The organism is Halovenus aranensis, assembly GCF_900100385.1.
Classification (GTDB): Archaea; Halobacteriota; Halobacteria; order Halobacteriales; family Haloarculaceae; genus Halovenus; species Halovenus aranensis.
This window is the reverse complement of record NZ_FNFC01000013.1, coordinates 1-55,705: the sequence shown is the minus strand read 5'-3', so window position 1 is coordinate 55,705 and position 55,705 is coordinate 1. Positions and strand designations below refer to the sequence as shown.

Sequence of the window (55,705 nt, the reverse complement as noted above, 5' to 3'; positions counted from 1 at the left end):
CGCGCCACTCCGAGACTGCCGACAGCGAGCTCGGGCTCACCTCGTCCCCACCGCCGACGACGAGCGTCGGGTTATCGAGCGCCGCCTTGCGGTCGTTGATTGCGCCGACAAGTCGTGCCATCGACTCGTTGTCGGCCATCGCTGTCTGGATATCGTTGTACTGGATAATCGTGAGGTTCGTGCCAGTGTCGACAGACCCATTCAGGTCCGCGACAGCGCGCTGGTCCGGTGCCCCGTCGGCGGCGACGGCCCCGGAAACAGTGAGAAAAAGCGCCGCTAACACGGCCCCCGCGAGCAACAGACCTGTTCTCGCTTCTCGGTTCGACTCGACCACGCGGCTGAGAGTCCACATTACGTTCGTCTCAAGCGCCAGGCGCCACATATTTCTTGAGGATTTACTATACATATCCCACACAATCTAAATATATGTCTCAATGGCACACTGTAGCCAGCGCCACGAGGGCGACCAGACTGCCTGCAGTGCAGGGGTAGACAGGAGCTCTGTCTCGTCCTCAGTACGGCCGCCGTCCAGCGGCAGGCGTCGACAGTAGATTCATACCGTCGACTACCCAACACCAGCGTAGATGCGTCTGGAGGAGTTCATCGACGAGTTCGAGCGTGACGAGGATGCGGAACGTCGGCGTCTCGCCCGCGAGAAGTCCTACGAGATTACGGACCACCTCGACGACGTGGAACGGCAGTTCGAGCAGGTGGTGCAGGGGGACTCGCTGTTCGGGTCGACGGCGCCCGAGATTTTCGTCGGTCGTTCGAACTACCCCGACGTGTCGACCGGGTTGCTCTCGCCGATGGACCGCGAAGCCGACGCTACTCGGTACGCCACGAGCGGCGAGTGGTACCAGCAGGGGCTGGCTATCGACGACGTGCTCCAGCGCCGAACGGGCTTACTCAACTCCACGCGGTCTGCCCAGGTAAACGTCGAGGACGTGTGGGACGGCTTCGTCGGTGTCCAGCGGGAGGTCGCCATCGCCGACCAACCCGTCGACGTCGAGGTCGGCCTCGACAGCGCGCCCGAGGTTGACCTCTCACTCGACGATATTTCGACACCGACCGGCCCGCGGGCGCGAGCGACCGACGCCACACTTGCCGAGAACCCGTCAGTCCCGCGTCCGGTCGAGAAGACGCTGGAAGACGACGACTGGGCCGCCGAGGGCGCGATAACCTACCTCTACCGGCGCGGCTTCGATGTCTACGACATCAACACGATTCTCTCGGCCGGCGCACTCGGTCAGGGCCACAACCGCCGGCTCGTCCCGACGCGGTGGTCTATCACTGCAGTCGACGACACCGTCGGCCAGTATCTGCGTGGCTCGCTTCGCAACGCCTCGAGTCTCGACCAAGTACAGGTCTATTACAACGAGTACATCGGCAACCAGTACTGGGTGATTCTTGCCCCGGGCAACTGGGAGTTCGAGCTGGTCGAGTTGAAGGCACCGGGCAGTATCTGGAACCCGAATCCCGACGGTGACTACTATCTCGCGGCAGATTACGAGAGCTACGAGGGGCGAACTGGCTACGTCGAGGAGACCGCCGGCGCGTATCACGCCTCGCGGCTGGCGGTGCTCGAACATCTCGACGAAATCGACCGCCAGGCGACGTGTCTGGTGGTTCGACACGCCAGTGACGGCTACTGGGCACCGGTCGGCGTCTGGCAAATCCGAGAGGGCATCCGCCACGCCTTCGAGGGCGAGCCCGCGACCGCAGAAACGTTCCACGACGCCGTCGGAACTCTCGCCCCACAGCTGCCGGTCTCGCTCGGGGCACTCCGGCGGAAGTCAGCGCTGGTCGCGGGGATTCAGTCTCGGCTACGTGACTTCTAAGCCGCGGGTTCCGGAAGATTTTATCGTTTCGCTCACCTGAAAGAACGTGATGGGGCGGCGTTTGCAATCGATTCTCAGTCGCGTTCGACAGGCCCAGCACCGCGAGTCGCGTGACCTGCGACGGTGGCTCGAACGGACCAACACAGTTGTCCATCTCTCGATTCTGTTCGTCGTTCCGCTGCTCGTGGCGCTCGTGACGGCGCTCTCGAACAGAGTGGGGCCGCTCTCCTTTCTGGTGTATCCGCCGCTTGCGTCGGGAGCGTACACGCTCTTTGCCAACCCCGAGGGACGGTACGCGTCGCCGCTACGGTTTGTCGGCGGCCTCACAGTGGGTGCCACCTGTGGCTGGGTCGCTGTCGAGGTGACGAGTCGGCTGTTGTACACGACACCGGCCAACGAGGTGAACGCGACCGCCGCGGCACTGACGATTTTTATCACCGGTCTCGCGACGTGGCTGTTCGGGGTCGAGCAGCCTTCGGCGTTCGCGATGGCCCTCGTGACGCTGTTCGTCCACACGCGGGTGGCACATCCCCTGTTTTTCGTGTTCAGCGCCGCCCTCAGCAGCGCAATCGTCGCGGTTGGATTCGAAGGATGGCGGCGGTATCTCTACGAACAACGCGCCCACTATCTGTATGAGACGACCAGCGGTGACGACCGCGTGCTCGTACCGATGCGCGGGCCGAACCCCGGCGCGACCGCGATGCTCGCCGCCCGTCTCGCGGCGGCCCACCGCGCTGGCAAGGTCGTTTTGCTCGACGTCGTTGACCAAGAGTGGATGGCTCGTGCCGAGCGGTCACTCCTGGAAGACCACGGCAGCACGAAACTCGTCAAGACCGGTCCGGTGCTGGAGGGGGAACCGACAGCGGAGGGACCAGACGGCGAGATGGGGCCGCGCGAGGCCGTCAGCGAGTCGGTCGCGACCCTCGAACGACAGGCGACGCGAATCGAAACGCAGGTCGATGTCCCCTGTCAGGTGGTCGTCGCAGCGTCGGGGTCGACCCTGGGGTCGACAGTGCTACAGACCGCATCGCAAGCGAACTGCGACCTGGTGGTGTCGCCTGCCGCCTCGGACTTCGGGAGTGTGACACAGTTTACCCGTGAACTCTTTCAGGGAGACGTAGACGTACTCCTACACCAGTCAGAGGGTGGGCGCACGCGCTGGCGACGGGTGCTCGTTCCCGTCAGAGAGGCGGGTGGAGTCGCACACAACATGGTCGATTTCGCCACGCGTCTGACAGGCGATACCGGCGAGGTCAGCGTCGGTGCCTGTGTCTCGGGCAAACGAGAGCGCCGGCAGGCAGAGGAGATGCTCGCCGATATCGTCGAGCCGTTCGATGGCACCATCGAGACGCGTGTCTCACAGTCCAGTGTCGAAACGTTCCTCGACCGCCATGCACACGAGTACGACCTCGTCCTGATTGGCGCGAGCCAGGACCGGAGTGTTGCCTCTCGGCTCCTCTCCCCGCCGACTTTCGAGCGCATCGACGACGGCCTCGACACCGATGTCGGCGTCGTCGACCGACACTGAGTGCGTCCGGTACGGTCCCGTCGGCGGCCGGGGAGGAAACCGTTAACAATCGACCGCCCGAACGTTTCGCTATCATGGAACGAGGGCGTGTGTAATGTCTTCTGACGCGTCGTTTCTTCAGTCGACACGAATCGACTCGCGCGGCGCGCGTGTCGTGAGTCGAGTGTTCGCGGCGGGCGGTGCTGCGCTCATTGCCGTTACCGTCGCCGATACGCTGGCCGCCCAAGTCGTGGTCGTCGCCGTGCTGGCGCTCGTGTTCACCGTAGTCCTGGGCGTTCTCTACAACCGTGTGTTCGCCTGAGGGGTGCCGGCAGAAATCTCTGCATTGCATGTGACACGGCACCAAGAGACGGACCAGAACAGCAAAGTCGCCCGCGCGTGACAACCAACTCGTATGGTCAAGATAGTCGACTTTCTCCACCGGAAAGACGGGATGAGTCACGAGGAGTTCGTCGAGCGCTGGCAGGGCGAACACGGTGAGCTCGCGAAGCAACTACCCGGGCTGCAGTATTACAGCACGTCGGTCCCGACCGACCCCGAGAAGGCCGAGTACGACGGCGTGCTCGAACTCGGGTTCGAGGATATGGCTGCACTCGGGGCAGCCTTCGACTCCGAAATCGGTCAGGAGGTACAAGCCGACGCTGAGGAGTTCATCGACGTCGGTGTCGGGCCGCGGATGATTGTCGAAGAGAACGTCCACGTCGACGAGCAATGACCTCGACAGCAGCCGCACTGGTCACGACACTCGAAGAACTGGACACCGAGTACGTCTTCGGCTACCCTGGCGGTCGCGTCATCGAACTGCTGGAGTATCTCCCCGAATCCGATGTCGATGTCATCCGTCCCCGTGACGAGCGAGAGGCGAGCGTGATGGCCGAGATGCACGGCCGCCTGACCGGGAACCCCGGCGTATTGACCGGACAGGGGCCGTGGATTGGGAGCCTGGGCATGATGGGACAGATGGAGGCCAGACTCTCCTCGTCGCCGATGGTCGTCCTCACCGAGGCATCCGAGCGTGGCGAGTACTCGACGCTCGCGCCCTACCAGCAGGCCCGCGGTGACTACGGCGGCTTTAGCCTCCCCAGCATCCTCGACGGCGTCGCCAAGGAGTGGTGGTTCCCCCGAACGCCGACGGAGACGCTCCGGTCGACACAGCTCGCGTTCAAACACGCTGTCGCGGGTCGGCCCGGCCCGACGGCGATAATCCTCGACGGCGACGCAATTACCGAGGAGATGCCCGAGGACCCGATTCCGCCGACCTGGGAGAGTACCGAACAGACCAAGACGTGGGACTCCGCCCCGACCGCATCCGACACCGAGTCGGCCGTCGAGGCGCTGGAGGCGGCCGAGCGCCCGGTCATCATCGCGGGCAACGGCGTTCACGCCGCACAGGCTTACGACGAACTCGCCGCAGTCGCCGAGGCATACGACTGTGCCGTCACCACGTCTTACCTGGGGAAATCGACCTATCCCGAGACCGACGACCGAGCAGTCGGTGTCATGGGGTCGTTCGCCCACGAAGGAGCCAATCAGGTCGTCAGCGAGGCCGACACACTGCTCGTGGTGGGCTGTCGGATGAACCCGATGGACACCAACTGGCAGGCTCCCGAGTTCATCCGGCCCGACGAGCAGACAATCATCCACGCAGACATCGACACGCGCAACGCTGGCTGGGTCTATCCGGCCGACGTGGGCCTGATTGGCGACGCCAAAGAAAGCCTCCAGGCGCTGGCCGAGGCAGGCGGGGGTCAGAACGACTGGGCGCTCGACCGCGCCAGCGAGGCACGCGAGTGGTTCCACGCCCCCGAGTGTGACTCGGATGCCTCGCCGGTCAAGCCACAGCGCGCAATCAAGGAAATCGAAGCCGTCGTCGACGAGGACACAATCGTCACGGCCGACTCGGGCAACAACCGCTTCTGGCTGCTCTATTACCTCCAGACGCCCGCAGTCCGGACCTACTTCGGCAGCGGCGGCGTCGGCGGCATGGGCTGGTCGGTGCCCGCGGGGGTCTCTGCGGCGCTGACGACCGACAACGACGTCATCTCGGTCGCCGGTGACGGCGGCTTCGCCATGACGATGAACAGTGTCGAGACGGCCGTCGAACACGGCGTCGCGCCGACGTTTGTCGTCCTGAACGACACCAGCCTCGGGATGGTCCGCCAGATGCAAGGCGAGCACACGATTGCCGGCGTCGAGTTCCACGACACCGACTTCGTGAAAATCGCCGAGGCCTTCGGTGCCGTCGGCACGCGCGTCGAGGAGGCCGACGCCTTCGCCGACGCGCTCGAAACCGGAAAAGCAGCCGACGAGCCTCACGTCATCGAGGTCCGTATCGACCGCGACGAGGAGATGGCCGACACGCTCACCTCCTCGTTCTACGAATCCGTCGGCGGCCTCCACGAGTAGCGGCGACCGCGTTCTCAGTGTAGCATGTCGCGGGTCTCCTCGTCGAGAGGGTCCGCGATATCGCCCATAATCGTTTCGAGCAGGTCGGTGACGGTCACCATGCCGACCACCTCGCCGTCTTCGATGACCAGCGCGAGTTCCTGGCGCTCTGCCTGGAACTGGTCGATGGCGTCGCTTACGTCCGTGTCCGGCGAGAGCGTCATCGTCGGTGCCGCGAGTTCCGCGAAGTCGAGCGAGCCGTTCGAGAGTTCGTCTCGTCGCCTGAACAACACTGGCGTGTAGACGATGCCACGGAAGTCATTCAGTTCGTCACCGATGAGGGGGTACCGCGTGTGTGGGTGTTCTTCCATCTTCTCGAAGTTGGCCGCGCCGTCTTCGGTCGACAGCGCGACGACCTCCTCTGGGGGGACCATCACCTCACGGACCGACTGTTCGCCGACGGTCAGGGCGTTCATCACTTCCTCGCGGCGCTCCTCGGGGAGGCCGCCCTCTTCGAGGGCCGAGCCGATCCGGTTCCGGAGGTCGGCCCGTGTCTCGATGACGTCTTCGCCGGTCTCGGTCCAAGACTGGGTCATCTCGATGCCGAACAGGCCAAGTGTTCCCTTTGCGACCGAGTCACCGACCCAGATTGCCGGGGCGAGAACCTTCGCGAACCAGTACAGCGGCCGCGAACCGTACCGACAGACCTGTTTCGAACGCTCGACGCCAAGGTAGGTCGGCGTCTGCTCACCGTGTGTCAGGTGGACGAGATTAATGAGCAGGAAGCCAAGCAGCGAGCCAGCGCCGACTGAAGCGAGTGCGCTGTTTTCGAACAGCGGCTCGAACAGCGCCGCCAGCCCCGGCTCGGCGATGATACCGAGCGCGATACTCGTGGCGGAAATCCAGACCTGACAGGTCGTCAGGTAGAACTCCAGGTCGTTGGTCATCTCCCAGGCCAGTTCGAGTCCGGGCGTGTCGAACTCCGATTTTGGGTACTGTCGGGCGCGGGTCAGCCCGAACTCGATGGCGACGAAGAAGGCGTTAACACCGATGAGAACGATACCGCCGAATATCCGTAAGCCGATTTCCAGAGGGCCCATTATCCGACGGTACTGACAGGAGACATAAATTAGTATGTGAAACGGCGCGTGCTGGAAGCGTCTCACAGTGGTAAAATGGCGGTGGGTCCCAGGCTGAGAACGGCCCAATTTTTAGTGTCACGGAGCCAATTTCAGACCATGGCAGAAAAGTCAAGCAGCGACGAGTCGGCCCCTGAGGCCAGTCTGCTCCCCGTGATACTACTGGTCCTCGCAGTGCTGGTTATTGTGCTCGGAGGTGCAGCCGGCTATATCGTAGCGACTACGTAGCAATCTTCCCGGGCCATTCGGACCGCCAGGTCACGAGATGCGTTCGATATGGCCAGGGAGCCGTCGAATCTCAGTTTGAGTCCGCGATAGTCATCACAGGCACTGGTGCGGAGCGGACGGTTTTTTCTGCCACACTTCCGAGAAGGATACGGTCAGTCCCGCGTTTTCCCGTCGTCCCCATCCCGACAGCGTCTATCTCGTGTGATTCGACGCTCTCGAGTATCTCCTCGACGGGCGAGCCGTACTCGATATGACGGACAGTATTCGCCACTCCGCAGGCGTTGGCCGTTGAGACGACAGCTTCGACGGCGTCGGTCGTGACTTGTTCGCTCTCTGTCTCGGAAGCCGTCGAACGGACATCCGCTTCACCGACAGTATCGTCCACGACAGACAGGACGTGCACAGTCGCATCCAGCGCCGCCGCGAGTTCGACCAGAGACTCCGCGGCGTGTGTCGCTGCGGTACTCCCGTCGGTCGGAACGAGGACGTTCTCGTAAGGGAATGTTAGTTGTTCGTCGGGTTGCATGCGGACTGTGAGTACAGGAACCGACGAGAGACGGACGACCTTCTCGGAGACACTTCCGAGGAGGTAGCGTGAAACCCCGTCACGGCCGTGAGTTGGCATCACGACGATGTCTTGGTCGTATCGTTCGGCGTAGTCGACGATGGTCGGGGCTGGATTACCCTGGACTACGTCTGTCTTGTACGTGTTCCCGAGGGTATCAAGCGTTTTTGCGGCCTCCTCGAGAATGTCTTTGCCTTGTCGTTCGAGGACGTCGACAGTCTGGCCTTCGACGACTGTGACACTGTCACGTGCAGTGTCGGCAACATAGAGGACGGTGATCGTCGCGTCGGCCCAGTGGGCAATCTCGCTGGCGTGATGGAGTACCTCGGCTGCACCATCGCTACCGTCGTACGGGAGCAGGACGTTCTCGTACATTTGTCTAACTGGTCGTTCGTCATCTGATACCCTAATGGTTTGTGCCGTTTCTCGGTGGTACGAGGTGCCGACTGTCTCAGGGTGAGGTTACTATCGGTTATGTTCACGTGACAGTACCGGCGAGACACCGCTGGTCAGTCGGAGTCGCTCTCACCTGGCGGTTCTTCGTCGACTGACTCGGCGGTGTCGCGGTCGACTGCCACCTGGACTTTCTGGATACGGGTGTTCTCTACCTGTTCGGCTCGAAGCGTGACGTTCTCGTAGTCGAACTCTTCGTCTTGCTCGACCAGGCGGCCCGCGAGATTGAACACGAAGCCTGCGATACTCTCGAATTCCTCGCCTTCTGGCAGTACGATATCGAGCGCCTCGTTGATTTCCTCGATGTTGACCTCGCCGTTTACAAGGACAGTGTCGTCGTCGACGAACTTGATCGGACTCTCTTCGTCACCTGCTAGTATCTCGCCGACGATTTCCTCTGTCATGTCCTCCATCGTAATGAGGCCCTCGGTAGCACCAAACTCGTCGACAACGATGACCATGTGCATCCGATTCTCACGCATCTCCGAGAAGAGCTTGTCGACGTCCTTGGACTCGGGAACGTGGAGTGTCTGACTGACCTCGTCTTCGACCTTGCGGTCGGTGAATACGTCGTAGTTGGAGTATTCCAAATCACGGATGTCGAAGACACCGATTACGTTGTCGAGTGAGCCCTCATACGCGGGCAGGCGGGCATGTCCTGATTTGATACACTCCTTGATGGCCTCCTCAACGGTCGCCTCCGTGGAGATAGCTGCCATGTCGAGGCGAGGGGTCATTACCTCCTTAGCGCTGGCGTCGGTGAATCGCAGGGCACGCTGGAGGCGCTGGCGTTCTTCCTCGTCGAGAACACCCTCGCGCTCGCCGGTCTGAATCATGTTCCGAATCTCGTCCCGCGTGACGTACGTCGACTCGATAGACGGACTCCCGCCGGTGAGACGGTTCACAAGATTCGTCAGATAGTAGAATACCGTTATGAGTGGCCAGAGCACCTTTTCGACAACTGTGAGCCCTATGGCGACACGCCGAGCGTGGAGTTCGGTGTTTTCAACGGCATACGACTTGGGTGCGCTCTCGCCGAATACCAGCACCATCGACGTGATGCCGAGTGACGAGACGATAACTGCCGTGCCTGCATCGAAATAAAAGCCGACGATAGTCGTCGAGATCGAAGACATCGTGATATTGACGATATTGTTTCCCACGAGAATTGTCACGAGCAGACGGTGAGGTTTCTCTTTGAGTGACTTGACCGCTTGTGCGCCGCGCAAGCCTTGCTCGACCATCGCGTCAATCTGGTGGTTGGGCAGAGAGAACAGCGCTATCTCGGACGAGGAGAAAAAGCCCGACCCGACGAGGAGGAGCAGAATCAAGCCGATACCGATACCGGTGACCGCCGTCTGGCCCAGTTCGACACCAGTGACTGGCACACTGTACTGCAAGAGACGGCCCCCGGGTAGTGCTGTGAGCAGGGATATCCACATATTACCGCCTACCATGTGAACAGAGAAGTAACCCCCGGTAACCGAGGACGACCGGTTTGTGTCACTGTCTCCGTCGCTGACTGTGGTGGCAGGTGTCGGCACCACAGGTCGTGACTCGTCTACCCCCTCCGAATCGGACCCAACCTTTCACTATCCACGGGTTCTCATGGGCAGATATGGTAGTCGATGTCGCGACACTGACACGGGTTGGTGTCGCTGTCACTGCGGTCGTGGCGGTTCTGTTTGGCGTCTCACTCGCGGGCAGACAGCGGGTTCGGCGCGTGCTCACCGACCGGTTCCTCTATGGGGTCCCCTGGGGGAGTCTGGTCGTCATCGTCGGCGTCTTCGCGTTCTATCTGTTCGCACAGAGCGGCCTTCGACACTGGAACGAGCCCGTCGTCGTCGCCTTCCGAAACTGGGCGTACCCCTACGTAACGGGGATGATTACCTCCGCGTTCGCCCACGCGTCGCCCTCACATCTGCTCGGAAACATGCTCACTACGGTGGTGCTCGCGCCACTCGCGGAGTTTATCTGGGGACATTACCCCTACGAGCGAACGGCGACACGGTCCCCCGTCGGCTCCGGCGACAGCCGTGTGCCCGACTCTCCAGAACCGGCCGAGTTCGATACGAGCCCCACCACAGGGATTCCGAGCGGCGACCCCGACACGCCAGCCCCAGAGGAAACCGACACCGAAGACGGCTCTCGTCTCCGCGACCGACCGGTCGTGCGCGCGCTGGTCGTCTTCCCTGGAGTCGTCCTCGCGGTCAGCTTACTCACCTCACTGTACGCGCTGGGTTGGTCGCTCGGGTTCTCTGGGACAGTGTTTGCCTTTCTTGGGTTCGTCCTCCTGCGGTATCCGGTGCTTACGGCCGTCGCGCTGCTTGGCGCGAGTTTGGTGAGCACGCTGTTAAACACGTTTTTGACGCCTGTTCTCCGGGCAACCGCGGAGGGTGGGCCGCCGCAACCGCCCGCGTGGGCAGGTGTCAACGTCCAGGCACACCTGCTTGGCTTCCTCATCGGTGTCGCACTCGCGCTCTGTCTGTTGTGGCACCGCGACAGCCTGCCGGACCCGGCACGCCTGTTCGGCGCGACCGTGCTGGTGGCGACAGTCCAGGGGTTGTGGGAGCTATCGACGGCAGACGGCGGGACCTTCACCCGATACCAGGGCATCGGTATCGTCTTCGTCCTCGTGTTGGCGATGCTCATCACCTACGTCGCCACGAGCGAGAACAACGCTGCGACCGACCGCGTCGCGACCGCTGTTCGTGGGGTCGCCGTTCTCTGGCTGCTCGGGAGTGTCGGGGTCGCTGCCGGCGTGGTCGCGCTTTTCGGGACGGACACGATGACCGTGCTGTCGGTCGCCGCAGTCGTGCCGGCGCTTGCCCTCCCCGGGGCAGTATTGATTGCGCCCGACGGTGTCGGTGTGCCGGTAACATCGCGCCGACTGTTGTTTGCCGCGCTGGTCCTCGTTACGGTGGTCATCGCGTTGCCGAGTGTCGCGGGGAACTCACTCGGGATGGAGAGTGATGCCGTGCCAGAGGGTGCGGTCACGGTCGGTGACTACCACGTGAGCTACGCCGAAGACGCCACCAGCGGGCGGACGGAGACGACAGACAGCGGGCTCGTCGTCGTGAGCGAACGGCGATACGTCTGGAGTGTGACTGTCAGCGACGAGGTGCTCGAACACGACGGGACGGCGACGATACCGGTCGGCGGCGTCGGGTGGCGCGAGACCGTCCGGGCCGAGCGGACCGGCTGGAACGTCGTCGGCAACGACTCGGTATACGTTGTCGACCTCGAAACCGACACGACGCGCGAACGGTCGTTCACGTCTGCCCCCTCACGTGCGTCAGTAACTCTCGCTGGCAACCGAATCGTGCTTGTTCCAACCGAGAACGGGTTCAGCCTCACGGTAACGCGTAACGGCACAGAGGTCGGGTCAGCACAGGTTCCACCGCCGGGGGATGCAGTCACTGTCGACTCACTGACGTTCAGCACTACCGCGTCCCGTGATGGGACGACGGTACTCTTTGCGTTAACTGATGACTCGCGTGTCGCAATTGCACAGAAAGAGTAACGCTGTGTCCATTTTTCGGCACTTCTGAGCGAGAAACACACCCAAACATTTTATGTTTGTTATTCTGTAACTCGTCTTGAGGATGGTCGATCGGTTCCGTCTCGTCGCGGTTGGAGTGGCGTTTAGTCTTCTCTTCGTCCTCCCCGCCGGAGTCGGACCGAGCGACGCAGAGCCGGACGCCTCCGAACTGGTCGAGAAGGCAGTCGAGTCGCTCGAAGAAGACCCTGTCAGGGCCATTCACGAGCAGACCATAACCAATCCCGGCGGGACAGTGACACAAACCGTCGCGGTCCATCGGACCGCCACGCGGAAGGGATACATCGAAGTTCTCGATCAACAAAACGGGACCGACGAGCAGGTCGTCGTCGAGGGTTCGTCTACAGGCCAGTCCGGCAACGGTGGTGAGCGGGTTCGAAACAGCGAATTGAGCCAGTTCTGGTTCGACGAACTCCGGACGCTTGGTGCGTCGCCAGAAGAGGTACTGGCTCACTATCAGAGCAACTACGTCGGGATGGGCGAGGTCGACGGGCGAAGCGCGTATATCGTCGAACTGGTAGCGCCCAAAGAGACCACTGCGGGACTCTCACTCGACATCGATGCCGGCGACATCGAGTACCACGTCCCGCTTCACGAGGCCACACACCGAGAGTGGTATCTCTCACGAGAGACCTGGTGGATTGATACGAAGACACATTATCCCATCAAACAGACCGTCGAGTGGACTGACGAAGACGGAACCGTGCTGGCAACAGCGACCAGGGAGTACAAGCAACTGACTGTCGGTCCTGCCGTCGAAAACACCCGCCCCGCACTCGGGGAACCTGATGAGAGCAACGAGAGCGAGTCCGGCAGTGCCGACGAATCGGCCCCGGAAAAACAGACAGACCAGGGAAGGCATGCGGCCGTAGATACCAGGCTGTTCAGCAGCGCGCGCGCAGCAGGTGCGACCGTTCCATTCGAGCTACCGGAGCTAACGGTTCCGGACGGCTACGCGTTCGACCGCGCAACGGTCGCCTCGGAAAACGAGACGGCTGCCGTCTTGTTACTCTACACCGACGCGAATAGTGGGACACAGCTGTCGGTACAGGTTTCTGAACGCGACTCGTCGCTGTTCTATCACAACGTCGAGATTCGGCGCGAGAGCATGGCAGCGTTTGACGGAGAACTTGTCGTCACGGACACGGGGACAGCAGTCGTCCGCGACTGTGGCCCGCTCACCTACCGGATTCGAGGACCGCCAGCAGCCAAGACGCTTATCGATGTCGCCACGTCCATCGAGTGCCAACACGCGCCAAAGGAGGCAGGGCGTAAACGCACCCGGTGACCGATGATTCGGCAACACGAGGACGTCGACGGCTGTGGCTGCTTCCGGTGTCAGGATGTCGACCACGAGGTGGTACACCGGTCGCTGGTCGATGCGTTCTCCTGGAGTACGACAATCCCAGTCGCTAGACCGTCTGTCGTGCTGGTGCTGGGTGCGGTTGGGGTGATACAGCTCGCGACGCTGGTCGTCTCGCCCGCGCTTGCGCTTCTGTTGGCAGTGGCCGGTGTGGTTGGTGTCTTCTTTAGCCGGGGCTACATCGGTATCGTCGCACAGGGGTTGCTCGGCTGTGACGCCGTCCCATCCCGGCGGGCACTTCGGCTCGCTCTCGTTCGGCTGCCTGCCTTTCTCGGCGCAGCGTTTGCACTCGTACTCGGTATCGCGCTCTTTACCGTCTTCGTCGTCTCGGTCGTGTTACCGGCCGCACGGACCCTGACGAGTACTGCAGGTGTCGACCCGGTCGTCGCTGACTTCGGTGCACTCGCTGTGCTCGTGCTGGCAGTCGTCTACGCGCTTCTCAAGAGTTGTTTCGTCCCGGAAGCGTGTTTCGTCGGCGGGTACGGCCCGCTTGACTCGGTTCGGGTGAGCTGGCGGCTAACCGGTGTACATCGCCTGAAGGTCGCGTTCGTTCTCGCCGGATTCGTCGCGTTACTCGCACTCGGGACGGCGCTCGATACGACACTCGCCGGCTCGGATGCACCGGTCGCGCTTTCCTTCGAGTTCAACGACACCACGGTCGTCATCCGCTCGTTTGGCCTCTCGGTGGGTGGCAGTGTCCGGTTCCTGTTCGATTTGACCGTAACTGCCCTCTACTCTGGCCTGTTCGTCCACCAGTACGTCGACAACTCGCTGGGGTCAGCGCTCGACGAGTAGCCGACCCAACTGTGATAGCGAACTCCAGACCGCGAGCGCGACCGCAGGGATGCCGATTGCGCCTGCGAGTGCTGTGAATGCACGCCGGAGGGTCCTCCCCTCGTCTTCCGAGCCAAGGACCAGTATCTTCGGCTCTCGGGTGACGGTGTATATCTCCATCTCTCGCCCCTTCTCGGAGTAACAGGTGTCGATGACCTCGATGAGGTCGGCCTCCTGAAGATTGTCAAGATGATAGCTCGCGTTCTGAACCGAGAGGTCAAGGTCGTCGGCAATCTCAGAGGCAGTTAGAGCATCGTCGCTGAGCATCCGGAAAATTGTCAGCGCCGTCTCACCGGAGAGTGTGGATATCATTTCCGCTGTCCGCTCGTCGTCGACGTAGAACACAGCGGGGTCGTCGTCTCGGTCTGTGGAGGACTCCGTTCGCGAGGGGAACAGTCGTGCCATGGGTCGAAACTGGTCGCTATGCTAGCTTGAGTATCCCTCACATAAAAAGCTCTGATAACTCAAAGACTGTTTTACGTTATAGAAACTACCGAGACTGCTGAGCCGCGGGGGTTAGAGGATGGTGCCGTGTTTCTTGTCTGGTAGGTCCTTGTCGACAGTCTCGTAAAACCCGAACCTGGCGTCGAGTTCCTCCCGGAGCGTGCTCGGTGGGACAATTTCGTCGATGACAACTTCGCTGGCCATCCGGTGAACGTCGATGTCCTCGCGGTACTCCTCACGGAGTTCCTGCTCGCGCTGTTTGCGCTCCTCTGGGTCGTCGATCTCCGCCAGCTTGCGCGCGTAGACCGCGTTGATTGCCGCCTCTGGCCCCATGATAGCAATCTCGCCGGATGGGAGTGCAATCGTCGACTCGGGGTCGTAGGCTGGCCCAGACATGGCGTAGATTCCTGCGCCGTAGGCCTTCCGGACCACGACACACTGCTTTGGCACGGTCGCCGACGAGGTCGCGTAAATCATCTTTTTGCCCTTCTCGAGGATAGCGTCTTTTTCGACCTGTGAGCCGGCCATGAACCCAGGCGTGTCACAGAGGTACAACAGCGGAACGTTGAACGCGTCGCACTTCCAGATGAACTCGGCGGCTTTCTGTGCGGCGTCGGGGAAGATAGCTCCGGCTCGCTGTGCGGGCTGGTTGGCGACGATGCCGATAGGCCGGCCGTCGATTCGCGCAAAGCCGGTGAGCATCTCCGGGCCAAAGTCGGGCTGGAGCTCGAACCACGAGCCGGCGTCGACCACGCAGTCGATGAGGTCGGTCATGTCGTAGCCGCGGTTTGGTTCCTGTGGGATGATGCTGTCGATGTCTTTGGGTGAGGTCGCCGGATGGCGGCCCTCGGTCTGTGGCGGTTGTTTGTCGCTGTTGTCCGGCAGGTAGGTGACCAGTTGGGCGACTAACTCCCGTGCGTGTTCCTCGTCGTCGGCCACCAGGTCGGCACTGCCCGAGTACCGCGAGTGGACATCCGGGCCGCCAAGGTCGTCCATCGAGATCTCCTCGCCGGTGACCATCTCGACCATCCGCGGGCTCGCAATCGCCATCGCGGACATGTCTCGAACCATGATGGTGAAGTCAGCGAAGACGGGCGTGTAGGCCGCGCCAGCGATGCATGGCCCGTAGAGAACGCAAATCTGAGGGACACGTCCCGAGAGCATCGAGTGGTTGTAGTAGTATTTCCCGATGCCCTCTCTGTTGGCGAAAAAGCCGGTCTGCTGGTCGATACGGCCACCGGAGGAGTCCATTAGATACAGAACCGGACGGCCGGTTTTCAGCGCGCGCTGTTGCATCCGAAGGAACTTCTCGACACCCTTAGCGGCCATGCTGCCGCGTTTGACCGTGTAGTCGTTTGCCATGAAGTGGATGTCTCGGCCCTCGAACTCGGCACCGCCCGTGATGAGGCCATCTGCCGGGAGTTTATCGTCGGCGTCGAACTCCGCGAACCGCCCGTCTTCGAAGAGGAAGCCGTCCTCGAACCACAGGTCGATGCGGTCGCGGACGAACTCCTTGCCTTGCTCGGGTAGTTGTTCTTTGTACTTTTCGGGTCCGCCTTCGTTGATTTTGGCGATTTCTTCCCAGAGCGCTTCCTCGCGCTCTGTCGGTCCCATCTCCGCGTCGGGTCCCGGAACGTGTCCGGGTCCGAGATACGGAACCTCGGCGAGTTCGTCGTCGCCGGCCACGACGGTCACGTCGTCGTAGTACTGTGTGGCCATCGCCTCGCCAATAATCTCAGCTTCCTGTTCGGTCGTGTCCTCGGAGACGCGTACTCTCATGATATCACTCCAGGACGATGAGGGGGTCACCCATGTCGACCGTCTCACCTGACTCGACTTCGACACTCTCGACAGTTCCCCCCGCAGGGGCGGCCACGTCGTTTTCCATCTTCATCGCCTCTAACACGCAGATGATGTCGCCTTCTGCAACGTCGTCACCCACCGCAACGTCGACCGAGAGAATTGTTCCCTGCATCTCCGCGGTAATGGCACCGTCGGTCATCGTCGCGGCTTCGTCGTCACCGGAAGAACTGCTGGTTGTGCCGCTTGCGGTGTCGTCGGACTCGTCTTTGTCCGTATCGTCGGTGTCGTCGGTCGTCGCACCACCAGCGCTCTGTGGGAGGTTTTCGAGTACGACGTCGTGGCGCTTGCCGTCGACTTCGATTGTGAGCTCGTGGGTCTCGCTGCTCTCGCTGGAGCCTGCCAGGGGCTCACTTCCCCAGCGTTCGACGGCATCGGCGATTTCACCCTCGCTGAGTTCTTCGTCGAGGTACTTGGTGGTGTGGCTCCCCTCGACGAAGGCTTCGTCGGTCAACATCAGGCGGTGAAACGGGATAATCGTGTGAACGCCCTCGACCTCGAAGTGTTCGAGCGCGCGCTTCGAGCGTTCGATACAGTGGTCGCGGTCCTCGCCAGCGACGATGAGTTTGGCAATCATCGAGTCGTAGTCGCCGCCGATGTCGTCGCCCTGGTTGACCGCGTGGTCGAGGCGGACGCCGATGCTCCCCGGCGGGTCGTATGTCTCCAGTGTGCCAGGCGTCGGTGCGAAGTCGTCTGCGGGGTTCTCTGCGTTGATGCGGTACTCGATGGCGTGACCTTCGATACCGACGTCGTCCTGCGAGAAATCCAGTTCCTCACCGGCCGCCACACGGAGTTGCCAGCGAACGATGTCGATTCCCGTCACCTCTTCGGTAGCGGTGTGTTCGACCTGAATACGCGTGTTGACCTCCATGAAGTAGAACTCGCCGTCCTCGACGAGGAACTCGACGGTGCCGGCGTTGGTGTAGCCGGCCTCGCGTACCCCGCGACGGGCGGCGTCACCAATCTGCTCGCGCAGGTCCTCGTCGAGTACCGGACTCGGTGCCTCCTCGATGACCTTCTGGTGGCGACGCTGCAGGGAGCAATCACGCTCGCCGAGGTGGCGGACGTTGCCGTGTTCGTCGGCGAGAATCTGAACCTCGATGTGTTTGGGTGCCGCCAGGTACTTCTCGACGTAGACGGAGTCGTTATCGAAGTAGGCTTTCCCCTCGCGTTTGGCCGTTTCAAGGGCGTCGTCGACGTCCTCGGGGTCGTTGACAATCTGCATGCCGCGGCCACCGCCGCCACCCTCGGCTTTGATGGCGACTGGATAGCCGAACTCCTCGCCAATCTCCCGGACCTCCTCGGGCGAGTCGACAGGCTCTGTCGTCCCTGGAACGACAGGCACGTCTGCGGCCTGCATCGCCTGTCGGGCGCGGGTCTTCTCGCCGAGTTGCTCCATCGCATCGCTCGGCGGGCCGACCCACGTCAGGTCCTCGGTCTCTTCGATTCGACGGGCGAAGTCGGCGTTTTCTGCCAGAAAGCCATATCCCGGATGGATTGCATCGGCACCCGCTTCGAGTGCCGTCTCGACGATAGTCTCCTGGTCGAGGTAGGAGTCACTCGCAGGGGCAGGGCCGACGTTGTACGCCTCGTCGGCGTATTCGACGTGGCCGTTGTCCCTGTCGGCGTCGCTGTAGACTGCGACTGTATCAATACCAAGCTCTTCACAGGCCGCCATGACGCGAACCGCAATTTCGCCTCTGTTGGCGACCAGCACTTTCTCGAACATAGTTGTGAGATGAAAGGGAGGGTTAGTAGGATTTGGGGAAACCAATCTGCTGGCCGATGTGGTTGTAAGCCATCTGCTGAGAGACGGGCGCAAGCCGCGTGAGGTTGACCTCACGCCACCAGCGCTCGACGTCGTACTCCTTCGCGTACCCCCAACCGCCGAAGGCCTGCATCGACTGTTTGACCGCCTCGATGCCTGCCTCGACGGCGACGGCTTTGGCGACGTTGGTCTCGTAGCCACACTCCTCGCCTTGGTCGTAGAGCCAGGCCGCCTTCTGGCGCATCAGGGCCGCCGTCTCCATCTGGGCGTATGCCTTCGTGATGGGGAACGAAACCGCCTGGTGGGTGCCGATTGGTGCGCCAAAGACCTCACGGTCGTTCGTGTAGTCGATGGCGGTGTCGGCGGCCAGCTTACCGATACCGGTCGCGGCGGCCGCAAAGCCGATACGCTCGGGGTTGAGCGTGTCGACGAGTGCCCACCAGCCATTGTCTTCCTCGCCGAGCAGGTTCTCCTCGGGAACTCGGTGGTTTTCGATGAAGACCTCACAGGACTTCGAGTAGTTGATACCGTGTTTGGGAATCGGCGAAACCTCGATGTTCGGACTATCCATGTCGAGAATGAACAGGCTGATGCCATCGGTCGGCTGTTCGACCTCGTCGAGCGGGGTCGTCCGCGTGACCAGAATCATGTTCTCCGCGCGGTCGGAGAAGGTAATCCACGCCTTGTCGCCGTTGAGAACGTACTCGTCGCCGTCTTTCTCGGCGCGTGTGGCGACGTTCAACGTGTTCGTTCCGGCCTTTGGCTCGGTGATGCCGATGGAGAAGTTCCGTTTGCCCGCCGCGATATCCGGCAGGTACTTTTCTTTTTGAGCCTCGGTCCCGTGTTTGTTGATGCCGACAGCGGCCATCCCGGCGGTCAAGACGAGATACCAGGTGCCAGCCATCCCACAACCCTCCGCACAGAGCGTCTCCATGGCGATGCCCATCTCTTGCATCCCCATGCCTGCACCGCCGTACTCCTCGGGAATCATCAGCCCGTGGAAGTCCGCCTCGGCGAGTTCGTCCCAGAACTCCTCGCCGAACTCCCCGTTTTCCTCTTTCTCCCGCCAGTAGGCAGGCCCGTACTCCTCGGCTATCTCGGTCGCTGTATCCCGAATGAGCGAGTGCGTCGGGTCGTCATCAAAATTCATGAGTCGCTATCTAGTGTAGGCGGTGTAACTATCTTAGTAGTTGCTATATTTCGGGCCCTCACTGGGCCGATTTATCCGCGAAGGTTCTCGAGCCGGCTGCCAGCTGGAAAGTCGAGGTCCAGCGAGATATCGAGCATCGACTCGACAGCGGTCGCGACAGCGGGGGCAAACTCAGCGTCTGGCGTCGTGCAGACAGGTGCCCCAGCAGCCGTCGTCTCCTCGCTTTCCGGTATCCCGACCCCCTCCGAGAGCTGTTCCGTCGCCCGGTTCCGGAGCACCGCGTCTCCCGACGCGCCGATATCCCGAAGCCGACCGCGCAACAGCGCCAGCCCGTCTCTCCCGCGGGACGTGTCTTCGGTCACGAGCGCGACCCGCTCAGCGGCGTTGACCGCCGCGACGGCGTGATTGCCGGCCAGCGGCGGCGTGTCCACGAGCACGACGTCGTACGAGAGTGACGACGCCGCGAGCTGCCGTTCGAGGAGTTTCGCCGCGCCAACGGTCTGTGCCCGCGCGAGGCGCTCGAAGGGTGCCCGGGCCGGCGCGGCCGCCAGCCGGCCCTCGGTATCCACAGGAATGTCGTACAACACGTCGCCGAGAGACGCCTCCTCAGTCAACAGCGCCGTCACGTCGGCATCCACGTCGGCGTCGACGTACGAGCGAAGGCCCTGAGTCCCGAAGGCCGCGTCGACGAGTGCAACATCACGGCCGGCTCGTGCGAGCGTCGCCCCACACTCGACAGTCAGTCGTGTCGTACCGACACCCCCAGCCGTCCCAACGACTGCGACGATTCGCGTCATAGTATGCGGTGTTCGCCCCCCAGTATAAAAATATACGCTCGGTGGACTCACCGCCGCCGGTCAGTCGTCGGTCCCCTCGTCTGTTACAGTCTCCGACGTTGCCTCGGTCGGGTCGACGGAGGCGTCCTGGCTGCCGGTCTGGAACTCGTCGGTCATCTCCTGGAGCGTGGTCGCCTGCTCGGAGAGGCCTTCTATCTGGCGGCTGACCTCCGAGACGGCACTGGTCTGTTCCTCGACAGCGGCCGCCACGTCGGTTGCGTTTGCCGTCGTCGCCTCGCTGACCTCGCCGATATCGCCGACGAGTGACTCGATTTCTTCGGCCGCGCTCGCCTGGTCGTCGACGGCCTCACTGATAGACTGGATGGTCTGGTCGACCTCCTCGACAGCCGTGGCGATGTTCTCGAAGACGTCGACGGTCCCCTCGACGGTCTCGATGCCGGTCTCGACGCTCTCGCGCATCCCCTGAATATCGGTGACAACGTCGTCCGTCGAACGCTGGGCACGACCGACGAGTTCCTCTATCTCGTCGGTGGCGTCTTGGGTCTCCTCCGAGAGGCTCTTGATTTCGTCGGCGACGACCGCAAAGCCTTCGCCGGCTTCCCCGGCCCTGGCAGCCTCGATAGAGGCGTTGAGCGCCAGCATGTTCGTCTGTTCGGCGATATCCTCGATGAGTGCGACGATGTCACCGATGGCGGCGACTTCGTCTTCGAGTTGCTCGACTTCTTCGACCATCTCCTCGGTCCGCGTCCGGATGGTCGTCATCTCTCGTGTCGTCTCGTCGGCGTACTCTTGCCCGTCGTCGCTGAGTGCCGCCGCGCGCCGAGACTGGGTGGCGGCTTCGTTAGCAGAGGCGGCAACCTCCTCGATAGAGGCCGACTGGTCCATGACGCGGTCGGAGGCCCGCTGAATGTCCTCGTTCTGTCGTTCGGCGTCCTCGGCTGTCTGTTGCATCGAGCGGCTCACGTCGTCGCTGGTCTGTTTGATTTCCTGGGCACTGTCTGCGATGTGGTCGCTCGATTCGTCGACCTCGCTAGCGAACTCGCGGATATGGAGGATAGTCTCCTCCAGGTCGGCCGCCATCTCGTTGAACGACTCGGCGATGCGGGTCAGCGCCTCGTTATCGGTTTCTGTATCCATCCGGACCGTCAGATCGCCGTCGGCAAAGGACGTGAGCACCTCGGAGTACTCCTCGGCTTTCTGTTCGAGTCGCTCGCTCACCCGCTCGGCTTCGAGGCGTGCCTGTTCGGCGTCTTCTCGGGCCTGCTCGGCGTCTGTCCGGGCGTCTTCAGCCTGTTCCATCGCTGACTGTGCCTCCTCGATGCGCTCGCTCAGCGAGTCTCTCATCTCCGCGACTGAGCGATAGAGTGTCCCAATCTCGTCGGCGCGTGAGGTGGACACCGTTACGTCGAACTCACCCTCGCTTATCTGCTGTGTCCGCCCTGAGAGGTCGTCGATTGCGCCGGTGACCGACCGCATCGAGACCAGCGCCGTCGCGATGAGTAACACGAACGAGACGCCGAAGGCAAACAGAATGTCACTGGAAATCTGGTCCCGAAGCGCGAAGGCCTGGTCCTGTGGCACCGTGTGGACGACAACTGTTCCGAGCGTCTCGTTGGGGACGTATCTGTCACGAGCGAAGCCTCCGTCGAGGGCGTGTGACAGAGTTCGGGTGCCTGCGACCATGCCACTCACGTCGGTCATCTGCGTCACGGATGTGTTCGTCTCGAGGTCACTCACGAACGCCTGTCGCTGCTCATCGGTCGGGCCGAGCAACCGCTGCCCATCGAGTGACCGTAACACCGTCTCGCTGCCATCGAAATCCTGTGTCGGCACGAGCGTCGTGTTCGTGGGCACCGCCGCCGCGACGAATCGCCCGACGGACGCCCGGCTGCCGATAAGTGTCGTTTTCGTCTCCTCTCCGGGCAGTGTAAGGGGGTCGGAGATGAAGACGGTTTCACCGACCTTGTCCGGAGAGAGGCCCTGTTCGTAGAGGTTCACACCGCTGTCACCGGTGGGAGCGCTGCCGAGAATCTCGCCGCTGTCCGCGCTGATTACGTACACCTGTGAGACCTCCTCGGCGAGGTTTCGGTTGATATCGCTGAGCCAGGCGTTGAGTCGCTGTTGGTTGTCGGAAAGGATATCACCCTCGGCGCTCGCCGTGCTCAGCGCGCTCCACTGTTCGGTAAGCCACTCGTCATAGAGGTCTGCGTGCAGCGTCGCGTCGGACTGTACCTGTGAGTCGACCTGTTCTGTCAGGCCATCGTCGATGTTGCCGTACAGCACCATCACCGCACCGCCGCTCACGAGCGTCCCGAGCAACAGAATTGTAAGTAATTTCGCAGTGAGATTTCGCCTGATAAAGCCCGGCGTTACCGTCGCCAGGGCACCGCGAAGCATCTCTATTCCTCGGCCAATCGATATCGAGCGTGCTGGATCGTTCTCACTCATCAGAGTATCCTCCTGTAGATCATTGCGCCGTGTCTTCCATGCACACACACATGGAATATGACCGTAATAACTGTTCTCCGTCAACCACTCTCATATGTAGCGAGAAGCGAAAGAAAGAGACAGCAGGGCCGGCGTGAGACGGCACTGAGCGTGTCCAGGCGACGAGCGAAGAAACTGCTATGCGAGGCGATTCCTCACGCGAAGGCGTTCAACATCAACACGAGCGTCCCGAGCAGCGCACTGAATGCAACGACAGTTTTCGGGTCCAGGACCGGGCCCTGGTTTTTCTCGGAGTCGAAGTACCGAACGAGGCCGGCACTCGACATGAGCCCCGAGCCACTCTCTTGTGAACTCATGGCTGTATCTCTCCTGCCTGTCCTCCTAAACGTTTCGACCCCGACCGGTCGAACGAACCTTTAAACAGCGAGACGGCCCAAAGAGTTGTCAATGGACGTTGCGGACATCCCAAGGGTGCCAGACTGGTTCCAGGGGTATCTCGAATCTGAGGGAATCGACGCCCTGTATCCGCCACAGGCCGAGGCCGTTGAGCGCGGCGTCACCGAGGGCGATAACCTCGTCGCCGCCATCCCGACCGCGAGCGGGAAGACGCTCGTCTCGACGCTCGCGATGCTGTCGAGCATCGCCGACGGCGGCGGGAAGGCGCTGTATATCGTCCCGCTACGGGCACTCGCGACCGAGAAAAACGAGGAGTTCGCCGCCTTCGAGGAGTACGGGCTCGACGTGGGCGTCTCGACGGGCAACTACGAGTCAGATGGCGGCTGGCTCGCTGGCAAGGACATCATCGTCGCGACCAGCGAGAAGGTGGATTCCCTCGTGCGCAACGACGCACCCTGGCTGGAGGACCTCTCGTGTGTCGTCGCCGACGAGGTCCACCTCGTCGACGACAGCCACCGCGGGCCGACACTGGAGGTAACCCTCGCCAAACTCCAGTCGCTCAACCCAGACCTACAGACAGTCGCGCTCTCGGCGACAATAGGGAACGCCGACGAACTCGCGGCCTGGCTCGACGCCGACCTCGTCGACTCGACCTGGCGGCCAATCGAGCTCGAGAAGGGCGTTCACTTCGGCGACGCGCTCCACCTCGAAGACGGGACCCAGAGCCGCGTTCCTGTACGCGGGAACGAAGACCAGCCTGCCGCAATCGTTCGGGACACGCTGGAAGAAGACGGTTCGACGCTCGTGTTCGTCAACTCCCGGCGCAACGCCGAGTCGGCGGCTCGACGGCTGGGCAGTACGACAGAGCCGTTTTGCTCGCCCGCCGAGAAAGAACAACTCACCGCAGTCGCCGACGAGATACGTGAAGTCAGCGACACGGAGACGAGTGGCGACCTCGCCGACGCCGTGGAACAGGGAGCCGCGTTCCATCACGCCGGGCTGGCGCGAGACCACCGCAGCCTCGTCGAGGAGGCGTTTCGCGACCGGCTTATCAAGGTCGTCTGTGCGACGCCGACGCTGGCGGCTGGCGTCAACACGCCGTCCCGCCGGGTTGTTGTCCGCGATTGGCGGCGCTACGACGGGACGGCAGGCGGGATGCAACCGCTCTCGGTACTCGAAGTCCACCAGATGATGGGTCGTGCTGGCCGGCCGGGCCGGGACCCCTACGGCGAGGCTGTGCTGGTGGCAAAGAGCCACGACGAACTCGACGAACTGTTCGAGCGGTACGTCTGGGCCGAGCCGGAACCCGTCGAGTCGAAGCTCGCGGCCGAGCCGGCGCTGCGCACGCACATCCTCGCCACCGTCGCCTCTGGCTTTGCCAACTCTCGGGGCGGCCTGCTCGATTTCCTCGAAAGTACGCTCTATGCCGAGCAGACCGGCGAGCGCGGCCGCTTAGAGACGGTCGTCGACGATGTCATCGACTATCTCGATGTGAACGGCTTTCTTACGCGGGAGGGGACTGACCTCACGGCGACGAACCTGGGTCACACCGTCTCGCGGCTCTACCTCGACCCGATGAGCGCGGCCGAGATTCTCCACGGTCTCGAAGACGCTGAGGAACCCACGGCGCTAGGACTGTATCACCTCGTCAGTCGGACACCGGATATGTACGAGCTATACCTGCGTTCTGGTGACGAGGAAGAGTTCACGATGCTCGCCTACGAGCGCGAGGAAGAGTTGCTTGGGGCAACCCCATCCGAGTTCGAGGACGGGTTCGAGGACTGGCTGTCGGCGCTGAAGACGGCCCGCCTGCTCGAAGACTGGGCCAGCGAGAAAGAGGAAGACGAGATTACCGAGCGCTACGGTATCGGCCCCGGTGACATCCGGTCGAAGGTCGATACCGCACAGTGGCTGCTCGGGGCCGCCGAGTCACTCGCCACCGAACGCGACCTCGGACTGGGACCAGACATCCGGGAAGCGCGCACCAGGGTCGAACACGGTGTCCGTGCCGAACTGGTCGACCTCGCGGGCGTGCGAGGCGTTGGCCGCAAGCGCGCACGACGGCTGTTCGAGACCGGTATCGAAACCCGTGCAGAGTTGCGCGAGGCCGACAAATCGAGAGTGCTGGCGGCGCTTCGCGGCCGTGAGAAGACCGCCGAGACGATTCTGGAAAACGCCGGTCACCGCGACCCATCGATGAAAAGCGTCGAACCCGACGCCGACGTGACCGTCGACGATGACGAGACAGACGAGCCAACGACCACACAGGACCAGTCGAACCTGGGTGATTTCTGATGCAGGTAATCGAGGGGAGGGCCGACGTTGCGGACATCGACCAGTTCATCACACGTCTCGACTCGATTGCCGACGACCACGGAGCGACCGTCCAGGCCTTCGATGCGCGCTACGTCGTCGGCCGGGCACACCTCGAGCGTGCGACAGAGGTTGCACGGCGCGAGCGAGACCGCGGGAACGCCATCGCCGACGACCCGGGTGTCGAGATACTGCTGTACGCGGCCGGGCGGCGACAGATTCGAGACGCACTCGAGATAGGTGTCTCTGAGGGAGCCTCGCCAGTCGTCGCCGTGGTGGTCGGCGGAAACGAGACGCAGGCGGCCACGGACCTCCGACACCTGTTCGAACCCGCCGAGACGCTGGGCGAGTACGACCCCGAGCGCGTGCGGTCGTTTTTCGACATCAGCGAACAGGAACTCGACGCGACGGCGGGCGGCCTCGCCGACCTCGTCTGCGAGCGAGTCGCAATGCTCGTCGTCGACCGATAACGATGCCACAGAGCACACAGCTTACCGACCCGGTCACGCTCGGCGGCGTCGAGATACCGAACCGGCTGTATCGCGCGCCCTTGCTCGAATGTGCCGGCAACGGCCCCGACGCTGTCGACCGCTTCATTTCGGAACTCGAACCGACGGCCGCATCGGGTGTTGGTCTCATCTTTCAGGGCGCAAGCATTGTCACCGAAGACGGGGGCTGTGCTGCTCCGAACATGACCCGCGTGCATGACCCCACGTTCGTCGACCGGCTCTCGCGGCTGACCGACCGGATTCACGACCACGGCTCGAGGCTGTTCATCCAGCTCGCCCACGGCGGCCTCCGGGGGATGAGCATGTGGCACGCCGGCTACAGGGAGCGCAACCCGAACGCAGTCCAGAAGGCGGTATCGCGCCCGCCCTGGCAGCTCAGGCTCGCCGACCGCGCGGGGCTCATCAACCTCCAGCCCGATGTGCTCTCGACCGACGAGGTCCGCGAGTTGGCCGAGGCATTCGGGCGGGCCGCGGGGTACGCGGTCGATGCCGGCTACGACGGGATTCATCTCTCGGGGGCGAACATGGGCATCATCCAGCAGTTCCTCTCGCCGTACTACAACGACCGCGACGACGAGTTCGGGGACGGCGTCCAGTTCCTGCTCGCGGTTCGCGATGCCGTCCGCGAACACGCCGGAGACGTACCGCTGGTGACCAAGGTCCCGGTCGAGACGGCATCGCCGCCGTTCGTCCGTCAACACCTGACCCGCGAGGAGAGTCTCGATATGGCCCGACGACTCGCCGATGCTGGCTACGACGCGCTCGTTCCGGTCGAGGTGTCGGTCTACTGGGACATGAGCGTCATCCGTGGGGCCTTTCCCGACAAGGCATGGGCGGCCGAAGACCTCCAGAGCGAGTACGCCGCCGTCTTCGGTGGGCGCTGGCGAGCGCGGGCGGTCGAGGTAGCCAACCGGCTCGAAAGTAGGTGGTTCGACCGCGAACCCGGCTGGAACGCCGATTTCTGCCGGGCCGTTCGCAACGCAGTCGACGTGCCGGTCCTCTGTGAGGGAGGGCTGAGAGAGCGACGCCACTGCGACAGACTGCTCGGTGAGTCGTGTGACATGGCCGGCATGGCCCGACCGTTCTACGCCGAGCCACGGCTGGGTGCGCGGCTGCTCGACGGAGATAACCGCGCGCTCTGTGAGAGCTGTAACAACTGTACGATTCCGCAGGCGACCGGTGAGCCGGGACGCTGCCGGACGCCATCGGTCGTTCGCAAGCGAGCACGACTCGACAAAGACGGCGTCTACGACGGCAAACAGTAGGCGTGACTCTCCAGTTGGAAGGAGTCGACAGCAACGACCGACACAACGAGCTATTCAGGCTGTTCGTCGATGAGGATGACCGCCTCGCCCTCGATTACAGTCTCGCCGTCTTCGTTGTGGACTGGCGTAGAGAGGCGGTACTGATTGTTGCCGAGGTCTTCGATAATCTCACAGGAGGCAGTGAGATGTTCGCCGATACGGACCGGGTTGTGGAACTCTAGGTCCTGTGAGAGGTAGATGACGAGACCAGGAACCCGAGCCAGTGCGGCACTGATGAGTCCGCCGACCAGCGTCCCGTGGGCGATTCGGCCCTGGAATCGTGTCTTCTCGGCGAACTCGTCGTCGAGATGGAGTGGGTTCGTGTCGCCGCTGGCGGCCGCAAACTCACGGACGTCGCCGTCAGAAATCGTCTTGCTGAACTCGAATCGGTCACCCACAGACACGTCGTCGGGAGCACTGGCTGTCGTCTCTGTGTCCCACTCCGGAAGGTCCTCGTCGGCTTCGATTCGGTCAGTCGTCTCTCGCTCGTCTGTACCGTCAGCGTCGAGTCCGAATGCCGCGAGTGCGGCGCGGTTTGCCGCGACCACACTCTCGAACATGTGTACGGAAGTGTCAGTCCAGGTATCGAGAAATGCACTCTGTTGAGATTCTGAACTCATTACACACCAGCGTAGGGGATTTGACGTTATAAACTCCGAGGCTAGTTATCGAACGCAATAATCATCTGTTCTCGCCTTCGTCTCTCGTTGTCAGTGCCGTTTTGTCGTCCGAATGAGTTGTATGTTCACATATAACACTAAAAGGAATTACAGTCGTGAGAGACAGCCACCGCGGCAGGCCGCTCGGACGATACGCGGCCGCTGTCGGCGGCGCTCCCAATGTTTATACGTCGAGCGGAGCAACAGAAAGTCGATGACAGACGACAGGGACATGCCCAGTGGGCCACAGGATTTCCTCAAGATGTTCACCGAAACGGGCGAGCAGGCTGTCGAAACTCAACAGGAACTGTTCAAACAGATGCTCGGGGCTGGCATGTCTGGCGGCATGGATATGAACCAGCTCGGCGCGATGAGCCAGACGGCGACGTTCAAAACGCGCGTCCAGAGTGGCGGTCGCATCTCGATTCCCGACGCCGAGCGAGAGGCACTCGACATCGAAGAGGGCGATATCGTCCAAGCTGTCGTGGTCCCGGTCAAGCGAGAACGAGAGGATTGACGGCGCCTGTTTTTGGGTCGCTGTTGCTCTCGAGTCGCAACGCTGACCAACCTGTCGTCCGGGACTCTCGCGTCAGGTGGGTCCGTGAGGAATTTAATGGCACACAGTGGTAGGCTATGAAAATCGCTGGAGTCTTGTGTCTTGTCTCCGTAGTTAGGTGTACAATGAGCGAAGAGCAGTCACAGGACTGGAGTCAACTGATGGAACAGATGAACGAGGCAGTCGCAGACTCCATCGAGCGCAACGTCGAGGCGCAGACGGCGATGATGGAGTCGTGGACGGGAGCCTTCGACGGGTCGACGCTCTCGGAGGAGGAGGTCACCGACGGTATCGAAGGCTACCGCCGCGCCTACGAAGTATGGATGGACACGGCCGAAGAGATGGTCGAGCGGACCGGCGACGCCGTCGAGGGCGAGGACGTCGACGCCGAGGAGTTCCGTGACCTCTGGCTTCAGTCGGCAAACGAGTCGTTCAAAGAGATTATGTCGACGAGCGCATTCGCCGCCGCCAACGGCGAACTTGTCGAGATTCTGATGGAGGCACAGCAGGAAGTCGACGATGTCACCCAGGAGAATCTCGCACAGCTCGGGATGGCGACCCGTGACGACGTTGTCGAGGTCGGCGAGCGTCTCGTCGAACTCGAACGCCGCCAACACGCCGTCGAACAGAAACTCGACCGCATCATCGAGGAACTGGAGTAACGATGTCGTTCAACCCCTTCGCAGCCGCACTGGACGCACAGGCCGAAGCGATGGAAGCGATGGCTGATGCGACAGAGAAAGCCCGTATCGCCCCCGAGCGGGCTGTCGAGATGGAAACTATCGAGGTCGGACAGACGCCAAGCGAGGTCGTCTACGAGGAGAACAAGCTCGAACTCCTGCACTACGAGTCCCGTACCGACGAGCAAAACGAGGTGCCGATTCTCATCGTGTACGCGCTCATCAACAAGCCGTACATCCTCGACTTACAACCCGACCGGAGCGTCATCCGGCAGTTACTCGATGCCGGCCACGACGTGTACATGATTGACTGGAACGAGCCCTCCCGGCTCGACCAGCATCTCGGGCTCGAGGACTACGTCAACCGCTATATCGACAACTGCGTCGACGAGGTCCGTGACCGCTCGGGCCAGGATGCTATCAACATCCTCGGCTACTGCATGGGCGGGACGATGACGACGATGTACACCGCCCTCCACGGCGAGAAGGTCAACGCGCTGGGTCTGATGGCGGCAGGGCTCTGTTTCGACCAGACCGGTGGCGTCCTCGAAGAGTGGGGGAGCGAGGAGTACTACGACCCGGAGGACGTAGTCGACACGTACGGCAACGTCCCCGCGGAGTTCCTCGACACCGGCTTCGCGCTGATGGACCCGGTCGACAACTATGTCAGCAAGTACGTCACGATGTACGAGAACCTCGAGAGTGACGCCTTCGTGGCGAACTTCTCGCGCATGGAGCGGTGGCTCGACGAGGGAATCGACCTCGCGGGGACCGCCTACGTCGAGTTCCTCGAAAAAATCTACCAGAACAACGAACTGTATCACACCGAACTCGAACTCGACGGCGAACACGTCGACATTACGAGTATCGACGTGCCAATTCTCCAGATTCTCGGCGAGTACGACCACCTCATCCCGGCCGACGCCTCCAAGCCCTTTAACGAAGTCGTCGGCAGCGACGACACTCGCATCATCGAGTATCCCACCGGACACATCGGGCTGTCTGTCTCCTCGTCCACCCACGAGGAGGTCTGGCCCGAGGTCTGTGACTGGTATCACCGCGTCTCCGACGACGACGTCGAGGACAGCGAGCCAGACGCCGACAGTACGGCGGTCGAATCGGTCGATGGCATCGGACCGACGTACGCCGAGCGGCTCCGGGACGCAGACATCGAAAGCGTGTCCGAGCTTGCGGACTACGAGGCCGCCGAACTGGCAGATATTGCAGAGACGACCGAGAGCCGCGTCGCCGAGTGGCTCGACCAGGTGTAGGTCGCCCGACAGGGAAAGATTCACCACGGGACCCCACGCAGTGGTGAGTGATGGACGAGTGCCGCGAATGTGGGGCAGAGCTACCCGACGGCGCTAACTTCTGTCAGGCGTGTGGCGCGCCTCAGAACGAAGCCGCTGCCAAGGCACTTTACCGGTATATGAAACGTCACGCCCAGGAGCTTGCGGAGTCTGCCGACGAGACCAGCTCCGGGAGTGAGCTACTGACCCGACTCGGCTACGCCCTTGGCTGGATACTCGTCGTCGCTGGCTTCGCGGTGGTCCCCAACCCTGCGAGTGGCTTTCTGGTCTTCGGCGGCATCGTCGCGTTGCCCCCCATTCGTCGGATACTCGGTCGCCAACTCGGGCAGCCACCCGGAATGTCACGGATGTTGCTCGTCTCGCTGACGAGCGCTGCCATCGGTGTCGGCGTCTTCGTCCTCTCGTAGCTGCCAGTGGCCTGACCGCTGTCTGACGCACGTTTTTGTCGGTCTGCTCAGCGGCGAGGTAACGGGAGTCAGCAGCCGCCTCCCGATATACGTGCTGGTGATGGCACTCGCCTTTGTCACCACCGTCGTCACCGTCGAGGAGGCCTACCGTGAGGCCGCCGTCGTCCTCCAGTTCTCTGTCATCAGCGCGGCGGTCACGTTCCTGCTGGTCGCGCTCGGTGGTGAGGGCATTGTCTTCCTCATCCGCAACCATCAGGAGGTCGTCGCCTCACAGCTGCTCTTTTATATCCTGTCAGCGGGACTCATCGAAATTCGAAGGTTCCCGTCGCCGATGCAGTTGCTGTCTCAACGAACAGCCCCGAGTCGGACGCTTGAACCGAGAACGAACACTCCAGTTTGTCAGGCAGGCCTTTCGCGTTGCGGATGACGAACGGAAACTCGACGGTCCCCTCGATACCGAGATTCCGCATTTCGACCACGAACTGCCTGCTTCTCGTTGGCCCATCGGGGTACTGGTAGTACGTGCGAAATGCGTCGCTCTGGCGCGGTGGACTCACCAGATAGGTGAGGTGGTCGCCGTAGGTGGGCGGCGCCGCGAACGTCCCGGTGAACTGTTCCAGCTTGTACGAAGAGTCGGGTCGACGCTTGCGTTGAAATGAAAGCCTCGCGAGGCGATTGGGTCGTCTGTATCGAACGTTGGTTCTCTGCCAATTTCCACGTATCCCACACTCTCTGCCTCGGACTGGGTTGGAAAATCCCACGACAGTTCGTCCCCCGAATTTTCGTGGACGGCTGTCTCGAATGTCTTCGACCCGCCGGGAAGGCCGTTACAGCCGGCGAGGGCGGCGGTGGCGACCGACGCTCCTGTCGCGAGGAAGCGACGACGCGTAAGGTTGCGTTGTGAACGCGGGGACTCGGGCATACTTCTCGCTTCGAATATAATCGAATTAGCGTTTGTGATACGGGCCAGGCCGCCACGACAAGGAACACACGGCAGTTAGACACCGAGTTCCGCCAGGAAGAACGGCTTCTCGCCGTCCTCGGTGGTCGGGTCGCGGACGCTCCAGACGCCAGCTATCTCGAAGCCGACGCTCCGCAACGCCTCCTCGGTCGCCTCTCGGCCGGCAATCGACCAGCGCATCTCGGTGCCGCTGTCGAGCCAGTCGGGATTGGCCCCCTCCCACTCGCTGGCCCCTTCGGTCACCAGCAGTGTGCCGCCAGGGCGAAGGACGCGTCCGAACTCGGCGAGTGTCGACTGGTGGTCCTCCAGCGGAATATGAATCAGCGAATACAGTGCGGCGACGGCGTCGAAGGTGTCGTCGGCGAATGGGAGGGCGGTCATATCCCCCTGGACGAGCGCGGCCTCGTGGTCTGCTCGGCCCAGGCTCAACTGTTCCCGGGAGAAATCGAGGCCAACAGCGGCCGCACCTCCGGCAGCGAGAGGCGCGTCGCCAGCGCCACAGCCCGCGCTCAGGAGGCGGTCTGTGGGGTCGAGGACTTCACAGAATTGCTCGACCGGTTCGGCCGGTCCGTCCTCGCTCACTGGCTTCGTGTACTCGTCGTAGTAGTGGTCGGCCATCTCGTCGTAGGCGTCCCGAACTGCGCGGCGTTCGTTCACGCTCCCGGGTTCTCGGTGTCGACACTTCAACGTTCGTCTCGTCTGCCATGGATTAGCGTACGGTCGCGTCGACGACGACGTGGGTGACGCCTTCGCTGTAGCCCTTGATTTCGCGCACCTCGCAGTCCGACACCCGTCGGCCGTTGCGCTCGGCGGCCGCGTGGAGGCGGTCGACCGGGCGGTCGGGCAGTTCTGCCTCCGGGGTGGCCTCGTGCATGTGGACTGTGCCGTCGGATTCGAGGGCGCTCAACGCGCTGTCGAGGTACTCGTAGGCGTCGTAGTAGCCCATGACGACACGCTCGAAGCTGAAGGGGTCGGCAGCCTCGACGCCGCGGGCGACGACATCTCGGCAGTCCGCCCGGTAGGTCTCGACGCTGTCCTGGACGCCGTTGCGGACCACGTTCTCGACGAGGTACTGGAACGCAGTCGGATTGTGTTCGATGGCCGTGACGTGAGCGCCCCCGCGTGCCATCGGGAGCGTGAAGTAGCCGACACCTGCGAACATATCGAGAACGCGCTCGCCGTCGTCGACAGTTTCGCCCATGTGTGCGCGTTCGGCCTTGTTTCCCGGCGAAAACATGACCTCAGAGAGGTCGAGCGCGTAGGTCGTGCCGTGTTCCCGATGGACGGTATGGGTGTCGCCCTCGCCGGCGATGACCTCGACAGAGGGCTCGCGGTGGACGCCGGCGATACCGTCGCGCGAGAGCACGGTATCGGCGTGGCCATGCATCGCGAGCAGTGCATCGCCGACCTCCGCCGGTCGCGGGGTGTCAGACGTATCGACCAGAATCACGCTGCCGATGACCGCCCACGACCCCGGTACGGCGTCGAGTTCGCCGTCGGTCCACCCCCGCTGTCGAAGGTGGTCTTCGAGCGTCCGGAGCCGCGTCTCGCCGGTCGTCCGGACCACCTCCAGTACGTCAGTCTGTGCGGGCGGGTCGGTAACCGGAATCGCGACGGTGCCGTCGTCGTGTTCGGTGATGTGTCGGCCCTCATCGTAGACGCCCTCCTGTCTGAGCGACGAGAGTGCAATCTGGGTCCGCTGTTTTGTCACGACGGCGGCGAGAGACTGGTCGCTCATTCCCGGCCCAGAGTCCGGTTGCTGTCGGTATATATCCTGTCCTCGCCGGTCACTCTTCGTCGTGGTTCTCGCCGGTGACGACGACAGGCTTGTCGGTGTTGAGGATGACCCGCTGTGTGACGCTCCCGAACAGGGCCTTGCCCGCCGGCGAGCGCTTGCGGCCGCCGAGGACAATCGAGTCCACGTCCTCCTCCTCGGCGTGTCGGAGAATGTTGTCGACCGCTTCCATGCTGTCTTCGTGTACCGTCACCTCGACGCCGTGGTCTTCGAGGTGTTCGCGCGCTCGGCGGACTGACCGGACCCGCGTCACCGACCGCGGTACGTCACCGGAGGAGTCGTCCGTGAATACGAACAACAGGATGGCCTCGATTTCCTCGTCCGCGTTCGGGAGTGATGTGACGTAGTTCGCCTGTGCCAGGGCCCGCGATTCGCTATCGTCGACCGGAATCAGTACGCGATACATACCTTCCCTTCGGTACAACGGGGCATAAAACCAGTGTGAATTCTCACACGTTTGTCGCCGAATTCGGCAGCGACCGTTACTCCTGACCGACCATGTCGAACTCGGCCCCGGCGTCGCCGGCGACCGCGTCGTGATAGACCACGTGTGCGGCGGCAACGTCTTGAATCGCCAGCCCGGTCGAATCGAAGACCGTCACGCCGTCATCGGCCGTTCGGCCGTCGATTTTCCCGGCGACCACGTCGCCGATTTCGCCGTGGATGTCGTCGTCGTCGAGGACGCCCTCGCTCCAGGGGACGTTGATTTCCCCCGAGTGGGTGCACTGTTCGTGGTCGTCGATGACGAGTTTCGCCTCTTGCAGAACCTCGTCGGCAATCTCGTGTTTCCCTTCGGCGTCGGCACCCATCGCGTTGACGTGTGTCTCGTCGCCGACCGCCTCGACGATTGGGTCACGGACTGGCGTCGTCGTCGAGACGACATCGCAGGCGGCCGCTTCGGCAACGTCACCCTCCTGTACGTCGAACTCGTCGCCGTACTCCTCGATGAACGCGGCACGAACCTCGTCGTCGAGGTCGCTGATGACAACCGTCTCGATATCACGAGCCCGCGAGATGGCCTCCAGCTGAGAGTGCGCCTGAACCCCGGCACCCACCAGCCCGAGCGAGGCCGCGTCCTCGCGGGCGAGGTGACGGGTCGCGACCGCCGCGGCTGCCCCGGTTCGCAGACGGGTCAGGTCGGTCGCGTCCATCACGGCGAGCGGGAAGCCGGTTTCGGGGTCGGAGTAGATGAGCGTCCCCATCACCGTCGGCAGCCCCTCCTCGTCGGGGTTGTCGGGGTGGACGTTTACCCACTTGACGGCGGCGGCGTCCCAGTCGTCGGTCTCGATGTAGGCCGGCATCGACCGGAAGTCGCCGTTGTACTGCGGGAGGTCGACGTAGGATTTGGCAGGCATCTGTACGTCGCCGCGGGCGTACGCTCCGAACGCGCCTTCGACTGCGTCGATTACCTCTGTAATCTGTGTACTCTCCGTAACGGCGTCTGCGTCGAGAATGACTGTTCCCATGCCCCGAAAGTCAGAGGAGGGTCCACTTAGCAGTTGATAAATCCGGGCGGGGTTTCCGCCGCCTACGAGGTCGCCGGGTAGGAGCGTTTTGCGACCTCTGGGTACAGGACGTGCTCGGGAGGCTGGACAAACCAGCCGACTTCGGCGATTTCGCCGTCGCGGGCGTCGAGTTCGCCGCTCTCGTACACCCCGTCGAAAATCACGAGTGGCTCGAATATCGACGGGGCGTCTCGCTGGACGTTCACGTTCTCGATACGATGGACTTCACAGAGACCGGTCAGTTGGCAGGTGACGCCGGTCTCCTCTTCGAGTTCCCGCTTGGCTGCTGACTCGTAGCTCTCGCCGGGCTCTCGTTTCCCGCCCGGGTCGGACCAACCGTCGTCACCCTCATCGCGGACGAGGAGGACTTCGCCGGCGTCGTTTACCAGCCAGACACCGGCCCCGCCCAAGCCGTTGCGCTCGAACTGCCTGCGAACTCGTTCGTAGTCTGAGTCAGTCCGCTCCCAAGTCTTCTCGACGACTCGGAACTCGCTGTAGTCCTCGTTCAGGCGCTGGAGGACTGACTCCACGTCCCGTTTGCTCTGTTGGGCGACCGCCATTAACGGCCGAATGGGGCCTTTCAGAATAAGTTATACGGCTCGCTCGACTGCGGCGATGGTCTCTGTTATGTCCTCGTCGTCGACGTTCCAGTGGGTACAGAAGCGGACGACGTGGTCGTCGAATGGAACGCCGAGTACGCCCTCGTCTTCACAGGCGTCGAGGAACTCGCTTGCGGGTGCGTCGGTCTCGACCAGCACGATGTTGGTCTCGGGCTGGTCGGCGGCCAGTCCGGGCAAGTCGTCGAGGCCCACAGCCAGTCGCTCGGCGCGCTCGTGGTCGTCGGCGAGTCGATGACGGTTCTCTAGGGCGACGAGCCCCGGCGCGGCGATGATACCAGCCTGGCGCATTCCGCCACCCAGAAGCTTTCTGATACGGCGCGCCCGGTCGATGAACGACTCGGGACCGACCAGCATCGACCCGACTGGCGCACCCAGCCCCTTCGAGAGACAGAACATCACCGTATCGACCGGCTCAACGAGGTCGGCGGCGGTGGTGTCGAGCGCCGTGACGGCGTTGAACAGCCGCGCTCCGTCGAGGTGGACGGACACGTCGAGGTCGTGAGCAGCCTCGGCCGCCGCCGCTATCGCGTCCCCCGAGATTGCCGTCCCGCCCTTGCTGTTGTGGGTGTTTTCGAGGGTGAGCAGACCTGTTCCCGGCCGATGGAGGTCCTCCTCGACGTAGCCCGCCCGGACCTGCTCGGGCCGGATGACCCCCCGGTCGTCGCCCTCGATTGTCCGGGTCTGGACCTCGGCGTGTTGGGCCAGGCCTGCGAGTTCCCACTTGTAGATGTGGCTCTCGACCTCACAGAGCAGTTCCTGTCCGCGCTCGGTGTGTGTGCGGGCCGCAATCTGGTTGCCCATCGTCCCGGTCGGGACATACAGCGCCGCCTCCTTGCCGAGTACGTCGGCCGCGCGGGATTCGAGGTCGTTGACGGTAGGGTCTTCCTCGTATACGTCGTCGCCGACATCGGCGTCGCGCGCCGCCTCACGCATCTCGTCGTTCGGGAGCGTGACCGTGTCGCTTCGCAGGTCAATCATGACTGTCCATATCACTCCCCGCCACTAAATGCCGCGGTTTTCACCCCGGAGTACGCACGTTTTTGCCCCGGCCGGACCCACGGGGCGTATGGACGAGACACTCTCTGCGGACCCGATACGCCAGAACCGCGGCGTCGGCCGCGAGGTCGCCGTCGTCGGGGCCGGTGCCGTTGGCCTCACAGCGGCACTGTTTCTGGCCCGTGAGCGCGCGACGGTTACGGTCTACGAGGCAGGTACTGTCGCGAACGAGTCGAGCGGGCGGGCGGCCGGCGTCTGTTACGACGCGTTCGCTGCCGAGCCAAACGCGACGCTTGGCCGGGAAGCAATCGAGCGCTTCCGTTCCTTCGCCCAGGCGGGTGCACCCTTCACCTCCTGTCCGTACCTCTGGCTCGCACAGACAGGCGACGAGCCGAAAATCGACCTCGTACGAGACGGTATCAGACGGATGCAGAAACTCGGCGTCGAAGCGACTGAACTCGACGCGAGCGAGGTCGCCGAGCGATTCCCAGCGCTTCGAACCGACGACATCGCCGTGGCCGGCCTGACCGCGGGCGCTGGCTACACCGACACCGCGGCCTACACCGAGTGGCTCGCCGACCAGGCCCGTGCCGAGGGCGTGACAATCGAAGAGGAGACCCCAGTCCAGCTAGCGACCGACTCGCCGGCAGTAGAGACCGGTGAAGGTCGACGCGAGGTCGACGACCTGGTCGTGACTGCGGGCGCACACTCGAAACAACTGCTCGCAGGTGCTGGCGTCGAGATTGCGATGAAGCCATACCGCGTCCAGGCGCTCGTCGGCGAGGTTTCGCTCGGGGACTGGGAGCCGATGGTCTACGACACGAGCGGGGACTGTTACCTGCGTCCCCACTCCGAGGGGCTGCTCGCCGGGGACGGCACCGAACCGTGGGAGGCCGACCCGAACGGCTACGACCGGGCACCAAACGAGGGGTTCTCGGGCAGTCTCGGCGACCGCGTGACCCACAGACTGCCCGAGTGCGAACTCGATGTCGACCGGGCCTGGGCGGGGCTGTGTACGGCGACACCCGACAGAGACCCGCTCGTCGGCGCGGTCCGCGATCGCGTCTACGTCGCGACGGGCTTTCAGGGCCAGGGGTTCATGCGCTCGCCGGCAATCGGGCGCAGGCTGGCCGACGACATACTCGGCGGCGACGGGATTCCGGCATTTGACCCGACCCGCTTCGACGGCGACGAATCGTTCGAGGTTCGTGAAGGGATGGCCGTCGAATCCTCGTAATCACTCGGCCACGTCGGCGACTTCCGCGTCTGCGTGCTCGACGATTGCCTCGGGCGCGATTGGAAAGACCGCCTCCGGCGTCCCAGCGGCAGCCCAGACCGTCTCGAAGTCGGTGAGCGTCTCGTCGAGATAGACGGGGAGGTCGTCGTCGTGACAGAGCGGCGGGACCCCGCCGATGGCGTACCCCGTCGCGTCCCTGACTTCCTCGGGGTCGGCCATCCGCGCCTGATGGACGCCCCGTAGCGTCGCCAGCTTGCGGGTATCGACGCGGTTCGCGCCGCTGGTGACGACCACGACCGGCGTGTCCGCGGCCAGTACGATAGCGCTCGCAATCTGTGCGACCGCACAGCCGATTGCCGCGGCAGCGTCCTCGGCGGTTTTGGTCCCCTCGGGAAACTCCTCAACCGCGATGTCGAGTCCGTACGTCTCGGCGGCTCGCTCGCCGAACCTGGCCGCGCGCTCGTTCATATGCCGTATTCGGCGGGCTGGTACGTAGTGGTATCGGCGACAGTGTTCGACTGTCCCGCGGTCCTTTTTACCGGCCGGCTCCACCCCCCGGTATGAGCCTCGACCTCGACCCCGAGCAACTCGACCGGTACTCGCGTCACATCATCATGGACGACGTGGGACCCGAGGGACAGGGGGCACTGCTCGATTCGTCAGTGCTGGTGGTGGGTGCCGGCGGTCTGGGGTCGCCGGTGTTGCAGTATCTCGCCGCCGCCGGCGTCGGCCAGCTCACCGTCGCCGACGACGACGCGGTGGAGTTGAGCAACCTCCAGCGCCAGGTCATCCACGGCACCGATGACGTCGGCCGCCCGAAAGTCGACAGCGCCGCCGCGTTCCTCGACGCCCTGAACCCCGATATCGACGTGACCCCCCGGGAAATGCGTGTGACGAGCGAGAACGTCGTGTCCCTCGTCGAGGGGCATGACCTCGTCGTCGACGCCTCGGATAACTTCCCGACCAGATTCCTCCTCAACGACGCCTGCGTGCTGGCGGATATCCCCCTCAGCCACGGGGCGGTCTACCGCTTCGAGGGCCAGGTGACGACGTTCAGGGGTGGCCAGCCCTGCTATCGCTGTATCTTCCCCGAAGCGCCGCCAGACGGCGCAGTCCCAGACTGTGCCACCGCGGGCGTGCTCGGCGTCCTGCCGGGAACCGTCGGCGCGATACAGGCCACAGAGGTCGTGAAGCTCCTGCTCGACCAGGGTGAGACACTCGACGGTCGACTGCTCGTCTACGACGGAGAGTCACTGGAGACCGAAACAGTGCCGGTCGCGCCGGCTCCAGACTGCCCGGTCTGTGGCGAGAATCCACGCATCGAGTCGGTCGAAGACGCCGAGTACAGCGGCCAGTGTGCCGCTCCAGAGTGACGCCGTAGCGAATCAGCACACCTCCGTGTGGTTCCTCGAAAAGCGATCAGTAGAGATGTGGACTGACCACTGAGGACGCTCCCGATAAATATGATATTTGCACTGGTATCCAAGATGGAGGGCGTGTATCTCGTACGATTGCTCGATTTTCTATCATTACTGTGCTGTGAATAGAGAACCGACAACTCACGGTAAACGTTTGAATTGTCTCTTAGATTGTGTTTCCGACCAAATATGGACTGATTCCGGCTACTACGGCTGGAACGGGTCCGCAGGCGAGATACCAGTGGACCGTCCCGGCGTTTCGTTCGTGTTGTTCCGACGGTTACGAGCAGTTCGAAGCTGTGGGTATGGCACGAGGGCTGATAGACGACAACACACGTTGAGTCGTGAGCAGACGGGACAACTGACGACACTTACCGCACCCTACCTATCAGAGAGACGCAAAGATAACCAATCCCGCGACGACGAACTGAACCAGGCCGAGAGCGGTAAAAAACGCACCAATGAAACCAAACCGCTTGATTGCGTCTGACTCGTCCCCGACAGTGACGTGTAGGTCGGAACTAATCCCCAGTATGTGTCCCACGGCCAGGTGTGGGCGAGTTCGTATCTTTTCGAGTTTGCCCATTCCGTGTGTGTTGCTCCCGACGTAGGTAGACTCGGTCCCGAGACCCTCCCGTCGCTGGACAATATCCTGCTTGTGACCGTAAACGTGGAGTCGGTCGTCGGCCTCGATTCGCCGTTCCGTGTGTATTCGCTCCCGGTTTTTCCACTCGTCTTCCTCGCCGTAGATGTTCGCTCCTGTGGGGTCAACCGCCACCGTTCCGGTCTCATCGCGAACATAAAACGGTTTGCCTTCAGTACCGTTGTCTTCCAGATGATAGTTCGACTCCCGGTTATCGCCGGTGTTGCCCGCGTCTCTGTCCTGATGCTCCCACGCGTACGCCAGACATTCCTGCTCGGAGTACTTTCCTGTTACAGTCCCGTTGAGTTCCGCCGCCGTTCCGGTGAACTCGACGAGACCGTCGCTGGCTGTTCTGACAGTCTGGATATCATCCGGGTCGTTCTGTCTGAGACGGAACGCTCTGTAGAGGTGTGTGCCCCCGAATAGTAGTATTGGCAGACTTACCACCACAACGAGAACCACAATTGCCAACGTTAGTATCACAGATATAGCCACAATTGATTCGACAAGAACATAAATCAGTCACCGAAGTCTCTCTGTAAGAAACGCAACTGCTGTGCTGACTGTCCTCTCTGTATCTTGTACGCCGTCCTCGGGCTGCTATGTGAACGCCCCTCAGGAAACGGCTTGTTCGCCGGCCTATCGATAAAAGCCGTTTCGGGCCGTCTACTCTTCGAGGCGTGTTACGTCTGTGAGTGTCTCTCGCCGGCGGGCCACTCGCGTCTCGTCGCCGTCAATGACGACCTCGGCCGGGCGGGGCTGAGAGTGGAACTGGTTTGCCAGTTCGTAGCCGTATGCCCCGGCCATTCCGACTGCCAGCACGTCCCCTCGCTCGGGCCTTGGGAGTGGTCGGTCCGTACAGAACACGTCGGCGCTCGTACAGCACGGGCCGCCGACAGAGACCGGCTCGGCTCCGCGCTCTGGTGTGCTGACGTTGCGAATCGGGTGGTAGGCGTCGAACATCGCCGGTCTGACCAGCGTCGCAAGCGAGCTGTCGACGCCGACAACCGTCGCCGTCTCCGTCTCCTTGCGCGTGTTCACTGTTGTCAGAATGAGGCCGGCGTCAGCGACGACGTACCGTCCGGGTTCGAGCTTCAGCGACGCCTCGAGGTCGCCGACCGCCCGCCGAACGCGCTCGCCGACCGCTTCCATGTCGAGTGGGGCGGTCTCCTCGCGGTACGGAACCCCGAAGCCGCCGCCGATGTCGAGGAACTCCAGGGCGGTTCCGGCCGCGTCGGCCGCTTCGCGCGCGAGGTCGGCGACGACCTCGATTGCCCGGCAGTGGTCGTCGAGGTCCTCGTGCAAGACGCCGCTGCCGACGTGGGCGTGTATCCCAACGAGGTCGAATCGTTCGGCAACGTCGGCCGCGACCTCACCGACACGGGCAGCCGGGATACCGAACTTCGCGTCCGCACCGGTCGCGACTTTCTCGTGGTGACCGGTGCCGATGCCGGGGTTGACGCGGATGGCGACGCGCCCGTCGTAGCCCCGCTCTGCGAGGCGGTCGAAGGTGTCCGTCGCGCCGGCAGTAACTGTCAGCCCTGGATGGTGGGCCCCGATGTCGGCGGCATACGCGAGGTCTGCGTCCGGAGGATTGACCGCGGTGTACTGGAGGGTGTTCGGGTCCGCGCCGGCCTCGATTGCCCGCTGTAACTCGCCGCGTGCGGCACACTCGATGTTCGCGCCGGCGTCGAGCAGCGTCGAGAGGACGGCGCGGCCGGTGTGAGCCTTGGCGGCGTACATGACCGACGCGTCGGGGAAGGCACGCTCGACTCGCCGGTAGTTCTCGCGGACCCGGCCAAGGTCCTGGACGTACAGCGGCGTCCCGTGCTCGGCAGCGAGGGCGAGCAAGCGGTCGTCGTCCCAGTCGGCGAGCCGCCGAACGCGTGGCCCAGTGGTCATGATTGCTCCCGGAGAGTGTCCTCCCGTTCGACGGCCTCGACGGTCTCCTCGCCCAGTGCCGTCGCCACGACCGCGGGCTTGTAGGCACCGCCCTCGAACAGGTCGTGGTCGCCGAGCGACGACTCGACGTATCGGGTAAAGGCGCGTCGTTCGGGGGGAAGCCGACCGTAGCGGATTTCCTCGTCGACGAGGTCGTACACCGGAATCCGTGGCGTCAGCAGTGTGTTCTCGCCGACGACACAGTCCGCGCCGACGACGAACCCTGAGGTGACGCGACAGCCGGCCCCGAGGGTGACGCCGTCTTCGATGACGACTGGTGTCTCCTCGACGGGTTCGAGGACCCCGCCGACGAGGGCGTTCGCGCCGAGTTTCACGTCCGACCCCACCTGTGCACAGGAGCCGACGGTGTCACAGGAATCGACGAGCGTCCCGTCGCCGACGTACGCGCCGATGTTGAGAAAAGACGGACTCATCAGAATCACGTCACTCCCGACGTGTGCCCCCCGGCGGACAACGGTGCCGTCTGGCGTGTTTCGGGTGCCTCGCTCCGCGAACGAGTCGGTGTCCGCGAGCGGGAGTACATCGTTGTAGGTGTGGCCGTACTCCCACTGGGAAATCTCTCGCAGTCCGAACGTGAGCAAGACACCTTGCTTGACCCACTCGTTTGCCTGCCACTCGCCGTCGACGGGTTCGGCGGCCCGAACCTCGCCGGCTTTGAGTGCGTCCAGAAACGCATCGAGTGTGTCCAGGTCGTCGGTGCTCGCGTCGATATCTCCCTCGCTGTACCGCCTCCAGAGGCCTGTGATGTCAGATTCGAGTGCTGTCATTGGCTGTCAGAGTCGTCTTCGTTGCCCGTGAGTACGTCTTCGATATCGTACCGGCCGGGGTCGCGGCCGGCGAGCCAGTCTGCCGCCGTGAGTGCACCAGCCGCGAAGACGCTACGGTCTTCGGCCCGGTGGCAGAGCCTCAGTACCTCGTCGTTATCGGCGAGCATCACCTCGTGTTCGCCACGGACGTTGCCCGCACGGCGAGAGTGGACCCCGACCTCCGTCTCGCCGCGAACGTGTGTGCCAGCTCGGCCGTTGACGGTCTCGACCGTGCGATGGTCGGTCACGGTCTCGACGAGTGTCGTCGCGGTCCCGCTCGGGGCGTCTTGCTTGCCGCGGTGGTGTGTCTCTGCCACCTCGATGTCGTAGTCGCCGACAGCGTCGAGTGCCGCGTCGAGAGCGCGTCGGAGGGCGACGATGCCCTGCGAGAAGTTCCGGGCGTGTACCACCGGTATCTCCGCACTCGCGGCCTCGATGGCATCGAGAGCCGAGTCTCCGAGCCCCGTCGTCCCGCTGACGAGTGCGACCTCGGCGTCGGCACAGTCCTGGGCCAGCGCCGGCACCGCCTTGGCAGTCGAGAAGTCGACGACGACGTCCACGTCGTGAGCGACGAGTGCATCGCGGCGCTCGGTCGGTGTCACGACCAGCTCCCCGTCAGCCTCGGGAGCGACCCCCAAAACGGCCGAGAGGGCCTCGCGCGCCCCCGCCGCATCCCGAACTGTTGTCCCCATTCGTCCGGTCGCGCCGTTGAGCGCGAGCCGTGTCACCATCAGTTCTCACCCCCTGGCAGGGGTTCGTACCGGTCGAGGACCGATTCGAGCGGTTCTCTGTGTTCCTCGGCGAGTTCAGCGAGCGGCTGCCGGAGGTTGCCATTCCCGTGACCGCTGATTGCCATCGCGGCCTTGACCGGAACGGGATTGGTCTCGATAAACAGTGCCCGAAAGAGTGGGCCGAGGTCGTGGTGGAGCTGTCGGGCCCGGTCGTAATCACCGCTCCGTGCGGCACCGACGAGGGCACAGAGTCGTCGGGGTTCGACGTTCGCGGCGACGCTGATACAGCCCGTGCCACCCATCGAGAGTATCGGGAGCGTCTCGGCGTCGTTGCCCGAGAGCACGTCGAACTGCTCGTCGCGGGTTCGTTCGATTATGTGGCCGACCTGTCCGAGGTCGCCGCCGGCGGCCTTGTACCCCTGGATGCGTTCGTGTTCTGCCAGCTCGACGACTGTCTCGGGGTCGAGGTTGCGACCCGTCCGCGAGGGGACGTTGTAGACAATCTGCGGGAGGTCGATGGCGTCGGCAATCGTCTCGTAGTGCTCGCGGAGGCCGCGCTGTTGGGGTCGGTTGTAGTACGGCGAGATGAGCAAGAGCGCGTCAGCGCCAGCGTCGGCGGCTCGCCGGGAGAGTGAGAGTGCTTCGCTCGTGTTGTTCGAGCCCGCCCCCGCGACCACGGGCACGTCGACGGCCCCGACGACCGCCTCGATTACCTCGACGTGTTCGTCGTGGCTGACCGTGGCAGACTCGCCGGTCGACCCCATGGGAACGAGGCCGTCGACGCCCGCCGCTTCGAGTCGCTGTGCGTCGGTTCGTAACTGGTCGAAATCGATACTTCCATCGTCGTGAAACGGCGTGCACATCGCCGGATACACGCCGGTGAGCGTCGCGTCCGCAGTGGATTGTGTCATGTGTCTGGATAGTGTGGGTCAGTTGGGAACTGCTCGCGTCGAGAAAGGTGACCCGCGACAGGCGTGCCAGGCCTGCCGGGAGCCGACTCACTGCGGACGTTTAGCTTTCGAGTCGGCACGCACGCCGCTGTCAGACCCGGCGACTCCGGAGAGACACGCGGCGCGTTGCATACTCGTGATGGCGTATCCCAGGAACTTACCTGTTGTGACTCACCGTCGCGAGAACGGTAGCGACGCCTCGTCGGTCGACGGCGCCCGTCCGAGATACCGGCGAGCGGTTCCTTTTTGAGTGCCGGCATCATATCCCCCTCTGATGGTAGGACACACACAACTTAGAATCCGGATGGCGGTCGTCGGGACCATTCTCTTCGGTCTCTATCTGGCCGTCGCCGGATTCGTCTTGGCCGCCTACGGTACAGGGGCGCCAGTGTTGATTCTGTTAAGCCTCGGGATGGTGGGCTACCCGTTCATCCTCTACAAGTTCGGTCGGTGGTCCGCAGTCCGTGGCGTCGGTGCCGAGGAGATGCCAGAGCGGCCCGAAGCGGGGTATCGCTTCGACGAGATACACCGCTCGACCGAGCGCCTCTGTGACGAGATGGACCTCGATAAACCCAAGCTGATGGTCGCCGATATGGGAATGCCAAACGCCTTCGCTGTCGGCCGGCGGGCAGACGGCATCGTCGTCATCTCGGCAGAAATTATCGAGCTGCTCGACCACGACGAGCTCGAGGGCGTCATCGCACACGAACTGGCCCACCTCGACAACCGCGACACGGTGATGATGGTGATGGGCCAGTCTATCGCCGCCCTCGTTGGCTGGGTCACTTACGTCGTCGTCGCTTTCCGCGGCGAGAATGACATTGCAAGCATCATGGTCGGCTACTTCGCCAGCATGGTCGCCCAGATGATTGTGACGGTGTTCCTGATGGCTATCTCGCGATACCGCGAGTACGTGGCCGATGCAGACGCCGCCGAGCACACACGCAATCCCGACGCGATGGCCCGCGCACTGGAGAAAATTAGTACCGGTGCCCAGGGTAAGGAGATGAAAGCAGAGGAGAGCGTCAGCGCCCTCTGCATCTTCGGTGGCGAGCGCGGTCTCTTTGCGACGCTGTTCGCGAGCCACCCGCCGACCGAGAAGCGCATCGAACGCCTCCGCTCGATGTAGGCGGTGGACAACGCCTTTTATCCTCGCCGGTCCACGAACTGGTATGAGCGAGATTCATCCGGCACAACGAGTCGCAGTGTTGGCGGATTCACAGAACCTCTATCACTCCGCACAGAGCATTTACTCCCGAAATATCGACTACACAGCCTTGCTCGACGACGCGGTCGACGACCGGCGGCTGACGCGTGCTATCGCGTACGTCATCCGTGCCGACGCCGAGGAAGAGGAATCGTTTTTCGACGCGCTCGTCGACATCGGCTTCGAGACCCGTATCAAAGACATCCGCACGTTCGCCGACGGCTCGAAGAAGGCCGACTGGGACGTGGGCATCAGCCTCGATGCGGTCACGCTGGCGAATCACGTCGATACGATTGTCCTCTGTACCGGTGACGGCGACTTCACCCGGCTGGTCCGGCACCTCCAGCACGAAGGCGTCCGGGTCGAGGTCTGCTGTTTCGAGGAGTCCGCGGCCGACACCCTCGTCGAGGCCGCCGACGAGTTCACCGACATGAGCGCCGATACAGAGCAGTTCCTGTTGTAGCAGCGTGTCAGAAACCTGATTTCAAGCGGTCGATAGCGGTGTATATTGAGTGATCCGGTATCGCAGCGTACGCCGAGCGAAGCGAGGCGTTTCACCGACGACGAGGAACGCAGTGACGAGTCGTCGGCCTTTTTCACCCATGTTTTTCAAGGAGCGTTCCCGCAGCGAGCGGAGCGAGCGAGGAAAGGCGACGATGAAAAAGATGGCTGTACTGACCGCGTTCTAGCCGTGTAAGGCCTCCATATGCCCGTTGTGGCTCAAAACGACGTGATGACCTCGACACCTGCGGTTTCGTAGCTCCCCATCGCGGCCAGTCGGTCGGAGACGGCCTCGAGTCCAATTTCGCGCCCGACCAGCGCGCCGGGGTCGATATCGCTTGCGGCGATAACGTCGAACAGTGCGCCGTACTGCGTGGGCGGCATCCCGCGCGAGCCGAGGAACGAAATCTCCCAGCGGGTCATCCAGTCGGTCGGCAGGGCGACTTCGCCGCGCTCGGCGTCGGTCGTCAGTCCGAGCTGGAGATGTGTCCCTCGCTCGCGGAGACACCGAACCGAGTTCTGACACGTCTCGGCGATACCCAGCGCATCGACCGAGAGGTCCGCGCCACCGGTCTGGTCGCGTATCGCCGCCACCGGGTCGGTCTCTTCGGGGTCGATAGCTGTCTGTGCGCCGAGGTCGCGGGCGCGGTCTCTGGCGGCCTGACTCGGGTCGACCGCGACGACGCGAGCGCCGAGAGCGTCACCGAGCTGGACCGCCGAGAGGCCAACGCCGCCACAGCCATGGACGGCCAGCCAATCGCCACTTTCGATTCCCGCTCGGTCGACGAGCCCGTGGTAGGCCGTCATGTACCGACAGCCGAGCACGGCCGCATCGCGCGGGTCGAGTTCCTCCGGCAAGCGGACGAGATTGTAGTCGGCCTCGGGGACGGCGACCTGTTCGGCGAAGGCACCGGGTGCGTCGGGTTCGAACCCCAGCGCGAGGCCGTTCTCACAGACGTTGCCGTGGCCCGACCGACAGTTGTGACAGGTGCCGTCACCCAGTGAGAAGGGCACTACCACGCAGTCTCCGACCGCGAACCGTTCGACGTGGTCACCGACGGCGGCGACGGTCCCGGCGGGTTCGTGGCCGAGTACCTGCCCGGTCGGGACCTGGTCGTCGTTCCACTCGCCGTGGCCCTGCCAGGCGTGCCAGTCGCTCCGGCAGAGCCCACAGGCCTCGATTTCGACGACCACGCCGTCGGGGTCTGGTTCGGGGGCTGGGACTGTGGTGATATCCAGCGGCTGGCCGTACTCGCGGAGGATTGCTGTGCGCATTGGTCGTCACATACAGCCAGCGGCCTAAATATCTCGGGACCAGCAGGACACGGAAAGTAATCAAAACGGCCACAGGCGTTCGAGGCGGTCACGGAAGCCGGACTGACTCTGGGAGTGTCGTTTCAGCGTCCAGTGCGCCTTCTCGGCGGCTTCCTCGATTGGTCGGTACTCCCAGTCGAGGTGCATCGCAATCGTCTGGTCGCCGTCGGTGACACCGACGAAAACGCGTCTGGGGGTGTGTGTCGAAGCGCCGACCGCCTCCATCGTCTCCCACTTATCGCCGTCGAAGGTCTCCGTCGACGGGATGTCGTGGTCCTCGGCAAACTCTTTGACTGCGGCCGGGTAGCGGTCGACGATGACGACGTGGCGACTCCATTCCCGGGCGTCGGCGACAACCGCCGCCGGGTCCTCGCACTCGCGGAGTGCCGACAGCGCGAGTGCAAGTGTAACTGTGGCCTCGTCGTTGCCTTCGACCGCGATTCCCATACCGAGAACTTCGACACCCGACCACAAAATAACTCACCCTTCTCGGTGCTCTGGTGTGCTGTCGGCCAGTCGCCCTTCGACGGTCGTACCAGAGTCGTTAACCGAGTCAGTCCCACAATGAGAGATATGAGACGCAGGCGCGTTCTTCGCACCGGCGGTGCCGCGGCACTGGCGGCACTGGCTGGCTGTCTCGGTGGCGACGATTCCTCGCCAGAGTCGGGGTCAGAGTTCGACGACCCCGGACCGCCGTGGAGTCGCTCGGATGCCGTCTATCACCAGGCGCACTTTTCGGGGATGAAGATGATTGGTACCGCCCAGGAGGGCGGCCGGACGGTGGGGTTGTCGTACACGTACGCCGAGCGGTTCTGGACAGTGACGGGAGAACGGACACAGCGGGTCGGCGTCGAGGACGAGTACAACGCGATTCACCTGATGGCGTCGGTCTGGGACACCGAGACGGGGACGGTTCTGCCGGTCGATTCGGGGCTCCGAGTCGCGGTCGAACGCGACGGCGAGACCCTCACCGAGCGGGCGATGTGGCCGATGCTCTCCCAGCAGATGGGCGCGCATTTCGGCGACAACATCGAGTTCCCGGCACAGGAGGAGTTCACGCTTGCCATCGACATGGGCGAAACCACAGCCACCCGGCTCGGCTCGTTACAGCAGCTCTCTGATTCGCCCGGCACCGTCCGGTTCGACTTCGATTTCACCCGCAGCACGCGCAACGAAATCAAGGTCAGGCCGACGGGTGCTCAGCCGCTCGAACGCCGCGGGGCCGCGGACGCAGTGCCACCGATGGAAATGTCGATGCAGCCGCTCTCGTTTGCGCCGACTCCCGACGCACTCCCCGGGCGGGTACTCGGCGAAGGAACTAGCGGTGACGCGGAGTTCGTCATCGCGGCATCCGGGTCGGCCGACGGGACGTATTTAGCTGTCTCCCCACGGACGCCGTACAACGGGTACGTCCTGCCGCTGATGTCACTCTCTGTGACCGTCGAGCGCGACGGCGAGAGCGTCTTCGAGGGGTCACTGGCGAACACTGTCGGCCCCAACCGAGGCTATCACTACGGCGCAGTCCTCGACAGCATCGAGTCGGGCGACGAGATAACGGTCACCGTCGATTCGCCGCCACAGGTCGCCCGACACGCTGGCTATGAAACGGCATTTCTCGACATGCCCGAAGTGAGCGTGACCGCCTGATACTGATTATTGCGGTGTTTTTCGTGATCACGTCACACTAGTCGTGTCTCACCGTGTGAAATCCGTCTGCTGTTGTCACGGCGATATAGACTCACAATAATCACTGTCGGCGGTCACTCCGGAACGCGGCCGCTGACGAGTGAGACGAGTCCAGCACCCAGGCGTTGCTCGCGGTGGTCGACAGTCTCGGAAAACAGAGCCTCCCGAGCACGTCTCCACCGTTCTTCGAGAGCGCGTAGCGGCGACCGGCGACGGAGCCGGTTTCCGGGCGCGGCGAGTCTGACGAACAGGCGCAGACAGAGATTGAGCGGCATCGCCGCCGGTCGCGGGCTCCGTCCAGCGTTCAGTAACGCGAGCCGCCCGCCCGCTCCGACACACTGTAGCCACGTTTCGACCGCCTCTGTGGAGTCTTCGAGCATACCGACGACGAACGTCGCCAGCAGCGCGTCAGCCGTACCGACGGGAGGGGTGGTCGCGTCCCCTCGAACGACCGAGACGTTCTCCCAGCCGGCACGCTCGGTTCGAGCCTGAGCCTGCCGGAGCATCGCGCCCGCGAGGTCGACCCCGATAACTCGGCCTTCGGTACCGACCTGCTCGCGGAGATACGGGATGTTCGCGCCCGTCCCACAGCCCATCTCGACGACGGTATCGCCCGGCGAGAGGTCGAGCGCGTCGACGGCCCGGACCCGCCAGGACCGGACGCCGGGTGCCGTGGCAACGAGGTCGTAGAGCCCGGCGGCTCTCTCGTAGAAGGTGCCGTCGAGAGGCGTTCGGTCGGCCATTACTGGTCGCTGAGGACCTCCCGAACCGTCGTCGCAATCGTGGGCGCGTCGGCTCCGAGCAGGTAGAGAATTGGCTCGATACCGAACCCGCCGGCCTGATAGAGCACGTCGGCGTCAGGCGTCTCCGCGAGTGCCGCGGCGATGGCCGTCTCGACGGGTTCTTCAGCGTCGAACTCGGCGGTAACAGCTCCGGTCGATTCGAGTGCGGCGAGTAAGTCCTCGTCGTAGGTGACGTTCAGCGCGGCGCGGTGGTCGCTGCCGTTCTCGCGCGCCGCGAGCAACACGGTGGCGACGTGCTGGCTGACACCGAACTCTGGTTCGCCGGGAATCGTGACCCGGCCGTGTACGTCGATGATACGCCCCGGGACGGCCGCAACGTCTTCGATTGTGTCGGTCGTCGAGAGCGACTCGGCGAGGTTCGAGCCGACGGCAGGAATCATGCGTGCGAACCCCTCGGTGTTCTGGATGACCCGGAGCCCCCGCCGGACGGAGGCCCGGACCTGGCCGGCCTCGCGGAGTCGGCTGTCGGGGTCGTGGATGTCGACGTGGCCCTCGGCGGCGAGTGCGGGGACCGCCTCCGTGTGGAGTTCTGCGAGGGTGCCGCCGCGTTCGAGTTGGCGGATACACACCTCCGTCTCGACGAGTGCCTCGACGGGCGTCATCTCGCCGTCGGTGAGGCCGTCGGCCAGCCGCTCGACGAGGTCCTGTACCTGTGACTCGTTCAGCAGTCGCTCGTTGCGTTCGACCTCGCCGTGGACGTACTTCGAAACGGCGCTCTGGCTGATGCCGAGCAATTCCGCGACCTCGTTTTGGGTTCGCCCCCGCTCCCGGAGTGCCTCGGCCAGCATCGAGCGAAACGTCGGCAGAAATTCCTCGACCACGAGTTCCTCGATGAATTTCATCGCCAGATAGTTCCGCTGGCAGCCTCTTAGTAATTGGTTCTCCGGAGCGGGCGTTAGCGACAGACAGCTCAGTCTTCGACCCAGTTCGTCTCATCGAGGACGACCGGCGCAAGGACGTTCCCAACGCGGCGTGCGCCGCGTTCCGAGGCAAGGAGCGAGATGTTCCCCAGCGAGTCGTTGACTGACTTACTCACCTCGTCTGTCGGGTAGTCGGGGTCGGCGACGATAGCTTCGAGTTCGGCAGTCAGTTCGGTTGCAACAGTTTCCTGCGCGCTCGGTGTGAGTGTCGCCTCTGCCGGGAGCAGGTCGAACGTGACCGCATACCCCTCCTCGTATCGTTCGATACCGAAGAACGGTTGCCGCTCACGCTCGGACCGCGCGTAGGCCGTCTCGACGCCAGACTGGCCGTCATAAACCGGAATGTCGGACTCTGTAGTCACACTCACCGGTAGGAACTGCTCGGTTTAGACTGTGTCGGGTACGACACGTTACTGGTCGCCGCCAAACTCGCGGTCACCGCCGATACGCGAGGCCTGTGGGCCGGACTGGCCCTGGTATTTCGAGCCGCGCTCCTCGCCGTAGGGCCGTTCTGCCGGCGACCGCAGCTCTGTAAAGGTCAGCTGAGAGATGCGCATATCGGGTTCGAGCGCGACCGGGGCCGCGCCGAGATTCGACAGCTCGAGCGTAATCTGGCCCTGGTACCCGGGGTCACAGAGGCCGGCCGTAGCGTGGACGACAATCGCGAGCCGGCCAAGCGAGGACCGGCCCTCGACGTGGGCGATGAGGTCGGGCGGAATCTCGACGCGTTCTTTCGTGGTCCCGAGCACGAAATCGCCCGGATGGAGGATGAACTCGCCGTCGTCCTCGATGACCGTCTCCGTGACGTACTCGTCGATTTCGGCCTCGCTTTGGGGATGGATACAGGGGATGTTCGTGTGCTCGAACTCCAGAAACTCCCGTCCCAGCCGCAGGTCGACGCTTGCGGGCTGGACCTGCAATTCGGGGTCGTCCAGCGGTTCAATAACCAACTCCCCTGCTTCGAGCCGACGGAGGATGTCGCCATCCGAGAGTATCATACACTGAGCACGGAGGACCACCGAGTAAAAGGTCTCGGTCCTGTTGACAGAGCCGCAGGGTTCAATTAGCCAGAGCCCGTATTTGAACGTGTATGGAATGTCACTACTGTGAGTCGGGTGCGGATATCGTCGTCGAGCGAGAAGGAATTCGCGTCGGCGTCTGCGAGCGACACTTCCGCGAGCAGATGGAGGAGCTCTCGGAGTCGGAGTGGGTGCGGGATATCGAGGACGAACTCGACATCGACCGGGCCGAATAGAAGCCCGACTGTTTTTGACGGTTACTCCTCGTCGGTGGCGCTATCGTCGACGCCGCGATAGTCGACGACGAGCACCGGTACGTTCGTCGACCGGAGCGTCCGCTCGGTGACGCTACCGAGCAGTGCCCGTCTGACGCCGGCGCGGCCGTGGCTTCCCATCACCACGAGGTCGATATCTTCTTCCTCGGCGTACTCGCTGATGACGCTGTGAGGTTTCCCGCCGGCGTGGTGTTCGTGAACCGTCAGCCCGCGGTCCTCGCCGAGACGCGCGACGTGGCCGGTCGCCTCCTCGGCATCTGCCTGTAGTTCGTCCATGTCGCCGAACTCGCCGGCGCGGATGTTATCGACCTGGTCGGCACCGAGACCGTACGCGATGGCGTCGGTGTCTGCGACAAACAGCGCGTGAACGGCCGCGCCGTACTGCTCGGCGATATCGAGGGCGTGGTCGACTGCTGCCTGGGCGACGTTGCTCCCGTCGGTCGGAATGAGGATGTGGTCGTACATTGTCGTGCTGTAGTACTGTCGGGGTGGGCTTGTGTCTTCGCACCGATGCTACTCGACTTTCTCCTGGATGTCGTCGACAACATCCGGGTTCCGGAGTGTGCTCGTGTTCCCGATGTCGTCGCCGTTGGCGATATCTTCGAGCAGCCGGCGCATGATTTTCCCCGAGCGCGTCTTGGGAAGTTCGGGCGTGAAGACGACCGCTTCCGGACGCGCAATCGGGCCGATAGCGTCCTCGACGGCCGCGATTATCTCCTCGCGGAACGCGTCGGTTTCGTCCTGCTCGTCCTCGGTGATAGCGTAGGCGTAGACGGCTTCGCCTTTCATCTCGTGGTCGCCGCCGACGACGGCGGCCTCGGCGACGCCCTCGACGCCGACGATAGCGGACTCGATTTCCATCGTCCCGAGCCGATGGCCCGAGACGTTGAGTACGTCGTCGACCCGGCCGAGTACCGTGATGTAGCCGTCGTCGTCGAGCTTTGCGCCGTCTTCGGGGCAGTAGACCCACTGGTCACGCTCGGGGAGCGAGTACTCCCGCCAGTACTCGTCGATGAACCGCTCGTCGTTGTCATAGAGGGTTCGCAACATCCCCGGCCAGGGTTTGTTGACGACGAGGTAGCCGGCCTTTCCGGCCTCGACGGGGTCGCCGCCTGCGTCGACGATATCCGCACTGACACCGGGAAGCGGCGGCCCCGCAGAGCCGGGTTTCATCGTCCCCAGCGCCGGCAGCGTCGTTATCATCATACCGCCGGTCTCGGTCTGCCACCACGTATCGACGACCGGACACGACTCGTTTCCGATGTGTTTGTAGTACCACTTCCAGGCGCGGGGGTTGATCGGTTCGCCGACAGTCCCGAGCAGGCGCAGCGACGAGAGGTCGTGAGCGTCGGGGTACTCCGGCCCCCACTTCATGAACGCCCGAATCGCCGTCGGTGCGGTGTACAGTTGGGTCACCTCGTGCTCCTCGACGATCTCCCAGAGGCGGTCTTTCTCCGGGTAGTCCGGTGTCCCCTCGTACATGACCGTCGTCGTCCCGAGCGCGAGCGGGCCGTAGACGATATACGAGTGACCGGTAATCCAGCCGATGTCTGCCGAACACCAGTAGGTGTCCTCGGGCTTGATGTCGAGTACCGCGTGACTCGTCCAGGCGGCATACGAGAGGTAGCCGCCGGTGGTGTGTTTCACGCCTTTCGGTTTGCCGGTCGTGCCGGAGGTGTACATCAAAAAGAGCATATCCTCGGCGTCGCGGGTGACCGGCTCGACGGTCGCTCCCTCGTGGTCTGCGACCAACTCGGCGTAGACGTGCTCGTCGTCGGCGATATCGCTGTCGGCGTCGTCACCGAGTCGGTCGGCGACGATTGTCGTCACGTCGCCGTCGACATCGGCCAACCCTTCGCGGGCCTTCGAGAGGTGGTCGAGCGCGTCGCCGCGACGGTAGTAGCCGTCACAGGTGACTAGCGTCTCGGAGTCGGCGGCGTTCATCCGCTCGGCGAGTGCATCGGCCGAGAAGCCAGCGAAGACAACGGAGTGTGGTGCCCCGATACGGGCACACGCGAGCATCGCGACCGGCAACTCGGGAATCATCGGCATGTACAGCGTGACGATATCGTCTTCGCCGACACCCGTCTCGCGCAACGCGGCGGCGAACTCGTTGACCTCGCGGTGGAGCTGTTCGTATGTGTATGTGCGTGTCTCCCCCAGTTCGCCGACCCACTCGATTGCGGCCTCGTCGCCGCGGCCGTCGAGGTGTCGGTCAACGCAGTTGGCGGCGGCGTTCAGTTCACCGTCGACGAACCACTCGTAGAAGGGTTCGTTCTCGTCGTCGAGTACCTCCTCCCACTCCGACTCCCAGGTCAACAGGTCGGCGGCGCGCTCCCAGGCCTCGGGCCAGTTCTCCTCGAACTCCTTGTAGATGCCTTCGTCAGAGACATTTGCCTGCTCGACGAACGCTTCCGGTGGGTCGAACGTGTCCTGTTCTTCGAGTCGGGCCTCCAGTTGTGCTTCGTCGCTCATACAGCGGCCGTTCTCGGGCCAGTCTATTAAGCGCTGAGTTAGATATAACAGCTTTCTAACACAGTTACCCATCCCGGCCGGGACCGCTCCCTGCGAGGGTGTGAGCGCTGGTCTCGTTCTCGCCTGTGGCCGACTCGGCCTCGACAGTGACGGCAACTGTTGACTCCCCTGCTGGCGTCCGGACGCCGTAGCTCAGGTCGGTTCCCGGCTCGGCACCGTCGGCACTCGCTGAGACCGTGGCCTCGCCGGACTCGCCGGCGTCAAGCGCGATATCGAACGCCTTCGGTCGGTACATCGGATACGAGAAATTCACCGCGCCGCGGAACGTCCCAGGTCCGTCGCCGACGTTTTCCCCAGCAATCGTGATGGCGAACGTCTCGTCGGCCACGACCGTCTCCGGCGCGCTGGCAGTCCACTCCCAGGCCGGCGGCGGAGACGTTGCCTTCTCGGTATCGAGACCCCACTCCCACGAGTCACCGTCTCGGTCGAGTCGGAGTGACGGCGCCGTGTCGAGGTGGGCGGGCACGTCGAACACGAGCAACTCCCGGGCCCCAGTATCCGCTTGCCTCGGGTTCCGGTCGATAGATACCTCGAGGTCGAGGGGATTCCTCGCAAGCACTACTGGCTCGTATGACTCGCCGTCGGCGACGAGACGGACTGCCGTCGGACTCGGGACGGACTCTGTGCCGTCTGCGTTCACCGTGACGAGCACGAACTGGCCGTCTGCCGACTGGATTCCGTTCCAGTCTACCTGTTCGATGTGTCGGTAAGCGTACTGGACACCCGCGGCCTCGACAGTCACCGGAGGTGGTGAATCTGTATCGGATGTCGCCGTCTCGGTTGAGGCGGGAGTCGCATCGGATGGTGTGGACTCCGTCGGGGAGCCGTTCGCGTCAGGCGAGTTACTGGCACACCCGGCGAAGCCGGTGACGAGGGTCGCCAGATAGGCGCGTCTGGAGGGCATCACAGCGGAAATTCGACTGGTCGGTGTAAATGCTTTCTGTGGCTCGAAGCTTGCAGCTCCCGTTTATTCTGCTCTATTGAAAATGGAAGACGGCGACAGGATCACTCCGTAACGAGTTTGAGAAGATGAGGTCGAGAAGGCGATTATGGGCGTCGCTTTGCTCGACCTCGTTGAGACAGCACTACGTGTAGCCAAACAAGCGTTGGGAAACCGAGCGGGCAAGCCCGACTCGGGCGGGCTTGCCCGCGAGGCCCACATCGTTGCTCACTGTATTCGAAAGGAGGAGGGCCACACCTACGCCGAACTCGTCGATCGGCTAAGTCTCATGCCAGCGGTCTGCGACCGCCTCGGCATTAACCCGGACGCGCCGCCTGATCCAACCACGTTCTACCACTCGTTCGACCGCTACGCGATGTACATCTGG

At 63.1% G+C, this 55,705-nt stretch carries 56 protein-coding genes and 1 pseudogene (1 of these 57 cut by a window edge); 23 read left to right on the top strand and 34 right to left on the bottom strand.

What is annotated here, in order from left to right:
- Positions 1-352, bottom strand: partial view of a 5'-nucleotidase C-terminal domain-containing protein gene (locus tag BLR34_RS13125; RefSeq protein WP_092703896.1) — the 5' end (the start) only. Its footprint begins 1,853 nt before the window's first position; 352 of the gene's 2,205 nt are visible here — the first part of the coding sequence; its start codon is at positions 350-352; its stop codon lies beyond the left edge, outside the window.
- A 232-nt stretch (positions 353-584) separates the two neighbouring features.
- Here BLR34_RS13125 and nreA point away from each other — a divergent pair, with 232 nt between their 5' ends.
- From nreA to BLR34_RS13100, 5 genes are all read left to right on the top strand, one after another.
- Complete coding sequence (gene nreA, locus BLR34_RS13120) at positions 585-1,838, top strand: DNA repair protein NreA (protein ID WP_092703781.1); 1,254 nt, start codon at positions 585-587, stop codon at positions 1,836-1,838.
- A gap of 49 nt (positions 1,839-1,887) precedes the next feature.
- Positions 1,888-3,366, top strand: a complete 1,479-nt coding sequence (locus tag BLR34_RS13115) for an HPP family protein (RefSeq protein ID WP_092703779.1) — start codon at positions 1,888-1,890, stop codon at positions 3,364-3,366.
- Between the two features lie 94 nt (positions 3,367-3,460).
- Entirely contained in the window at positions 3,461-3,667 is a 207-nt protein-coding gene (locus BLR34_RS13110) for a hypothetical protein (RefSeq protein ID WP_092703777.1), read from the top strand.
- Positions 3,668-3,760: 93 nt separating this feature from the next.
- Positions 3,761-4,081 (top strand): EthD domain-containing protein, encoded by a 321-nt coding sequence (locus tag BLR34_RS13105; protein WP_092703775.1) that lies wholly within the window; start codon positions 3,761-3,763, stop codon positions 4,079-4,081.
- Positions 4,078-5,772, top strand: coding sequence for a thiamine pyrophosphate-binding protein (locus BLR34_RS13100; protein WP_092703773.1), 1,695 nt, complete (start codon positions 4,078-4,080; stop codon positions 5,770-5,772). The genes BLR34_RS13105 and BLR34_RS13100 overlap by 4 nt, the downstream gene beginning before the upstream one ends.
- 14 nt (positions 5,773-5,786) lie before the next feature.
- Here the strand turns inward: BLR34_RS13100 and BLR34_RS13095 are convergent, their stop codons facing one another.
- From BLR34_RS13095 to BLR34_RS13085, 3 genes are all read right to left on the bottom strand, one after another.
- Positions 5,787-6,851: a hemolysin family protein gene (locus BLR34_RS13095; protein ID WP_092703771.1), complete on the bottom strand. Its 1,065-nt coding sequence runs from the start codon at positions 6,849-6,851 to the stop codon at positions 5,787-5,789.
- A gap of 337 nt (positions 6,852-7,188) precedes the next feature.
- On the bottom strand, positions 7,189-8,058 hold the full coding sequence (locus BLR34_RS13090; RefSeq protein ID WP_092703769.1) for a universal stress protein: 870 nt from the start codon (positions 8,056-8,058) through the stop codon (positions 7,189-7,191).
- A gap of 134 nt (positions 8,059-8,192) precedes the next feature.
- On the bottom strand, positions 8,193-9,578 hold the full coding sequence (locus tag BLR34_RS13085; protein ID WP_092703767.1) for a hemolysin family protein: 1,386 nt from the start codon (positions 9,576-9,578) through the stop codon (positions 8,193-8,195).
- Positions 9,579-9,754: 176 nt separating this feature from the next.
- Between BLR34_RS13085 and BLR34_RS13080 the strand changes: the two genes are divergently transcribed.
- From BLR34_RS13080 to BLR34_RS13070, 3 genes are all read left to right on the top strand, one after another.
- Positions 9,755-11,659, top strand: a complete 1,905-nt coding sequence (locus tag BLR34_RS13080; protein WP_092703765.1) for a rhomboid family intramembrane serine protease — start codon at positions 9,755-9,757, stop codon at positions 11,657-11,659.
- 82 nt (positions 11,660-11,741) lie between these two features.
- Positions 11,742-12,983 (top strand): LolA-like protein, encoded by a 1,242-nt coding sequence (locus tag BLR34_RS13075; RefSeq protein ID WP_092703763.1) that lies wholly within the window; start codon positions 11,742-11,744, stop codon positions 12,981-12,983.
- Between the two features lie 3 nt (positions 12,984-12,986).
- Positions 12,987-13,853, top strand: a complete 867-nt coding sequence (locus BLR34_RS13070) for a hypothetical protein (RefSeq protein WP_092703761.1) — start codon at positions 12,987-12,989, stop codon at positions 13,851-13,853.
- On the opposite strand, the gene BLR34_RS13065 is transcribed toward BLR34_RS13070, so the two are convergent.
- The 7 genes from BLR34_RS13065 to BLR34_RS13035 all read right to left on the bottom strand — a co-directional run bounded on the left by BLR34_RS13065 (position 13,836) and on the right by BLR34_RS13035 (position 22,715).
- On the bottom strand, positions 13,836-14,297 hold the full coding sequence (locus BLR34_RS13065) for an ArsR/SmtB family transcription factor (RefSeq protein ID WP_092703758.1): 462 nt from the start codon (positions 14,295-14,297) through the stop codon (positions 13,836-13,838). The two genes, BLR34_RS13070 and BLR34_RS13065, sit on opposite strands and share 18 nt — an antisense overlap.
- A 111-nt stretch (positions 14,298-14,408) precedes the next feature.
- Positions 14,409-16,115: an acyl-CoA carboxylase subunit beta gene (locus BLR34_RS13060; RefSeq protein ID WP_092703756.1), complete on the bottom strand. Its 1,707-nt coding sequence runs from the start codon at positions 16,113-16,115 to the stop codon at positions 14,409-14,411.
- Positions 16,116-16,119: 4 nt separating this feature from the next.
- Positions 16,120-17,925 (bottom strand): acetyl-CoA carboxylase biotin carboxylase subunit, encoded by a 1,806-nt coding sequence (locus BLR34_RS13055; protein WP_092703754.1) that lies wholly within the window; start codon positions 17,923-17,925, stop codon positions 16,120-16,122.
- 22 nt (positions 17,926-17,947) lie between these two features.
- Positions 17,948-19,114, bottom strand: coding sequence for an acyl-CoA dehydrogenase family protein (locus BLR34_RS13050; RefSeq protein ID WP_092703752.1), 1,167 nt, complete (start codon positions 19,112-19,114; stop codon positions 17,948-17,950).
- 71 nt (positions 19,115-19,185) lie between these two features.
- Positions 19,186-19,911, bottom strand: coding sequence for an AAA family ATPase (locus BLR34_RS13045; RefSeq protein WP_092703750.1), 726 nt, complete (start codon positions 19,909-19,911; stop codon positions 19,186-19,188).
- Between the two features lie 60 nt (positions 19,912-19,971).
- A complete protein-coding gene (locus tag BLR34_RS13040) occupies positions 19,972-22,359 on the bottom strand; it encodes a methyl-accepting chemotaxis protein (RefSeq protein WP_092703747.1) in 2,388 nt (795 codons plus the stop codon).
- 194 nt (positions 22,360-22,553) lie between these two features.
- On the bottom strand, positions 22,554-22,715 hold the full coding sequence (locus BLR34_RS13035) for a preprotein translocase subunit Sec61beta (protein ID WP_092703745.1): 162 nt from the start codon (positions 22,713-22,715) through the stop codon (positions 22,554-22,556).
- Positions 22,716-22,806: 91 nt separating this feature from the next.
- Here BLR34_RS13035 and BLR34_RS13030 point away from each other — a divergent pair, with 91 nt between their 5' ends.
- Genes BLR34_RS13030 through BLR34_RS13020 form a run of 3 tightly spaced genes read left to right on the top strand, consistent with a single transcriptional unit; the run spans position 22,807 to position 26,842 of the window.
- Positions 22,807-25,050, top strand: a complete 2,244-nt coding sequence (locus tag BLR34_RS13030) for an ATP-dependent DNA helicase (protein ID WP_092703743.1) — start codon at positions 22,807-22,809, stop codon at positions 25,048-25,050.
- Positions 25,050-25,538 (top strand): KEOPS complex subunit Cgi121, encoded by a 489-nt coding sequence (gene cgi121, locus BLR34_RS13025; protein WP_092703741.1) that lies wholly within the window; start codon positions 25,050-25,052, stop codon positions 25,536-25,538. Before BLR34_RS13030 ends, cgi121 begins: the two co-directional genes overlap by 1 nt.
- A 2-nt stretch (positions 25,539-25,540) precedes the next feature.
- Positions 25,541-26,842, top strand: coding sequence for an oxidoreductase (locus BLR34_RS13020; protein ID WP_092703739.1), 1,302 nt, complete (start codon positions 25,541-25,543; stop codon positions 26,840-26,842).
- 50 nt (positions 26,843-26,892) lie between these two features.
- Here the strand turns inward: BLR34_RS13020 and BLR34_RS13015 are convergent, their stop codons facing one another.
- Entirely contained in the window at positions 26,893-27,501 is a 609-nt protein-coding gene (locus BLR34_RS13015) for a MaoC family dehydratase (protein ID WP_092703737.1), read from the bottom strand.
- Positions 27,502-27,754: 253 nt separating this feature from the next.
- Here BLR34_RS13015 and BLR34_RS13010 point away from each other — a divergent pair, with 253 nt between their 5' ends.
- The 5 genes from BLR34_RS13010 to BLR34_RS17065 all read left to right on the top strand — a co-directional run bounded on the left by BLR34_RS13010 (position 27,755) and on the right by BLR34_RS17065 (position 30,920).
- Positions 27,755-28,057, top strand: a complete 303-nt coding sequence (locus BLR34_RS13010; RefSeq protein WP_092703735.1) for an AbrB/MazE/SpoVT family DNA-binding domain-containing protein — start codon at positions 27,755-27,757, stop codon at positions 28,055-28,057.
- 164 nt (positions 28,058-28,221) lie between these two features.
- Positions 28,222-28,758: a poly(R)-hydroxyalkanoic acid synthase subunit PhaE gene (locus tag BLR34_RS13005; RefSeq protein ID WP_092703733.1), complete on the top strand. Its 537-nt coding sequence runs from the start codon at positions 28,222-28,224 to the stop codon at positions 28,756-28,758.
- A 2-nt stretch (positions 28,759-28,760) separates the two neighbouring features.
- Positions 28,761-30,047 (top strand): class III poly(R)-hydroxyalkanoic acid synthase subunit PhaC, encoded by a 1,287-nt coding sequence (gene phaC / locus BLR34_RS13000; RefSeq protein ID WP_092703731.1) that lies wholly within the window; start codon positions 28,761-28,763, stop codon positions 30,045-30,047.
- Between the two features lie 50 nt (positions 30,048-30,097).
- Positions 30,098-30,493, top strand: coding sequence for a zinc ribbon domain-containing protein (locus BLR34_RS12995; RefSeq protein WP_092703729.1), 396 nt, complete (start codon positions 30,098-30,100; stop codon positions 30,491-30,493).
- A 100-nt stretch (positions 30,494-30,593) separates the two neighbouring features.
- Positions 30,594-30,920 carry a hypothetical protein gene (locus BLR34_RS17065; protein WP_176765324.1) on the top strand — a complete coding sequence of 109 codons (327 nt, stop codon included), beginning with the start codon at positions 30,594-30,596 and terminating at the stop codon, positions 30,918-30,920.
- 126 nt (positions 30,921-31,046) lie between these two features.
- Here the strand turns inward: BLR34_RS17065 and BLR34_RS17060 are convergent, their stop codons facing one another.
- From BLR34_RS17060 to BLR34_RS12960, 7 genes are all read right to left on the bottom strand, one after another.
- Positions 31,047-31,415 carry a hypothetical protein gene (locus BLR34_RS17060; RefSeq protein WP_176765323.1) on the bottom strand — a complete coding sequence of 123 codons (369 nt, stop codon included), beginning with the start codon at positions 31,413-31,415 and terminating at the stop codon, positions 31,047-31,049.
- 75 nt (positions 31,416-31,490) lie between these two features.
- Positions 31,491-32,111 carry a class I SAM-dependent methyltransferase gene (locus BLR34_RS12985; protein ID WP_092703727.1) on the bottom strand — a complete coding sequence of 207 codons (621 nt, stop codon included), beginning with the start codon at positions 32,109-32,111 and terminating at the stop codon, positions 31,491-31,493.
- A 52-nt stretch (positions 32,112-32,163) separates the two neighbouring features.
- The gene (locus tag BLR34_RS12980; protein ID WP_092703725.1) at positions 32,164-33,192 is read right to left on the bottom strand and encodes a class I SAM-dependent methyltransferase; all 1,029 of its coding nucleotides are present in this window, start codon (positions 33,190-33,192) and stop codon (positions 32,164-32,166) included.
- 49 nt (positions 33,193-33,241) lie between these two features.
- Positions 33,242-33,655 (bottom strand): universal stress protein, encoded by a 414-nt coding sequence (locus BLR34_RS12975; RefSeq protein WP_092703723.1) that lies wholly within the window; start codon positions 33,653-33,655, stop codon positions 33,242-33,244.
- A 76-nt stretch (positions 33,656-33,731) separates the two neighbouring features.
- Positions 33,732-34,715 (bottom strand): ornithine cyclodeaminase family protein, encoded by a 984-nt coding sequence (locus BLR34_RS12970; RefSeq protein ID WP_092703721.1) that lies wholly within the window; start codon positions 34,713-34,715, stop codon positions 33,732-33,734.
- Between the two features lie 62 nt (positions 34,716-34,777).
- A complete protein-coding gene (locus BLR34_RS12965; RefSeq protein WP_092703719.1) occupies positions 34,778-35,314 on the bottom strand; it encodes an NUDIX hydrolase in 537 nt (178 codons plus the stop codon).
- A 30-nt stretch (positions 35,315-35,344) separates the two neighbouring features.
- Complete coding sequence (locus BLR34_RS12960) at positions 35,345-36,352, bottom strand: threonine aldolase family protein (protein WP_092703717.1); 1,008 nt, start codon at positions 36,350-36,352, stop codon at positions 35,345-35,347.
- A gap of 88 nt (positions 36,353-36,440) precedes the next feature.
- On the opposite strand from BLR34_RS12960, the gene BLR34_RS12955 reads away from it, so the two are divergent.
- On the top strand, positions 36,441-37,607 hold the full coding sequence (locus BLR34_RS12955) for an NAD(P)/FAD-dependent oxidoreductase (RefSeq protein ID WP_092703715.1): 1,167 nt from the start codon (positions 36,441-36,443) through the stop codon (positions 37,605-37,607).
- On the opposite strand, the gene BLR34_RS12950 is transcribed toward BLR34_RS12955, so the two are convergent.
- Positions 37,608-38,075 (bottom strand): YbaK/EbsC family protein, encoded by a 468-nt coding sequence (locus BLR34_RS12950; protein ID WP_092703713.1) that lies wholly within the window; start codon positions 38,073-38,075, stop codon positions 37,608-37,610. It abuts the gene before it with no gap.
- 92 nt (positions 38,076-38,167) lie between these two features.
- On the opposite strand from BLR34_RS12950, the gene ubaA reads away from it, so the two are divergent.
- Complete coding sequence (ubaA, locus tag BLR34_RS12945) at positions 38,168-38,980, top strand: SAMP-activating enzyme E1 (protein ID WP_092703711.1); 813 nt, start codon at positions 38,168-38,170, stop codon at positions 38,978-38,980.
- A gap of 433 nt (positions 38,981-39,413) precedes the next feature.
- On the opposite strand, the gene BLR34_RS12940 is transcribed toward ubaA, so the two are convergent.
- From BLR34_RS12940 to dapA, 5 genes are all read right to left on the bottom strand, one after another.
- Positions 39,414-40,151, bottom strand: coding sequence for a hypothetical protein (locus BLR34_RS12940; RefSeq protein WP_143414167.1), 738 nt, complete (start codon positions 40,149-40,151; stop codon positions 39,414-39,416).
- 183 nt (positions 40,152-40,334) lie between these two features.
- Entirely contained in the window at positions 40,335-41,570 is a 1,236-nt protein-coding gene (gene lysA, locus BLR34_RS12935) for a diaminopimelate decarboxylase (protein ID WP_092703706.1), read from the bottom strand.
- Entirely contained in the window at positions 41,567-42,397 is an 831-nt protein-coding gene (locus tag BLR34_RS12930) for a 2,3,4,5-tetrahydropyridine-2,6-dicarboxylate N-succinyltransferase (RefSeq protein ID WP_092703704.1), read from the bottom strand. Before BLR34_RS12930 ends, lysA begins: the two co-directional genes overlap by 4 nt.
- Entirely contained in the window at positions 42,394-43,167 is a 774-nt protein-coding gene (gene dapB / locus BLR34_RS12925; protein ID WP_092703702.1) for a 4-hydroxy-tetrahydrodipicolinate reductase, read from the bottom strand. The genes BLR34_RS12930 and dapB overlap by 4 nt, the downstream gene beginning before the upstream one ends.
- Positions 43,167-44,078 carry a 4-hydroxy-tetrahydrodipicolinate synthase gene (dapA, locus tag BLR34_RS12920; protein ID WP_092703699.1) on the bottom strand — a complete coding sequence of 304 codons (912 nt, stop codon included), beginning with the start codon at positions 44,076-44,078 and terminating at the stop codon, positions 43,167-43,169. Before dapA ends, dapB begins: the two co-directional genes overlap by 1 nt.
- Positions 44,079-44,391: 313 nt before the next feature.
- Between dapA and BLR34_RS12915 the strand changes: the two genes are divergently transcribed.
- Together BLR34_RS12915 and BLR34_RS12910 are read left to right on the top strand one after the other, a co-directional pair.
- A complete protein-coding gene (locus tag BLR34_RS12915) occupies positions 44,392-45,246 on the top strand; it encodes a M48 family metallopeptidase (protein ID WP_245683221.1) in 855 nt (284 codons plus the stop codon).
- Positions 45,247-45,289: 43 nt separating this feature from the next.
- Positions 45,290-45,787 (top strand): LabA-like NYN domain-containing protein, encoded by a 498-nt coding sequence (locus BLR34_RS12910; RefSeq protein ID WP_092703697.1) that lies wholly within the window; start codon positions 45,290-45,292, stop codon positions 45,785-45,787.
- 257 nt (positions 45,788-46,044) lie between these two features.
- Here BLR34_RS12910 and BLR34_RS12905 read toward each other — a convergent pair whose 3' ends face one another.
- Positions 46,045-47,100, bottom strand: a complete 1,056-nt coding sequence (locus BLR34_RS12905) for a zinc-dependent alcohol dehydrogenase family protein (RefSeq protein WP_092703695.1) — start codon at positions 47,098-47,100, stop codon at positions 46,045-46,047.
- Between the two features lie 60 nt (positions 47,101-47,160).
- Complete coding sequence (locus BLR34_RS12900; RefSeq protein ID WP_092703693.1) at positions 47,161-47,586, bottom strand: DUF7124 domain-containing protein; 426 nt, start codon at positions 47,584-47,586, stop codon at positions 47,161-47,163.
- Positions 47,587-47,712: 126 nt separating this feature from the next.
- Here BLR34_RS12900 and BLR34_RS12895 point away from each other — a divergent pair, with 126 nt between their 5' ends.
- Entirely contained in the window at positions 47,713-48,786 is a 1,074-nt protein-coding gene (locus BLR34_RS12895) for a DUF7350 domain-containing protein (RefSeq protein WP_092703691.1), read from the top strand.
- A 113-nt stretch (positions 48,787-48,899) separates the two neighbouring features.
- Here BLR34_RS12895 and BLR34_RS12890 read toward each other — a convergent pair whose 3' ends face one another.
- The 4 genes from BLR34_RS12890 to dcd form a co-directional block, all read right to left on the bottom strand.
- Positions 48,900-49,568, bottom strand: coding sequence for a class I SAM-dependent methyltransferase (locus tag BLR34_RS12890; RefSeq protein ID WP_092703689.1), 669 nt, complete (start codon positions 49,566-49,568; stop codon positions 48,900-48,902).
- The gene (locus BLR34_RS12885) at positions 49,568-50,470 is read right to left on the bottom strand and encodes a thiamine-phosphate synthase family protein (protein WP_092703687.1); all 903 of its coding nucleotides are present in this window, start codon (positions 50,468-50,470) and stop codon (positions 49,568-49,570) included. Before BLR34_RS12885 ends, BLR34_RS12890 begins: the two co-directional genes overlap by 1 nt.
- 68 nt (positions 50,471-50,538) lie before the next feature.
- Positions 50,539-50,910: a hypothetical protein gene (locus BLR34_RS12880; RefSeq protein ID WP_092703685.1), complete on the bottom strand. Its 372-nt coding sequence runs from the start codon at positions 50,908-50,910 to the stop codon at positions 50,539-50,541.
- Positions 50,911-50,958: 48 nt separating this feature from the next.
- Positions 50,959-51,546: a dCTP deaminase gene (dcd, locus tag BLR34_RS12875; RefSeq protein WP_092703683.1), complete on the bottom strand. Its 588-nt coding sequence runs from the start codon at positions 51,544-51,546 to the stop codon at positions 50,959-50,961.
- A gap of 92 nt (positions 51,547-51,638) precedes the next feature.
- Between dcd and BLR34_RS17055 the strand changes: the two genes are divergently transcribed.
- Positions 51,639-51,803, top strand: coding sequence for a DUF6757 family protein (locus BLR34_RS17055; protein WP_176765322.1), 165 nt, complete (start codon positions 51,639-51,641; stop codon positions 51,801-51,803).
- 21 nt (positions 51,804-51,824) lie between these two features.
- On the opposite strand, the gene BLR34_RS12870 is transcribed toward BLR34_RS17055, so the two are convergent.
- The 3 genes from BLR34_RS12870 to BLR34_RS12860 form a co-directional block, all read right to left on the bottom strand.
- Positions 51,825-52,307, bottom strand: coding sequence for a universal stress protein (locus tag BLR34_RS12870; protein WP_092703681.1), 483 nt, complete (start codon positions 52,305-52,307; stop codon positions 51,825-51,827).
- A 48-nt stretch (positions 52,308-52,355) separates the two neighbouring features.
- On the bottom strand, positions 52,356-54,317 hold the full coding sequence (gene acs / locus BLR34_RS12865; protein ID WP_092703679.1) for an acetate--CoA ligase: 1,962 nt from the start codon (positions 54,315-54,317) through the stop codon (positions 52,356-52,358).
- 64 nt (positions 54,318-54,381) lie between these two features.
- Complete coding sequence (locus BLR34_RS12860; RefSeq protein ID WP_092703677.1) at positions 54,382-55,281, bottom strand: hypothetical protein; 900 nt, start codon at positions 55,279-55,281, stop codon at positions 54,382-54,384.
- A gap of 145 nt (positions 55,282-55,426) precedes the next feature.
- Between BLR34_RS12860 and BLR34_RS12855 the strand changes: the two are divergent.
- Positions 55,427-55,705 (top strand): annotated as a pseudogene (locus BLR34_RS12855) (IS5/IS1182 family transposase); the annotation flags it as partial.

Coding starts and splice junctions, on each gene's coding strand:
- nreA (WP_092703781.1), top strand. CDS start 585: ATGCGTCTGGAGGAGTTCATCGACGAGTTCGAGCGTGACGAGGATGCG.
- BLR34_RS13115 (WP_092703779.1), top strand. CDS start 1,888: ATGGGGCGGCGTTTGCAATCGATTCTCAGTCGCGTTCGACAGGCCCAG.
- BLR34_RS13110 (WP_092703777.1), top strand. CDS start 3,461: ATGTCTTCTGACGCGTCGTTTCTTCAGTCGACACGAATCGACTCGCGC.
- BLR34_RS13105 (WP_092703775.1), top strand. CDS start 3,761: ATGGTCAAGATAGTCGACTTTCTCCACCGGAAAGACGGGATGAGTCAC.
- BLR34_RS13100 (WP_092703773.1), top strand. CDS start 4,078: ATGACCTCGACAGCAGCCGCACTGGTCACGACACTCGAAGAACTGGAC.
- BLR34_RS13095 (WP_092703771.1), bottom strand. CDS start 6,851: ATGGGCCCTCTGGAAATCGGCTTACGGATATTCGGCGGTATCGTTCTC.
- BLR34_RS13090 (WP_092703769.1), bottom strand. CDS start 8,058: ATGTACGAGAACGTCCTGCTCCCGTACGACGGTAGCGATGGTGCAGCC.
- BLR34_RS13085 (WP_092703767.1), bottom strand. CDS start 9,578: ATGTGGATATCCCTGCTCACAGCACTACCCGGGGGCCGTCTCTTGCAG.
- BLR34_RS13080 (WP_092703765.1), top strand. CDS start 9,755: ATGGTAGTCGATGTCGCGACACTGACACGGGTTGGTGTCGCTGTCACT.
- BLR34_RS13075 (WP_092703763.1), top strand. CDS start 11,742: ATGGTCGATCGGTTCCGTCTCGTCGCGGTTGGAGTGGCGTTTAGTCTT.
- BLR34_RS13070 (WP_092703761.1), top strand. CDS start 12,987: ATGATTCGGCAACACGAGGACGTCGACGGCTGTGGCTGCTTCCGGTGT.
- BLR34_RS13065 (WP_092703758.1), bottom strand. CDS start 14,297: ATGGCACGACTGTTCCCCTCGCGAACGGAGTCCTCCACAGACCGAGAC.
- BLR34_RS13060 (WP_092703756.1), bottom strand. CDS start 16,115: ATGAGAGTACGCGTCTCCGAGGACACGACCGAACAGGAAGCTGAGATT.
- BLR34_RS13055 (WP_092703754.1), bottom strand. CDS start 17,925: ATGTTCGAGAAAGTGCTGGTCGCCAACAGAGGCGAAATTGCGGTTCGC.
- BLR34_RS13050 (WP_092703752.1), bottom strand. CDS start 19,114: ATGAATTTTGATGACGACCCGACGCACTCGCTCATTCGGGATACAGCG.
- BLR34_RS13045 (WP_092703750.1), bottom strand. CDS start 19,911: ATGACGCGAATCGTCGCAGTCGTTGGGACGGCTGGGGGTGTCGGTACG.
- BLR34_RS13040 (WP_092703747.1), bottom strand. CDS start 22,359: ATGAGTGAGAACGATCCAGCACGCTCGATATCGATTGGCCGAGGAATA.
- BLR34_RS13035 (WP_092703745.1), bottom strand. CDS start 22,715: ATGAGTTCACAAGAGAGTGGCTCGGGGCTCATGTCGAGTGCCGGCCTC.
- BLR34_RS13030 (WP_092703743.1), top strand. CDS start 22,807: ATGGACGTTGCGGACATCCCAAGGGTGCCAGACTGGTTCCAGGGGTAT.
- cgi121 (WP_092703741.1), top strand. CDS start 25,050: ATGCAGGTAATCGAGGGGAGGGCCGACGTTGCGGACATCGACCAGTTC.
- BLR34_RS13020 (WP_092703739.1), top strand. CDS start 25,541: ATGCCACAGAGCACACAGCTTACCGACCCGGTCACGCTCGGCGGCGTC.
- BLR34_RS13015 (WP_092703737.1), bottom strand. CDS start 27,501: ATGAGTTCAGAATCTCAACAGAGTGCATTTCTCGATACCTGGACTGAC.
- BLR34_RS13010 (WP_092703735.1), top strand. CDS start 27,755: ATGACAGACGACAGGGACATGCCCAGTGGGCCACAGGATTTCCTCAAG.
- BLR34_RS13005 (WP_092703733.1), top strand. CDS start 28,222: ATGAGCGAAGAGCAGTCACAGGACTGGAGTCAACTGATGGAACAGATG.
- phaC (WP_092703731.1), top strand. CDS start 28,761: ATGTCGTTCAACCCCTTCGCAGCCGCACTGGACGCACAGGCCGAAGCG.
- BLR34_RS12995 (WP_092703729.1), top strand. CDS start 30,098: ATGGACGAGTGCCGCGAATGTGGGGCAGAGCTACCCGACGGCGCTAAC.
- BLR34_RS17065 (WP_176765324.1), top strand. CDS start 30,594: ATGGCACTCGCCTTTGTCACCACCGTCGTCACCGTCGAGGAGGCCTAC.
- BLR34_RS17060 (WP_176765323.1), bottom strand. CDS start 31,415: ATGCCCGAGTCCCCGCGTTCACAACGCAACCTTACGCGTCGTCGCTTC.
- BLR34_RS12980 (WP_092703725.1), bottom strand. CDS start 33,192: ATGAGCGACCAGTCTCTCGCCGCCGTCGTGACAAAACAGCGGACCCAG.
- BLR34_RS12975 (WP_092703723.1), bottom strand. CDS start 33,655: ATGTATCGCGTACTGATTCCGGTCGACGATAGCGAATCGCGGGCCCTG.
- BLR34_RS12970 (WP_092703721.1), bottom strand. CDS start 34,715: ATGGGAACAGTCATTCTCGACGCAGACGCCGTTACGGAGAGTACACAG.
- BLR34_RS12965 (WP_092703719.1), bottom strand. CDS start 35,314: ATGGCGGTCGCCCAACAGAGCAAACGGGACGTGGAGTCAGTCCTCCAG.
- BLR34_RS12960 (WP_092703717.1), bottom strand. CDS start 36,352: ATGATTGACCTGCGAAGCGACACGGTCACGCTCCCGAACGACGAGATG.
- BLR34_RS12955 (WP_092703715.1), top strand. CDS start 36,441: ATGGACGAGACACTCTCTGCGGACCCGATACGCCAGAACCGCGGCGTC.
- BLR34_RS12950 (WP_092703713.1), bottom strand. CDS start 38,075: ATGAACGAGCGCGCGGCCAGGTTCGGCGAGCGAGCCGCCGAGACGTAC.
- ubaA (WP_092703711.1), top strand. CDS start 38,168: ATGAGCCTCGACCTCGACCCCGAGCAACTCGACCGGTACTCGCGTCAC.
- lysA (WP_092703706.1), bottom strand. CDS start 41,570: ATGACCACTGGGCCACGCGTTCGGCGGCTCGCCGACTGGGACGACGAC.
- BLR34_RS12930 (WP_092703704.1), bottom strand. CDS start 42,397: ATGACAGCACTCGAATCTGACATCACAGGCCTCTGGAGGCGGTACAGC.
- dapB (WP_092703702.1), bottom strand. CDS start 43,167: ATGGTGACACGGCTCGCGCTCAACGGCGCGACCGGACGAATGGGGACA.
- dapA (WP_092703699.1), bottom strand. CDS start 44,078: ATGACACAATCCACTGCGGACGCGACGCTCACCGGCGTGTATCCGGCG.
- BLR34_RS12915 (WP_245683221.1), top strand. CDS start 44,392: ATGGTAGGACACACACAACTTAGAATCCGGATGGCGGTCGTCGGGACC.
- BLR34_RS12910 (WP_092703697.1), top strand. CDS start 45,290: ATGAGCGAGATTCATCCGGCACAACGAGTCGCAGTGTTGGCGGATTCA.
- BLR34_RS12905 (WP_092703695.1), bottom strand. CDS start 47,100: ATGCGCACAGCAATCCTCCGCGAGTACGGCCAGCCGCTGGATATCACC.
- BLR34_RS12900 (WP_092703693.1), bottom strand. CDS start 47,586: ATGGGAATCGCGGTCGAAGGCAACGACGAGGCCACAGTTACACTTGCA.
- BLR34_RS12895 (WP_092703691.1), top strand. CDS start 47,713: ATGAGACGCAGGCGCGTTCTTCGCACCGGCGGTGCCGCGGCACTGGCG.
- BLR34_RS12890 (WP_092703689.1), bottom strand. CDS start 49,568: ATGGCCGACCGAACGCCTCTCGACGGCACCTTCTACGAGAGAGCCGCC.
- BLR34_RS12885 (WP_092703687.1), bottom strand. CDS start 50,470: ATGAAATTCATCGAGGAACTCGTGGTCGAGGAATTTCTGCCGACGTTT.
- dcd (WP_092703683.1), bottom strand. CDS start 51,546: ATGATACTCTCGGATGGCGACATCCTCCGTCGGCTCGAAGCAGGGGAG.
- BLR34_RS17055 (WP_176765322.1), top strand. CDS start 51,639: ATGGAATGTCACTACTGTGAGTCGGGTGCGGATATCGTCGTCGAGCGA.
- BLR34_RS12870 (WP_092703681.1), bottom strand. CDS start 52,307: ATGTACGACCACATCCTCATTCCGACCGACGGGAGCAACGTCGCCCAG.
- acs (WP_092703679.1), bottom strand. CDS start 54,317: ATGAGCGACGAAGCACAACTGGAGGCCCGACTCGAAGAACAGGACACG.
- BLR34_RS12860 (WP_092703677.1), bottom strand. CDS start 55,281: ATGCCCTCCAGACGCGCCTATCTGGCGACCCTCGTCACCGGCTTCGCC.